Source organism: Streptomyces sp. RKAG293, from assembly GCF_023701745.1.
GTDB lineage: Bacteria > Actinomycetota > Actinomycetes > Streptomycetales > Streptomycetaceae > Actinacidiphila.
In genome coordinates this window covers 6495001-6552671 of the sequence record NZ_JAJOZB010000001.1, presented here as the reverse complement: position 1 = coordinate 6552671, position 57671 = coordinate 6495001, and the positions used below count along the sequence as shown (strand labels likewise).

The 57671-nt window shown below is 71.4% G+C and carries 43 protein-coding genes, 1 tRNA gene and 2 rRNA genes (2 of these 46 only partly in view); 16 read left to right on the top strand and 30 right to left on the bottom strand.

The window, feature by feature from the left end:
• The 6 genes from hflX to miaA form a co-directional block, all read right to left on the bottom strand.
• Positions 1 to 1296: the 5' portion of a GTPase HflX gene (gene hflX, locus LNW72_RS29125; RefSeq protein WP_250978067.1), read on the bottom strand. It extends 210 nt beyond the left edge of the window; only the first 1296 of its 1506 coding nucleotides appear in the window; the start codon lies at positions 1294 to 1296; the stop codon falls past the left edge of the window.
• 80 nt (positions 1297 to 1376) lie between these two features.
• Positions 1377 to 2849: a M1 family metallopeptidase gene (locus tag LNW72_RS29120; RefSeq protein WP_250978066.1), complete on the bottom strand. Its 1473-nt coding sequence runs from the start codon at positions 2847 to 2849 to the stop codon at positions 1377 to 1379.
• 150 nt (positions 2850 to 2999) lie between these two features.
• On the bottom strand, positions 3000 to 5177 hold the full coding sequence (locus tag LNW72_RS29115; protein ID WP_250978065.1) for a bifunctional (p)ppGpp synthetase/guanosine-3',5'-bis(diphosphate) 3'-pyrophosphohydrolase: 2178 nt from the start codon (positions 5175 to 5177) through the stop codon (positions 3000 to 3002).
• Positions 5178 to 5407: 230 nt separating this feature from the next.
• Positions 5408 to 6316: a diaminopimelate epimerase gene (gene dapF, locus LNW72_RS29110; RefSeq protein ID WP_250978064.1), complete on the bottom strand. Its 909-nt coding sequence runs from the start codon at positions 6314 to 6316 to the stop codon at positions 5408 to 5410.
• Positions 6317 to 6373: 57 nt separating this feature from the next.
• Positions 6374 to 6832, bottom strand: a complete 459-nt coding sequence (locus tag LNW72_RS29105) for a hypothetical protein (protein ID WP_250980356.1) — start codon at positions 6830 to 6832, stop codon at positions 6374 to 6376.
• 105 nt (positions 6833 to 6937) lie between these two features.
• Entirely contained in the window at positions 6938 to 7888 is a 951-nt protein-coding gene (gene miaA, locus LNW72_RS29100; RefSeq protein WP_250980355.1) for a tRNA (adenosine(37)-N6)-dimethylallyltransferase MiaA, read from the bottom strand.
• A 195-nt stretch (positions 7889 to 8083) separates the two neighbouring features.
• Here miaA and LNW72_RS29095 point away from each other — a divergent pair, with 195 nt between their 5' ends.
• Entirely contained in the window at positions 8084 to 8329 is a 246-nt protein-coding gene (locus tag LNW72_RS29095) for a hypothetical protein (RefSeq protein ID WP_250978063.1), read from the top strand.
• Between the two features lie 31 nt (positions 8330 to 8360).
• Positions 8361 to 8591, top strand: a complete 231-nt coding sequence (locus LNW72_RS29090) for an antitoxin (protein ID WP_308402044.1) — start codon at positions 8361 to 8363, stop codon at positions 8589 to 8591.
• A 285-nt stretch (positions 8592 to 8876) separates the two neighbouring features.
• Here LNW72_RS29090 and LNW72_RS29085 read toward each other — a convergent pair whose 3' ends face one another.
• Positions 8877 to 9599 carry a hypothetical protein gene (locus LNW72_RS29085; RefSeq protein WP_250978061.1) on the bottom strand — a complete coding sequence of 241 codons (723 nt, stop codon included), beginning with the start codon at positions 9597 to 9599 and terminating at the stop codon, positions 8877 to 8879.
• Between the two features lie 102 nt (positions 9600 to 9701).
• On the bottom strand, positions 9702 to 11201 hold the full coding sequence (gene miaB / locus LNW72_RS29080; RefSeq protein WP_374117348.1) for a tRNA (N6-isopentenyl adenosine(37)-C2)-methylthiotransferase MiaB: 1500 nt from the start codon (positions 11199 to 11201) through the stop codon (positions 9702 to 9704).
• Positions 11202 to 11350: 149 nt separating this feature from the next.
• Between miaB and LNW72_RS29075 the strand changes: the two genes are divergently transcribed.
• Together LNW72_RS29075 and LNW72_RS29070 are read left to right on the top strand one after the other, a co-directional pair.
• Entirely contained in the window at positions 11351 to 12334 is a 984-nt protein-coding gene (locus LNW72_RS29075) for a TAXI family TRAP transporter solute-binding subunit (RefSeq protein WP_250978059.1), read from the top strand.
• Between the two features lie 46 nt (positions 12335 to 12380).
• Positions 12381 to 14351 carry a bifunctional serine/threonine-protein kinase/glutamate ABC transporter substrate-binding protein gene (locus LNW72_RS29070; protein ID WP_250978058.1) on the top strand — a complete coding sequence of 657 codons (1971 nt, stop codon included), beginning with the start codon at positions 12381 to 12383 and terminating at the stop codon, positions 14349 to 14351.
• 68 nt (positions 14352 to 14419) lie between these two features.
• Here the strand turns inward: LNW72_RS29070 and LNW72_RS29065 are convergent, their stop codons facing one another.
• A complete protein-coding gene (locus LNW72_RS29065; protein ID WP_250978057.1) occupies positions 14420 to 15826 on the bottom strand; it encodes a HAMP domain-containing sensor histidine kinase in 1407 nt (468 codons plus the stop codon).
• Positions 15827 to 15843: 17 nt separating this feature from the next.
• On the bottom strand, positions 15844 to 16578 hold the full coding sequence (locus LNW72_RS29060; protein ID WP_250978056.1) for a response regulator transcription factor: 735 nt from the start codon (positions 16576 to 16578) through the stop codon (positions 15844 to 15846).
• A gap of 293 nt (positions 16579 to 16871) precedes the next feature.
• Here LNW72_RS29060 and LNW72_RS29055 point away from each other — a divergent pair, with 293 nt between their 5' ends.
• From LNW72_RS29055 to LNW72_RS29035, 5 genes are all read left to right on the top strand, one after another.
• Positions 16872 to 17648, top strand: a complete 777-nt coding sequence (locus tag LNW72_RS29055) for an amino acid ABC transporter ATP-binding protein (protein WP_250978055.1) — start codon at positions 16872 to 16874, stop codon at positions 17646 to 17648.
• Between the two features lie 57 nt (positions 17649 to 17705).
• Positions 17706 to 18629, top strand: a complete 924-nt coding sequence (locus tag LNW72_RS29050) for a glutamate ABC transporter substrate-binding protein (protein WP_250978054.1) — start codon at positions 17706 to 17708, stop codon at positions 18627 to 18629.
• A 207-nt stretch (positions 18630 to 18836) separates the two neighbouring features.
• Positions 18837 to 19484 carry an amino acid ABC transporter permease gene (locus LNW72_RS29045; protein ID WP_250978053.1) on the top strand — a complete coding sequence of 216 codons (648 nt, stop codon included), beginning with the start codon at positions 18837 to 18839 and terminating at the stop codon, positions 19482 to 19484.
• Positions 19481 to 20332, top strand: coding sequence for an amino acid ABC transporter permease (locus LNW72_RS29040; RefSeq protein WP_250978052.1), 852 nt, complete (start codon positions 19481 to 19483; stop codon positions 20330 to 20332). Before LNW72_RS29045 ends, LNW72_RS29040 begins: the two co-directional genes overlap by 4 nt.
• A gap of 222 nt (positions 20333 to 20554) precedes the next feature.
• A complete protein-coding gene (locus LNW72_RS29035) occupies positions 20555 to 22240 on the top strand; it encodes an FAD-dependent monooxygenase (RefSeq protein WP_250978051.1) in 1686 nt (561 codons plus the stop codon).
• Between the two features lie 69 nt (positions 22241 to 22309).
• On the opposite strand, the gene recX is transcribed toward LNW72_RS29035, so the two are convergent.
• The 4 genes from recX to LNW72_RS29015 form a co-directional block, all read right to left on the bottom strand.
• The gene (gene recX, locus LNW72_RS29030; protein WP_250978050.1) at positions 22310 to 22879 is read right to left on the bottom strand and encodes a recombination regulator RecX; all 570 of its coding nucleotides are present in this window, start codon (positions 22877 to 22879) and stop codon (positions 22310 to 22312) included.
• Positions 22880 to 22883: 4 nt separating this feature from the next.
• On the bottom strand, positions 22884 to 24002 hold the full coding sequence (gene recA / locus LNW72_RS29025) for a recombinase RecA (protein WP_250978049.1): 1119 nt from the start codon (positions 24000 to 24002) through the stop codon (positions 22884 to 22886).
• Between the two features lie 172 nt (positions 24003 to 24174).
• A complete protein-coding gene (locus LNW72_RS29020; protein ID WP_250980354.1) occupies positions 24175 to 25260 on the bottom strand; it encodes an AI-2E family transporter in 1086 nt (361 codons plus the stop codon).
• 114 nt (positions 25261 to 25374) lie between these two features.
• Entirely contained in the window at positions 25375 to 25569 is a 195-nt protein-coding gene (locus LNW72_RS29015; protein WP_250978048.1) for a DUF3046 domain-containing protein, read from the bottom strand.
• A gap of 136 nt (positions 25570 to 25705) precedes the next feature.
• Here LNW72_RS29015 and LNW72_RS29010 point away from each other — a divergent pair, with 136 nt between their 5' ends.
• From LNW72_RS29010 to LNW72_RS29000, 3 genes are all read left to right on the top strand, one after another.
• Positions 25706 to 26269 carry a potassium channel family protein gene (locus LNW72_RS29010; protein ID WP_250978047.1) on the top strand — a complete coding sequence of 188 codons (564 nt, stop codon included), beginning with the start codon at positions 25706 to 25708 and terminating at the stop codon, positions 26267 to 26269.
• On the top strand, positions 26266 to 27636 hold the full coding sequence (locus tag LNW72_RS29005) for a chloride channel protein (RefSeq protein ID WP_250978046.1): 1371 nt from the start codon (positions 26266 to 26268) through the stop codon (positions 27634 to 27636). The genes LNW72_RS29010 and LNW72_RS29005 overlap by 4 nt, the downstream gene beginning before the upstream one ends.
• A 153-nt stretch (positions 27637 to 27789) precedes the next feature.
• Positions 27790 to 28704, top strand: a complete 915-nt coding sequence (locus LNW72_RS29000) for a hypothetical protein (protein ID WP_250978045.1) — start codon at positions 27790 to 27792, stop codon at positions 28702 to 28704.
• Between the two features lie 20 nt (positions 28705 to 28724).
• Here the strand turns inward: LNW72_RS29000 and LNW72_RS28995 are convergent, their stop codons facing one another.
• The 3 genes from LNW72_RS28995 to LNW72_RS28985 all read right to left on the bottom strand — a co-directional run bounded on the left by LNW72_RS28995 (position 28725) and on the right by LNW72_RS28985 (position 30752).
• Positions 28725 to 29036 carry an AzlD domain-containing protein gene (locus tag LNW72_RS28995; protein WP_250978044.1) on the bottom strand — a complete coding sequence of 104 codons (312 nt, stop codon included), beginning with the start codon at positions 29034 to 29036 and terminating at the stop codon, positions 28725 to 28727.
• Positions 29033 to 29794: an AzlC family ABC transporter permease gene (locus LNW72_RS28990; protein WP_250978043.1), complete on the bottom strand. Its 762-nt coding sequence runs from the start codon at positions 29792 to 29794 to the stop codon at positions 29033 to 29035. The genes LNW72_RS28995 and LNW72_RS28990 overlap by 4 nt, the downstream gene beginning before the upstream one ends.
• An 82-nt stretch (positions 29795 to 29876) precedes the next feature.
• Positions 29877 to 30752, bottom strand: coding sequence for an AraC family transcriptional regulator (locus LNW72_RS28985; protein ID WP_250978042.1), 876 nt, complete (start codon positions 30750 to 30752; stop codon positions 29877 to 29879).
• A gap of 140 nt (positions 30753 to 30892) precedes the next feature.
• Here LNW72_RS28985 and LNW72_RS28980 point away from each other — a divergent pair, with 140 nt between their 5' ends.
• From LNW72_RS28980 to LNW72_RS28970, 3 genes are read left to right on the top strand one after another with little or no spacing between them, the layout of a single operon-like run.
• A complete protein-coding gene (locus LNW72_RS28980; RefSeq protein ID WP_250978041.1) occupies positions 30893 to 35629 on the top strand; it encodes a DEAD/DEAH box helicase in 4737 nt (1578 codons plus the stop codon).
• A 7-nt stretch (positions 35630 to 35636) separates the two neighbouring features.
• The gene (locus LNW72_RS28975) at positions 35637 to 36437 is read left to right on the top strand and encodes a DNA-formamidopyrimidine glycosylase family protein (protein WP_250978040.1); all 801 of its coding nucleotides are present in this window, start codon (positions 35637 to 35639) and stop codon (positions 36435 to 36437) included.
• A gap of 32 nt (positions 36438 to 36469) precedes the next feature.
• Positions 36470 to 37267: an SDR family NAD(P)-dependent oxidoreductase gene (locus tag LNW72_RS28970; RefSeq protein ID WP_250978039.1), complete on the top strand. Its 798-nt coding sequence runs from the start codon at positions 36470 to 36472 to the stop codon at positions 37265 to 37267.
• A gap of 597 nt (positions 37268 to 37864) precedes the next feature.
• On the opposite strand, the gene LNW72_RS28960 is transcribed toward LNW72_RS28970, so the two are convergent.
• The 9 genes from LNW72_RS28960 to LNW72_RS28920 all read right to left on the bottom strand — a co-directional run bounded on the left by LNW72_RS28960 (position 37865) and on the right by LNW72_RS28920 (position 52111).
• Positions 37865 to 38335: a DNA starvation/stationary phase protection protein gene (locus LNW72_RS28960; protein ID WP_250978038.1), complete on the bottom strand. Its 471-nt coding sequence runs from the start codon at positions 38333 to 38335 to the stop codon at positions 37865 to 37867.
• A 166-nt stretch (positions 38336 to 38501) separates the two neighbouring features.
• Positions 38502 to 38885, bottom strand: a complete 384-nt coding sequence (locus LNW72_RS28955) for a helix-turn-helix transcriptional regulator (RefSeq protein ID WP_250978037.1) — start codon at positions 38883 to 38885, stop codon at positions 38502 to 38504.
• Positions 38886 to 38979: 94 nt separating this feature from the next.
• A complete protein-coding gene (locus LNW72_RS28950) occupies positions 38980 to 39540 on the bottom strand; it encodes a CinA family protein (protein WP_250978036.1) in 561 nt (186 codons plus the stop codon).
• Entirely contained in the window at positions 39537 to 40358 is an 822-nt protein-coding gene (pgsA, locus tag LNW72_RS28945; protein ID WP_374117347.1) for a CDP-diacylglycerol--glycerol-3-phosphate 3-phosphatidyltransferase, read from the bottom strand. The genes LNW72_RS28950 and pgsA overlap by 4 nt, the downstream gene beginning before the upstream one ends.
• Entirely contained in the window at positions 40355 to 41845 is a 1491-nt protein-coding gene (gene rimO, locus LNW72_RS28940) for a 30S ribosomal protein S12 methylthiotransferase RimO (RefSeq protein WP_250978035.1), read from the bottom strand. Before rimO ends, pgsA begins: the two co-directional genes overlap by 4 nt.
• Positions 41846 to 41883: 38 nt before the next feature.
• The gene (locus tag LNW72_RS28935) at positions 41884 to 42675 is read right to left on the bottom strand and encodes a helix-turn-helix domain-containing protein (RefSeq protein ID WP_250978034.1); all 792 of its coding nucleotides are present in this window, start codon (positions 42673 to 42675) and stop codon (positions 41884 to 41886) included.
• A gap of 232 nt (positions 42676 to 42907) precedes the next feature.
• Positions 42908 to 45658: a DNA translocase FtsK gene (locus tag LNW72_RS28930; RefSeq protein WP_250978033.1), complete on the bottom strand. Its 2751-nt coding sequence runs from the start codon at positions 45656 to 45658 to the stop codon at positions 42908 to 42910.
• 114 nt (positions 45659 to 45772) lie between these two features.
• Entirely contained in the window at positions 45773 to 46453 is a 681-nt protein-coding gene (locus LNW72_RS28925) for a two-component system response regulator (RefSeq protein WP_138358936.1), read from the bottom strand.
• Positions 46454 to 46678: 225 nt separating this feature from the next.
• Positions 46679 to 52111 carry a HAMP domain-containing protein gene (locus LNW72_RS28920; protein WP_250978032.1) on the bottom strand — a complete coding sequence of 1811 codons (5433 nt, stop codon included), beginning with the start codon at positions 52109 to 52111 and terminating at the stop codon, positions 46679 to 46681.
• Between the two features lie 293 nt (positions 52112 to 52404).
• On the opposite strand from LNW72_RS28920, the gene LNW72_RS28915 reads away from it, so the two are divergent.
• Positions 52405 to 55026, top strand: coding sequence for a SpoIIE family protein phosphatase (locus LNW72_RS28915; protein WP_250980352.1), 2622 nt, complete (start codon positions 52405 to 52407; stop codon positions 55024 to 55026).
• Between the two features lie 91 nt (positions 55027 to 55117).
• Here LNW72_RS28915 and LNW72_RS28910 read toward each other — a convergent pair.
• The 4 genes from LNW72_RS28910 to LNW72_RS28895 form a co-directional block, all read right to left on the bottom strand.
• Positions 55118 to 55190: transfer RNA gene (locus LNW72_RS28910), tRNA-Thr, on the bottom strand.
• A gap of 76 nt (positions 55191 to 55266) precedes the next feature.
• Positions 55267 to 55938, bottom strand: a complete 672-nt coding sequence (locus LNW72_RS28905; RefSeq protein ID WP_250980351.1) for a DegT/DnrJ/EryC1/StrS aminotransferase family protein — start codon at positions 55936 to 55938, stop codon at positions 55267 to 55269.
• A 129-nt stretch (positions 55939 to 56067) separates the two neighbouring features.
• A 5S ribosomal RNA gene (rrf, locus tag LNW72_RS28900) occupies positions 56068 to 56184 on the bottom strand.
• A 78-nt stretch (positions 56185 to 56262) separates the two neighbouring features.
• A 23S ribosomal RNA gene (locus LNW72_RS28895) occupies positions 56263 to 57671 on the bottom strand; it runs 1714 nt beyond the window's last position.

Here is a 57671-nt window from a genome sequence, read left to right as displayed (position 1 = left end):
CAGCTCGTCGATGCCCTGGCCGGTGCGGGCGGACACCGCGATGGCGTGCTTCTCGTTCCGCAGCATGCGCTGCAGGACGACCGGGTCGGCCAGGTCCGCCTTGTTGATGACGACGATCTCGCGCACCTTGAGCGCCTCGACCTCGCGGAAGACGTCCCGCACGGCGGCGAGCTGCTCCTCCGGGACCGGGTGCGAGCCGTCCACCACGTGCAGGATGAGGTCGGCTTCCGCGACCTCCTCCATGGTGGAGCGGAACGCCTCGACCAGGTGGTGCGGAAGGTGCCGGACGAACCCGACGGTGTCGGTCAGCGTGTACAGCCGGCCGCCGGGGGTCTCGGCCCGGCGCACGGTCGGGTCCAGGGTGGCGAACAGGGTGTTCTCCACCAGGACGCCCGCGCCGGTGAGCCGGTTGAGCAGCGAGGACTTGCCCGCGTTGGTGTATCCGGCGATCGCGACGGACGGCACCTTGTTGCGCTTGCGTTCCTGCCGCTTGAGGTCGCGGCCGGTCTTCATCTCCGCGATCTCCCGGCGCATCTTCGCCATCTTCTCGCGGATACGGCGCCGGTCGGTCTCGATCTTGGTCTCACCGGGACCGCGGGTGGCCATACCGCCGCCACCGCCGGCCCCGCCGCCGCTGGAGCCGCCACCGCCCATCTGGCGGGAGAGCGAGGCACCCCAGCCGCGCAGCCGCGGCAGCATGTACTGCATCTGCGCGAGCGAGACCTGGGCCTTGCCCTCACGGGACTTGGCGTGCTGGGCGAAGATGTCGAGGATCAGGGCGGTGCGGTCGACCACCTTGACCTTGACGACGTCTTCGAGCTGGATGAGCTGTCCGGGGCTGAGTTCACCGTCGCAGACGACCGTGTCGGCGCCTGTCTCCTGCACGATGTCCCGCAGCTCGCGCGCCTTGCCCGAGCCGATGTACGTGGCCGGGTCCGGCTTGTCACGGCGCTGGATCACGCCGTCGAGCACCAGGGCGCCCGCGGTCTCCGCGAGGGCGGCGAGCTCCGCGAGGGAGTTCTCCGCGTCGTGCACGGTTCCGGAGGTCCAGACACCGACGAGTACGACGCGCTCCAGACGGAGCTGCCGGTACTCGACCTCGGTGACGTCCTCCAGCTCGGTGGACAGACCCACGACGCGGCGCAGCGAGGCGCGGTCGGAGCGTTCGAGCTGAGCACCGTCCCGCTCTTCGTCGATCTCGTGGCTCCAGGCGACGTCCTCTTCCATCAGGGCGTCTGCGCGAAGGCTCTCGGGGAGGCGCTGGCGGTCGTTTGAAGAGGAGGAAGAGGAGGTCATTGGATCCTTTGGTCGATCGGCTGGGAGGGGGACGGGCGTGTTGTCCGTCATTACGATGGTCGCACGCCCGCCGCCGGGGGTCACGCGGGTTTCGCCGCCGTCGCCGTACGGGCCCTGGCCGCGCCGGCGACCCAGTCGCCGTGACCGGGCATCGGCGGGGTGACGGCCCCGTACAGCCAGGCGTGCAGGAAGCCGCTGAGGTCCCGTCCGGCGGCCTCGGAGGCGAGGGCGGTGAAGTCGGCCGTCGAGGCGTTCCCGTCCTGGTGACGGGCCACCCAGGCGCGCTCCAGCCGCTGGAAGGCGGGGGCGCCGATCTCCTGGCGCAGGGCGTACAGGGCGAGCGCCCCGCCGTCGTAGACGTTGTTCCGGAAGATGCCGAGCTTGCCCGGCTCCGGCACCTTCGGTTCGGCTGGCGGGCCGTCCGCCGTCCGCACCTGGTTGTCGCCCCCGTAGACGGCGCGGACCTGCTGGTCGAGGCCGACGCCGTACTTCTGCGCGTTGTACAGCCACTGGTACCAGGTGGCGTGGCCCTCGTTGAGCCAGAGGTCCGACCAGGCCGCGGGGGTGACGCTGTCGCCGAACCACTGGTGGGCGAGCTCGTGCACCATCAGGGGGGCGGCCAGCGCCTCGGGGGCGAGCAGGACGCGGCGCTCGAAGAGCGAGAGGGTCTGGGTCTCCAGCTCGAAGCCGGTGGTGGTGTCGGCGCTGAGGATCCCGTACGTCTCGAACGGGTAGGGGCCGACCTGGTCCTCCATCCAGGAGATCTGCCCGGGGGTCATCGCGAGCCGGACCGCCAGGCGGTCGCGGTCGGCGGCTCCGACGACGTCGCGCAGCACCAGCCCGTGCGGACCGGCGCGGTGCAGTACGGCGGAGCGGCCGATGGAGACCTGCGCGAGCTCGGTGGCCATCGGGCTCGCGGGACGGTACGTCCAGGTGAGGGCGGATGCGGGCGCGGCCTCGGGGACGGTGTCCGGGACGCCGTTGGTGACGACGGTGAGGTCCTTGGGGGCCGTGACGTGGAAGGTGAAGGCGGCCTTGTCCGAGGGATGGTCGTTGCAGGGGAAGACGCTGTGCGCGGCGTCGGCCTGGTTGGCCATCGCCAGTCCGTCGGCGGTCCGCACCCAGCCGGTGTTCGCGGCGCGCGGATCACTGGTGTGGACGACGGTGATCAGCAGCTCGCCGCCCGCCGGCACCGGCTCCTCGGGGGTGACGACGAGCTCCTCGCGCTCCCGGGTGTAGCCCGCCGGATGCCCGTTGACCTGCACCGATGAGACCGTTCCCGCGGCGAAGTCCAGATGGAACCCGGTGAGGGGCGCCGTCGCGCGGGCCTTGATGCGGGTGACGGCGTCCAGCGGCCGGTCCTGGCCGTGGTAGTCGAAGGAGAGGTCGTAGGCGGCCACGTCGTAGCCGGGATTGCCGAGGTCGGGATAGAGCCGGTCGCCGAGACCCGACACCGATGCGGCGGGATCGCCGGGCAGGTCCGCCGCGGTCAGGGTCAGGACGGCGGCGAACGCCGCCAGCACGGCGCCGCTGCGCGGCGTGATGGGGATCATGCGCTACCGCTATCAGGGGGCGGCGGCCGGGGACGCGCGACGCGCAGCAGCACACCCGATCGGCCCTGATCCGCCCATCCGCCTGTCCGGACCCGACAGGACCCGACCGAACCGGAGCGGATCGGACCGGATCAGGCCGCGTCGCGCCCGTCACCGACGCGCGGCGGCCATCGCCCGCTGGGCCCGGTAGACGTCGTAGACGCCCGGCACCGACCGCATGGCGCGCATCAGGCCCGGCAGGGCCTCCGCGTCGGGCAGCTCGACGGTGTACGTGTGCCGCACCCGGTGCTCCTGCGGGGGTTCGACGGAGGCGGAGACGATGCCCACGCCCTGGCCCGCGATGGCCTCGGTGAGATCCGCGAGCAGCCGCGGCCGGCCGAGTGCCTCGGCGAGCAGGGTGGCGCGGAATCCGGCCCCGGCGGGGCGGCCGCCCCGCCACCGGACGGGCACCGGCTCCCGTCCCCCGCCGGTCATCCGGACCGCCGTCGGGCACTCCTCGCGGTGCACGGCGACCGTGCCGCCGCGGATGACGAACCCGGTGACCTCGTCGGGCGGTACCGGCGTACAACAGCGCGCCAGCCGGACGGCGGCGCCCGCGAGGTCGGTGACGGCGACCGGTTCGTCCTCGGACGTGGTGTCCGCGCTGTACGCGGGGCGTTCCGCGCGGGCGGCCGGTTCCTCGTCGGCGGGCGGCGCCGGATGGAGTTCCAGCCAGCGGGTGACGGCGATCCGGGCCGCCGGCGTACGCACGTGCTCCAGCCAGTCGGCGGACGGGCCGGAGGCGCCGCTCTCGTCCAGCAGGATCTGCACGATGTCGCCGTCCCGCAACTTGCTGCGCAGCGGTGCGAGGCGGCCGTTGACGCGGGCGCCGACGCAGGCGTGACCGGCCTCGCCGTGCAGCGCGTAGGCGGCGTCGACACAACTGGCCCCGGCGGGCAGCCGGATGGTGCCGGTGGTGTCCCCGCCGTGCGCGGAGAAGACGGTGACCTCGCGGTCCTGGGCGAGGTCGGCGCGCAGCGCGGTCCAGAACGTGTCGGGGTCGGGGGCGTCGCGCTGCCATTCCAGCAGCCGCGACAGCCAGCCCGGCTGGGTGGGGTCGACGCGTTCGCCGTCGGCGGCCTGCGGGGGCTCGTCGACGGTGTGCGGATTGCCGAGCGCGATGACACCGGCCTCGGCGACCCGGTGCATCTGCCGTGTGCGGACCAGGACTTCGGCGATCCGGCCCTCCTCGTCGGCGACGGCGGTGTGCAGCGACTGGTACAGGTTGAACTTGGGGGCCGCGATGAAGTCCTTGAACTCCGCGATCACCGGGATGAAGCAGGTGTGCAGCTCTCCGAGGACGGCGTAGCAGTCGGCGTCCTCCGCGACGAGCACCAGGATCCGGCCGAACTCGCAGCCGCCGAGTTCGTCCGCGCCGCGCTTGAGCAGCACCCGGTGGACGGAGACGGCGTGCCGCGGCCGGATGGCGACCTCGGCGGCGATCCCGGCCTCGCGCAGCACGGCCCGCACGGCGTCGGCGACGGCCGCCAGCGGGTCCGGGCGGACGGAGTTGGCGCGGATCATCGCGCGGGTCCTGGCGTATTCCTCGGGGTGGAGGATGGCGAAGACCAGGTCCTCCAGTTCGCTCTTGAGGGCCTGTACGCCCAGCCGTTCGGCGAGCGGGATGAGCACGTCCCGGGTGACCTTGGCGATCCGCGCCTGCTTGTCGGGGCGCATCACCCCGAGGGTGCGCATGTTGTGCAGCCGGTCGGCGAGTTTGATCGACATGACGCGGACGTCGCTGCCGGTGGCGACGAGCATCTTGCGGAAGGTCTCGGGCTCGGCTGCGGCACCGTAGTCGACGCGTTCGAGCTTGGTGACGCCGTCGACGAGATAGCAGACCTCCTCGCCGAACTCCTCCCTCACCTGATCGAGCGTCACTTCCGTGTCCTCGACGGTGTCGTGCAGCAGAGAGGCCGTCAGGGTCGTTGTCTCGGCGCCGAGTTCGGCGAGGATGAGGGTCACGGCGAGCGGATGCGTGATGTACGGCTCGCCGCTCTTGCGCATCTGGCCGCGGTGCGAGGACTCGGCGAGCAGATACGCGCGGCGCAGTGTCTCGATGCCGGCCGCGCCGACCCCGGGGTGCCGCAGCCGGTGCACTTTGGCGAGGTGCTCGATGGCGTCCGGCACGCGCTGGCCCCGGCCACCGGCGGGCAGGCCCCACTCCCGGCCGCCGGGGCCGAGCAGTGCCGCCCGGCCGAGCCTGCGCAGGTCGATGCGGCGAAGTCCGCGCCTGCGGCCCTCATCGTCGGGGGCGGGGGCGGCATCCACTGCGTTGTCCGCGCTCATCGGGCACCTCCGGCAGCGTCAACCGGCGGCGGGCGCTCTCCACGGAGAATGGGGGCCGCGCCGGTGCTTGATGCTACCGAGCCCACCACGTGCGGCAGCCACGCTCTCGTCCAGAGTGATCGCCATCACCCGTTCGAGGGAACAAGTGCGGGAGGTCAGTACGGGAGGCCAGTTCGGAAAGGTGGCTCAGGAGTCCGATTCCCTGCCGCGTTTCGGGCGGTGGCGGGCCGTCAGACGGACGGTGCGTCCAGCCACTCCGGGTCGATGGTGCCCTCGGCGACGATGACGGCGGGGCCGGTCATCTCGATCTCGCCGTCGGCGCGCTCGGTGATCACCAGACGGCCGCCGGGCACGTCCACCGTGTAGGTGACGGGGCGTCCGGTGATGGCCGGGTCGGCGCCGTCGCGGCGGGCGGCGGCGACCATGACGGCGCAGGCGCCGGTGCCGCAGGAGCGGGTCTCGCCGGAGCCCCGCTCGTGGACGCGCATCGCCACATGCCGCTCACCGCGGTCGACGACGAATTCCGTGTTCACGCCGGCCGGGTACGCGGCGGCGGGCGAGACGGTGGGCGCGGTGTACAGGTTTCCCGCGTCGTCCAGGCTGTCGACGAAGGCGACGGCGTGCGGATTGCCCATGTTGATGTTGCGCGCAAGCCAGCTGCGGCCGCCCACGGTGACGGTCACCTCGCCCGCGGGCAGGGCGGCCGCGCCCATGCCGACGGTGATCTCACCCAGGGCGCCGTCCGGGTCCGTCTTGGCGATGTGCACCCGGCGGACGCCCGCGCGGGTGGCCACGGCCAGGTCACCGGCGCCGGCCAGCCCGGCGCGCTGCAGATACCGGGCGAAGACCCGGACGCCGTTGCCGCACATCTCGGCGATGCTGCCGTCACTGTTGCGGTAGTCCATGAACCACTCGGCCTCGCCGGCCATACCGGCGGCCTCCGGATGGGCCGCGGAGCGCACGACCCGCAGCAGCCCGTCGCCACCGATGCCCGCCCGGCGGTCGCAGAGCCGCGCGACGGCCGCCGCGGACAGCTCGATGCGGCCGTCCGCGTCGGGGACGATCACGAAGTCGTTCTCGGTGCCGTGGCCCTTGAGGAAGGACGGGCCCTGGTGCGTGGTGGGCTGCGTGGTGGTCACAAGGACAAGCGTAAGGCCACCGGCCCGGCACGATCCGGGGCGTCCAGCGGGCGGGACTCAGCGCAGGCGGGCCACGCGCCAGATGGCGAGGACCGCCAGCAGGCCGCTGATCAGCGTGTAGGCGACGATGTAGCGCCAGTCCGCGCGGCGGCCGGAGCCACGGGCGGGCAGTCCCGGCCAGGTGTGGCCGACCCGGCGGGCGGCCATGATGCCCCAGCCCGCGGAGCAGCAGCTCAGCAGCAGGCCGAGCATGGCCACGACCGCGCCGCCGTCACCGAACTCGAAGGCGAGCGGGAAGGCGAACATCAGGGAGCCGCCGACGCCGAGGGCGACGATCGGGGCGAGCTGCCAGATCCGCAGCCGCCGCTGCGGCCGCAGCTCCACCGGAACGAGTTCCGGTTCGATCATCGCCTCCGGGTCGATCAGCGACCCGGGTTCGAGCAGTTCGTCCGTCCCGAGCTGTGCCTCGGACTCGGCATGACGGTCGGGTGAGGAGTCTCGGGGACCAGCTTCCATCGCCACGCGCCCTCCCCCATCTCCGACGCCGTCACTCGTTGCTCGATGATGGCACGGCCGCGTGGCCGTCTCCTCACGCTGAGGCGTCCCGATGCCATCACGTGATCAGGCTGTAACCGCAGCTTCGACCAACGTCAGCGCCTGATCGGTGAGTTCCGGACCCCGGGCGGAGAGCCAGTGCACCCGCTGGTCGCGGCGGAACCACGAGTCCTGGCGGCGGGCGAAGCGCTTGGTGGCCCGTACGGTCTCGGTGCGCGCCTCCTCGTCGGTGCACTCCCCCACGAGCGCGGCGAGTACCTGCTGGTAGCCCAGCGCCCGCGAGGCGGTGCGGCCGTCCCGCAGCCCGACCGCGGCCAGCTCCCGTACCTCGTTCACCAGCCCGGCGTCCCACATCCGGTCGACGCGCAGCGCGATGCGCTCGTCGAGCTCGGGCCGCGGCACGTCGACACCGATCTGGACGGTGCCGTAGATGGAGTCGGGGCCCGGCAGATTGGCCGTGAACGGCCGGCCGGTGATCTCCACCACCTCCAGCGCCCGGACGATCCGCCGGCCGTTGCTGGGCAGGATCGCCCGGCCCGCCTCGGGGTCGACCGCGGCCAGCCGGGCGTGCAGCGCCGCGGAGCCCTGCTCGGCGAGCTCCGCCTCCAGCCGGGCCCGGACGGCGGCGTCGGTGCCGGGGAACTCCAGCGCGTCGATGGCGCCGCGCACGTACAGGCCTGAGCCGCCGACCAGCACGGGGGTCCGGCCGGCCGCGTGCAGCCGGTCGATCTCGGCGCGGGCGAGCCGCTGGTACTCGGCGACGCTCGCGGCCTCGGTGACGTCCCAGATGTCCAGCAGGTGGTGCGGCACGCCGTGGCGCTCATCGGTGGTGAGCTTGGCGGTGCCGATGTCCATGCCCCGGTAGAGCTGCATGGAGTCGGCGTTGACGACCTCACCGTTCAGGGCCTGGGCCAGGGCTACGCCCAGATCGGACTTGCCGGCCGCGGTGGGGCCGACGACGGCGATGACGAGGTCTTTGCTCGGAAGTACGGGGGGTCGCTCCCCGGGAGTGTGCAGCACGTGTCCAGTCTCCCAAACCTCCGGGCCCCCTCACGATCGAGGGACGTGACGGAGCGCTGCCGGACTCGTTGCCTCTGGAGAGATTCCGCAGGCCGGATTCCGGGTCACCCGGACCGGCCGGACCCGAGCGGCGCAACGAGGCGCCCCGGGCAACGCGGATTTTCGACCTCACGAGTATGGTCTGGAGTAGAAATGGGCGTTTTCGGATGGTTTCGACGTCAGTCGGCCGACCCGTCAACCGAAGCGGCGGAAGCCGTCACTCTGACGGCGGAGCCGGAGGACATCGAGGCGGCCGCTGAGCCCGCCGAGGCGGAGCACGCGGCGGAGCCGGGCGGGGACGCGGAGCCCGCGGGGGCGGCGGAGCCCGTCGGCATCCCGAAGCAGCAGTCCACGGCGGACGCCGCCGACAGCGAGGCCGGTGAGGGCGCCCGCGCATAGCAGTCCCGAGGGAAGGTGCCAGATGGGCCTGATGGACACGATCAAGGACAAACTCGGACTCGCCAAGGACAAGGCGGGCCACCTCGCGCAGCAGCACGGGGGAAAGATCGAGTCGGGGCTGGACAAGGCCGCCCGGACGGTGGATTCCAAGACCCACGGGAAGTACACGAACAAGATCGATACGGGTGTGCACAAGGCGAAGGGCGCCCTGGACCATCTGAAGAGCGGCAACGAGGGCGGCGGGCCGGACACTCCGGCCTAGGGTCTGTCGTCTGGATCTCCGTGGGGGAAGGAGCGGTGTCCGGTGCGTGCAGCTGCAAGGCGGAGGAGGGAGGCGACGCGGAGCGTCGTCGACCGACGCCAACGCGGCAGATGTGCGTGCTGGACACCGCGACGCCGCGGAGATCCAGACGACAGGCCCTAGGTCCCCCAGCTACCGCTGGGAGGTGCCCCCGGACGACCGGCGCGGGAAGGCCGCGGGCGCTTCGGCTCCGCGGTCTTCCGCCGTCCCGGCCCGCACCAGGCGGCGGCTGAAGCTGAGCGCGGGCTACGTCCACGTGGCGACGAAATAGCCCACGCCGTACGGAGCATCCTCGTAGAGCAGCTGTCCGGCCAGGCCCGCGCCCTGCGCGGCGCCCGCGAGGACCTGCCAGGGGGCGCGTCCCGCGGCCTGGAGCGCCTCCGCCAGTTCCGCGTCCAGTGCGGCCAGCGCCTCCGTGTCGGCGGCGGCCAGCGCGGCGGCGACCGACGCGTCGAAGGGTGCCGCGCGCTCGTCCAGATAGCCGGGGGCCTTGAGGGTGCGGCAGGCGCTGCCGTCGCCCATCACCAGCAGCGCGACCCGGTCCGCCGTTGACGCGATCATGGCGCCGGTGGCCGCGCAGCGGTCCTGCTCGAGCGGCTCTCCCACGCCCAGGCCCTCCAGCGGAGCCGCGGCCCAGCCGCGCAGCAGCCAGGCGGCGACCGCCAGCGAGGGCGGCAGCGCGCGGTCGGCGCCGACGTCCTCGGACGGGATCCCGGGTGCGGTGCCGAGGCGTACGTCCAGGTCGACGCCGAACTCCCGGAACGAGCCCCGCGCGCCCTCGTGGTGCCGCCCGCGGTCGGGCTGCTCGGCCGGGCCGATCACCACCAGCCGGTCCGGCCGGGACGCCGCGAGCACCCCGACGGCGTCGGCGCACGCGGCGCGCAGCGCGTCCAGTTCGAACGCGGCACCGGCCGCGACCTCGGGTACGAGCAGCGGGGCGGACGGGCAGACTGCGGCGGCTACGAGCATGAGCGCAGCCTAACGGGGCTGATCACGGTTCCACAGGACCGTGCACCCCGTTCCGCCGGACCGCCGGTACCGGTCCTGCGGAACGACGCGCCGCCGCTGTCGTCAGCCGAGCCCGCAGCCGCTCTCCACCACGGGCGACGGCGCCGGGGCGCCGATCGTCGGCAGCCCGAGCATCACCCCGGCCGGCGCCTTGGGCGCGGCGTTGCGCTGCTCCCACGCGTCGCCGGCCCGGGTGCGCCGCACGGAGAGCGCGGGGCGCTCGGCGAGCAGGTGGTGCGGGGCGGCGTAGGTGATCTCCACCGTGGCCATGTCACCGGGGCGCGGGTCGGTGCCCGCCGGCTTCTCGAAGTGCACCAGGCGGCTGTCGGGCGCCCGGCCGGACAGCCGGTGGGTGGCCTTGTCCTTGCGGCCCTCGCCCTCGGCGACCAGGACCTCCAGCGTGCGGCCGATCTGCGTCTTGTTCTCCTCCCAGGAGATCTCCTCCTGGAGCGCCGACAGCCGCATGTAGCGCTCCTGGACGACCTCCTTGGGGATCTGCCCGTCCATGTCGGCGGCCGGGGTCCCGGGGCGCTTGGAGTACTGGAAGGTGAAGGCCTGCGCGAAGCGCGCCTCGCGCACCACGTGCATCGTCTGCTCGAAGTCCGCCTCGGTCTCGCCCGGGAAACCCACGATGATGTCGGTGGAGATGGCGGCGTCCGGCATGGCCGCGCGCACCTTCTCGATGATGCCGAGGTAACGGTCCTGCCGGTACGAGCGGCGCATCGCCTTGAGGACGGTGTCGGAGCCGGACTGCAGCGGCATGTGCAGCTGGTGCATCACGTTCGGCGTCTCGGCCATCGCGGCGATCACGTCGTCGGTGAAGTCGCGCGGGTGCGGGGAGGTGAAGCGCACCCGCTCCAGCCCCTCGATCTGCCCGGTCGCCCGCAGCAGCTTGGAGAACGCCTCGCGGTCGCCCATGCCCGAGCCGTACGCGTTCACGTTCTGCCCGAGCAGGGTGATCTCGACGACGCCCTCGGCGACCAGCGCCTCCACCTCGGCGAGGATGTCGCCGGGCCGCCGGTCCTCCTCCTTGCCGCGCAGCGCGGGCACGATGCAGAAGGTGCAGGTGTTGTTGCAGCCCACCGAGACCGAGACCCACGCGGCATAGGCGGACTCGCGGCGGGACGGCAGCGTCGAGGGGAACGCCTCCAGCGACTCGGCGATCTCGACCTGAGCCTCTTCCGCGATCCTGGCCCGCTCCAGCAGCACCGGCAGCCGGCCGATGTTGTGGGTGCCGAAGACCACGTCGACCCAGGGGGCCCGCTTCACGATGGTGTCGCGGTCCTTCTGCGCGAGACAGCCGCCGACCGCGATCTGCATGCCCGGCCGGGCCGCCTTCTGCGGGGCGAGCTGGCCGAGGTTGCCGTAGAGCCGGTTGTCGGCGTTCTCCCGCACCGCGCAGGTGTTGAAGACGACGACATCCGCCCCGTCCGCTCCCTTGGGCGCACGGACATAGCCCGCGCCCTCCAGGAGGCCGGACAGCCGTTCCGAATCGTGCACGTTCATCTGGCACCCGTAGGTGCGGACCTCGTATGTCCTCAAACCAGCCACCTCACCGCTCACCCGACCAGGGTACGGGGGGCGCGGGGGTACGGAGAGCCGCGGGCGGCCCGGCCCCCTCGGCCCCCTCCCGCCCCACCGGCCCCGTCCGCGAGGCCGGCCCACGGGGTCGGCCCTACCCAGAGCGACGCCCGCCTGGCAGGATCCGGACCATGAACGTCCCCCACATCGGCAGACGCCGCGCGCTGCAGTCGGTCCTCGCGGCCGCCGCCGCCCTCGCGCTGCTCCTGTGGTGGCTGCTGCCGTCCCGCGGCCCCTCGTACCCGCACGAACCGGTCTCGTTCTCCACCGGGGTGGCCGCCGGGGTGTACGAGACCTACGGGAAGATGCTCAGGACCGATCTGCGGGACCAGCTGCCCGGGGTGACGGTGAACCTCGTCCAGTCGCAGGGCTCGGTCGACAACGTGAAACGCGTCGCCTCGGGGCAGGCCGACTTCACGATCGCCGCCGCCGACGCGGTCGCGGACTACCAGGGCCCTGGCAAGGACCGGCTGCGCGCCTGCGCGCGGCTGTACGACGACTACATGCAGCTCATAGTCCCCAGGGACTCGCCGATCAGCTCCGCCCGCGATCTGCGCGGCAAGCGCGTCGGGGTGGGCCAGGCGGCCTCCGGCGTGCACCTCATAACCCGCAGGCTGCTGGACGCGGCCGGGCTCGACATGGCCAAGGACCTCACCGCGGTGCCGGTCGGCATCGACACGGCGCCCGGCCTGCTCAAGGCGGGCAAGCTCGACGCGTTCTTCTGGTCCGGCGGCCTGCCGACGAACACCGTGACCAATCTGGCGGCGTCCAGCAACGTCAAGCTCGTCCAGCTCGGCGACCTGGTGGACAAGCTGCACGCCAAGGGCGACACGATGGGCTACTACCGGCAGGCGGTGATGCCCGCCGACGCCTATCCGACGATGCAGCACGGCACGGCCGTCACGACCATCGCCGTCGCCAACCTGCTGGTGACCACCGACCGGGCGGACACCGGGCTCGTCGAACGGCTCACCCGCGCGGTCATCGACAGCCGCGACGAGATCGGCAACAAGGTCCACGCCGCCCAACTGGTGGACCTGCGCACGGCCGTCTTCACCGACCCCCTCCCGCTGCACGAAGGGGCCAGCCGCTACTACCGGTCGGTAAAGCCCTAGGGCGGGCCCTCGCACGAGTGTCGGGGATAGGCCCTAATCTCTACGCATGCGAAACGGGGGTACACCAGACGGCGGGCCCCACACTCTTGTCGACGGCCGGTACGAGCTGCAGCGCCCGCTGGGCCGTGGCGGTATGGGCGTGGTGTGGGAGGCGTACGACAACCGGCTGGGGCGCCAGGTCGCCGTGAAGGAACTGCTGTTCCGGGGCGCGGTGGACCCCGACACCCAGGCCCAGTGGGTGGAGCGGGCGCGCCGGGAGGCGCGGGCCATCGCCCGGATCGGGCATGAGCACGTGGTGGCCGTGCACGATGTGATCGAGGCCGATGGCCAGGTCTGGATCGTGATGGAGCAGGTCAACCCGCGGTCCCTCGCGGACCAGTTGCAGGAACGCGGCCGGCTGGCGGCGCTGCAGACGGCCAGGATCGGCCTGGAGGTGCTGCGCGGGCTGCGGGCGGTACACGCGGCGGGCGTGCTGCACCGGGACGTGAAACCGCACAACATCCTGTTCCGCCGGGACGGCCGCGCGGTGCTGATGGACTTCGGCATCGCGACCTTCGAGGGCGCGGCCCAGGTGACCCGGCTGCACGAACTCGTCGGCACCCCGCGGTACCTGGCACCCGAACTGTGCACCCCGCAGGGCCGGTCGCCACGCGAGGCGACGCCCGCCGCCGACCTGTGGTCGCTCGGGGTGACGCTGTACGAGACGGTCGAGGGACGCGCGCCCTTCCGCGGGCCGACCCCGTACGAGGTCCTGGAGGCGGTGCGCGAGGACGAGCCGCCGCCGATGGAGTACTGCGGCCCGCTGCGGCCGCTGATCGACGGCCTGCTGATGAAGGACCCGCTGGAGCGGCTGACGGCGCAGCGCGCGGAGCAGCTGCTGCAGCATGTGGCGCAGGAGACCCCGCAGTATCCGACGGCGTTCTACCCGGAGGACGGCCGCCCGCCGGCCACGGAGTCCCCGTGGACCGCGGGCGACAACGTCACGAGCACCGGCGCCGACACGGGCCCGCTGGAACCGCCGGACGTGACCGACCCGCCCGTTTCGACTGCTTCATCCGGTTCGGCTGATCCTTCTCATCCTTCTGATCCGTCCGCTTCGGCGGACTCCGGTACGCCCGTCCCGCCCCGCGGCCTCGCCGCCCGCCTCCGCGGGCCGCGCGCGTGGGCGGCCGCCGCACTGGCGCTGGTCGTGCTCGTGACCGCCGGCTGGTTCACCGTGGACCGGCTCACCGCGTCCGCCGGCCCGTCCATCGGCAGCTCCGCGACCCTGCGGGCGGCCCGGGAGCGCGGCTTCCTGCTGGTCGGGGTGAAGGGCGACCAGCCGGGGCTCAGCGAGCGTTCGCCGGAGGCCCCAGGCGGCTTCCGCGGGTTCGACATCGACATCGCGCGGGCGGTCGCGAAGCATCTGGGCTTCGACACGGTGCGGTTCGAGGTGGTCAACACCCAGAGCCGCGAGTACCGGCTCAGCACCGGGCAGGTCGACCTGATAGTGGCCAGCTACTCGATCACCCAGGAGCGCAAGGAGTCGGTGGACTTCGCCGGCCCGTACTACGTGGCAGGGCAGGACTTCCTGGTGCCGGCCCGGTCGACCGGTGTGAACGGCGTCGCCGACCTGGACGGTCACAAGGTCTGCACCGTGCAGGGCTCCACGCCGGAGGCGCGGCTGCGCACCGAGTACCCGCGGATAGTGCTGGAACCGCGCGCTTCGTACGGGTTGTGCGTCACCGACCTGCTGGCCGGCACGGTGGACGCGGTCTCCACCGACGATGTGATCCTGGCCGGCTACCGGGCCCAGCACCCAGCGGAACTGCGGCTGCTCGGTGCCCCGTTCGCCAGTGAGCAGTACGGGGTGGGCCTGCACCGGGGCGAGCCGGCGCTGCGCGCCGCGGTGTGCGACGCCATACGGGACGAGATCTCCTCGGGCCGCTGGAAGTCCTCGTACAACACCTACCTGAAGCCGCTGGCCCCGAAGGAGCTGGCGGACCAGCTGCCACCCGACCAGACGGAGTGCGGCTAGGAGCCGGAATCGCCGGCTTCCGGGGAGCCGCCAGGTGCTGCTCCACGGCGGAGCCGCCAGGTGCTGCGCTACGGCGCCGAGCGCGGGACCCTGAGGGTCACGGCGAGGCCGGTGAGCTCGTTCGCCGCGAAGGAGAGCCGGCCGCCGCTCCGGGTCAGCAGGACGCGGGCGATGGACAGGCCGAGCCCGGAGCCGTCGATGTTCTGGTGGCGGGGGCTGCGCCAGAAGCGGTCGCCGATCCGGGCGAGCTCCTCCTCCGTCAGGCCGGGTCCGCCGTCGGAGACGGTGACGGCGACCTCGTCGCCCTCCCCCGCGACCAGCACCTGGACCAGCCCGCCGCGCGGGGTGAACTTCAGCGCGTTGTCGATGACGGCGTCCAGTGCGCTGGACAGCGCGACCGGATCGGACCAGCCGGTGACCGCGGTCTTGCCCGCGTACTCCAGGGCGACGCCCTCGCGTGCGCCGACCGGCCGCCACGCGCCGAGGCGCTCGCCGACGAGTGCGGCGATGTCGGTGAGGGCGAGGTCCGCGTCCGCGTGCTCCGCCAGCGCCAGGCCGAGCAGATCGTCCAGGACCTGGGCGAGCCGTCTGCCCTCGTCCTGGACGGAGGCCACCTCCGCGTTGCCCTCGGGAAGTTCGAAGCCGAGCAGCTCGATCCGCAGCATGAGCGCGGCCAGCGGATTGCGCAGCTGGTGGGAGGCGTCGGCGACGAAGGCCCGCTGCTGTTCTAGCACCTGCTCGACGTTGTCGGCCATCTCGTTGAACGACCGGGACAGCCGGCGCAGTTCGGGCGGCCCGCCGGCCGCCGCGACCCGGGACTTCATCCGCCCGGTGGCGATGTCGTGCGTGACGCGGTCGAGGATCGCGACCGGTCGCAGCACCCAGCCGGTGAGCCGGAACGCGAACAGCACGGCGATGGCCATCGCGGCCAGCTCACCGGCGCCGAGCAGCAGCCAGCCGTGCAGGATGCGCGAACGCAGCGCTCCGGTGGGCGATTCGGTGAGGACGACGGCGACGACGTCCCCGTCGCGGATGATCGGTGAGGCGACGGCCAGCGTGCGGCGCTGCCAGGGCCAGACCTGCTCCGGGTCATGGCTGCGGCGGCCGGCCAGTGCCGCGCTGTAGGCGCCGTACGCCTCGCCCGCCTCGGGGAGCGCCCAGTCCGCGGGCGCCACACCCATCGCGGTGCCGTCGCGGTAGAAGACACCGACGCGGATGCCGTACAGCTCCTCGTACCGGCTGAGTTCGGAGCGCAGCGCGTGCAGCCGCTCGTCGTCCCCGACGTCGCTGGCGGACTGCGGGGTGCGGGAGGTGACGAACTGGGCGAGCGACGCGAAGCGCGCGGTGTCGTCGATGCGGTCGACGACGACGCGCTGCTGCTGTGCGGCGGCCATGCTCGCGGCCAGCGGAAAGCCCAGGGCCAGCAGGACGCCCGCCATCAACGCGAGCAGCAGGGGGAGAAGACGCGAGCTCAACGGCGGGGTCCTGGATCTCAGACGGCGGGAACGACGAGCCGGTAACCGACCCCGCGCACCGTTTCGATCATGGACGGCATCCGCAGCTTGGCGCGGAGCGAGGCGACGTGCACCTCCAGGGTGCGCCCCGTCCCCTCCCAGCTGGTGCGCCACACCTCGCTGATGATCTGCTCGCGGCGGAAGACCACCCCGGGCCGCTGGGCGAGCAGGGCCAGCAGGTCGAACTCCTTGCGGGTGAGCGCGATCGGCTCGCCGCTCACCATAACGCGGCGGGTGGGCAGTTCGATGTCGACGGGGCCGAGCTGCAGACTGCCGGCCGGCGGCCGCTCGCCGGCACCGGATCCGCCGTCGGGCGCGGTGGCGGCGGACTCCGCGCCGGGCCGCAGCGGGGGCCGGCGGCCGACGGCGTGGATCCGGGCGAGCAGCTCACCGGTGTCGTACGGCTTGACGACGTAGTCGTCGGCGCCGAGGTTCAGACCGTGGATCCGGGACCGAACATCGGCGCGGGCGGTGACCATGATGACGGGGGTGGAGGTGCGCCGGCGGATCCGGCTGCACACCTCGAAGCCGTCCTGGTCGGGCAGGCCGAGGTCGAGCAGCACACACCCGTAGGACGGGCCCTGGGCGGGCAGCAGCGCGCGCAGCGCCTCCTCGCCGCTGCGGGCATGGGTGACGTCGAAGCCGTGCTTCGCGAGCACGGCCGACAGTGCGGCGGCAACCCGGTCGTCGTCCTCCACCAGCAGCAATCGCATCGGTTCACCCTCCTTTCCCACATCGGCAATCGTTCGGTCATGGATCGGACGCCCGCCGTCGGCCTGCATCCGGTACCTACCCGGAATACAGACCGACCGGCGAGGGGCGCGTCAAGGGGGCATCGGTGCCTGCCGCGGACTGTTATCCAGCCGGTACGCACGACAACACAGGGCACATCACTCGTGGCGGAGAGTATCCGAATCGTGATGCTCAAGTTCAGCTCAGATGTAATGACGCTCGTCATCATGCATCACTAAGGTCTGCCAGACCGACGAGGATGGAGCACAGGCCGATGACCGAAGTCTCAGTGACCAAGGACGCCGCGCCGGCGACCGATGAGCTGGTCGTACTGGGAGGCGTGAACAAGCACTTCGGCGCGCTGCACGTGCTCCAGGACATCGACCTGACGATCACCCGCGGTGAGGTCGTGGTCGTCATCGGTCCTTCGGGGTCCGGCAAGTCCACGCTGTGCCGCACCATCAACCGGCTGGAGACGATCGATTCGGGCTCCATCACGGTGGACGGGAAGCCGCTTCCCCAGGAGGGGCGGGAACTGGCCCGGCTGCGTGCCGATGTGGGCATGGTCTTCCAGTCCTTCAATCTCTTCGCGCACAAGACCGTTCTGCAGAACGTGATGCTCGGACAGGTCAAGGTCCGCAAGACCGACAAGAAGGCGGCCGAGGACCGGGCGCGGCAGCTGCTCGACCGGGTCGGCGTGGGCGTCCAGGCGGACAAGTACCCCGCGCAGCTCTCCGGCGGACAGCAGCAGCGGGTGGCCATCGCCCGCGCGCTGGCGATGGACCCCAAGGTCATGCTCTTCGACGAGCCCACCTCCGCGCTCGACCCGGAGATGATCAACGAGGTGCTGGAGGTCATGCAGCAGCTCGCCCGGGACGGCATGACGATGATCGTCGTCACGCACGAGATGGGCTTCGCCCGCTCCGCCGCCAACCGGGTCGTCTTCATGGCCGACGGACGGATCGTCGAGGAAGCGACGCCGGAGCAGTTCTTCAGCAATCCGCGCAGCGACCGCGCCAAGGACTTCCTCTCGAAGATCCTTCACCACTGACATTGCCTGACGACCGACGACTTATGCCTGACGCCTGACGACGCAAGGGATGTCCCCATGAATATCCGTAAATCCGCCGCCGCCGGACTCGTCGTCCTGGCGCTGACCGCCTCCGTGACCGCCTGTGGCGGCAAGGAGGGCACGCCGACCGCGCCCGGCGCCAAGGCCACCACCGGCGCCGACGCCCCGAAGCTGCCGACGTACGCGCCGAAGACGGGCGTCACGCTCGACTCCGCCGTACTGAAGAAGGCACAGCAGCGCGGCAAGCTGGTCATCGGCGTCAAGTCCGACCAGCCGTTCCTGGGCTTCCAGCCGCCCGGCAGCAACGACCGCAACGGCTTCGACATCGAGATCGCCAAGATGGTCGCCGCCGACCTCGGCTTCGGTCCCGACAAGATCGAGTGGAAGACCTTCGACTCCAGCCTGCGCGTCCCGGCGATCAAGAAGGGCGACGCGGACTACTACGTCGGCACCTTCACCATCAACGACGCCCGCAAGAAGGACATCTCCTTCGCCGGCCCGTACTACATCGCCGGCCAGGACCTGCTCGTGGCCAAGAGCAACACCGACATCACCGGCCCGGACACCCTCAAGGGCAAGAAGGTCTGCAGCATCACCGGCTCCACGCCGCTGGAGCGGATCAAGGACCCGAAGTACGGAGCCGTCGTCAACGCGCTCGGCAAGTACTCGGACTGCGTGCAGCAGCTCCAGACCGGCCAGGTCGACGCGGTCACCACGGACGACGCGATCCTCAAGGGCTACGCGGCGCAGGCCCCCGGCAAGTTCCGGGTGGTCGGCAAGCAGTTCTCCCAGGAGCCGTACGGCGTCGGCCTCGCGCACGACGACAAGGTGCTGCGCGACGCGATCAGCGACGCGCTGAAGGCGCACCAGGACAACGGCGACTACAAGAAGGCCTACGACGCGACGCTGGGCCTGTCCGGCGCCCCGTACACCGCGCCGCCGGCCCTCGACCGCTACTGATCAGCCGGCCCGCAGGCCGGCCGCCGCGGCACCGTCGTCCTGACGACGGGCCGCCGGCCGGCCGGCGGGCCGCAACGCCCTCGTGAGGCCAACCTCGATGCTGCTTCCCTCCGGGGCGCGACCCGTCGTACCCCCCGCACGCCCTGGACCGACGATGCCTTCCTGGCCTTCCTGCCAGACCCCAGCGAACCGGCGAGGTGAGCCACGATGAACGTGCTGTTCGACAATTTCGCCCTGTTCCGCCAGGGGTTCTTCGGCACGCTGTCGCTCACCGGTGCCAGCGCGGTGCTCGCCCTGCTGCTCGGGGTGCTCATCGCCGCGTTCCGGGTCTCGCCGGTGCCCCCGCTGCGGGCCTTCGGCACGCTGTGGGTGACGCTGCTGCGCAACACCCCGCTGACGCTGCTGTTCCTCGTGGCCACCTTCATCGTGCCCGAGGTCCTCACGACCGGCCTCACCTCGTACCAGCTGGCGGTGCTCGCGCTCGGCTTCTACACCTCGGCGTTCGTCTGCGAGGCGGTGCGCTCCGGCGTCAACACCGTGCCGCTCGGACAGGCCGAGGCCGCGCGCAGCATCGGGATGACGTTCACCCAGATCCTGCGGCTGATCATCCTTCCGCAGGCGGCCCGTACGGTCATCGCTCCGGTCGGCAGCCTCATGATCGCGCTGACCAAGAACTCGGCGATCGCCGGTGCGTTCAGCGTCACGGAGCTGTTCTCCACGCAGAAGCTCCTGAGCGACCGGGGCCTCAACCTCACCGTGATCTTCATCTGGATCGCCCTCGCGTACCTGATCATCACGTTTGCGATCAGCGGCCTGTTCCGGCTGCTCGAGAACCGGCTGGCGGTGGCCCGATGACGGCGAGTGTGCTGTACGACGCCCCGGGTCCCAGGACCCGGCTGCGCAACCGGATCTACACGGTCGTCGGCAGCCTGGCGCTCGCCGGGCTGCTGGTGTTCTTCGCCGTGCGGCTTAACTCCAAGGGCGAGTTCAAGTCCTACATGTGGGACCTGTTCCAGTACGCCGGGGTCCAGCAGCAGATCACGGACGGCGTGGTCGCCACCCTCAAGGCGTTCGCCCTCGCGGCGGTCTTCTCGCTGCTGCTGGCCACCGTGTTCGCCGCCGGACGGCTCTCGGACCACAAGCCGGTGCGGATCGCCGCCTCGGCCGCCGTGGAGTTCTTCCGCGCGCTGCCGCTGATCATCATGATCTATCTGCTGTGGGCGACCGTCTTCGAGCCCTTCTGGGCCCTGGTCATCGGTCTGACGCTCTACAACGGCTCGGTCCAGGCGGAGATCTTCCGGGCCGGCATCAACTCCGTGCCCAAGGGTCAGAGCGAGGCCGCCTACGCGCTGGGCATGCGCAAGACGCAGGTCATGCTGACCATCCTGGTCCCGCAGGCCGTACGGGCCATGCTGCCCAGCATCATCAGCCAGCTCGTGGTGACCCTGAAGGACACCTCGCTCGGCTACCTGATCGCCTACACCGAACTCCTGTACGTCGGCCGGATCCTGGCGGGCAACACACCTACCCTCGGGAACTACCCGTACTTCCAGGTGCTGCTCGTCATCGGCACGATCTACATCGCGATGTGCATGCTGCTGTCCGCCATCGCCACCTGGGTCGAGAAGCGCGCCCGCCGCAGCCCGAAGGGCGCCCCGCCGGCCACGCCGGAGGCGGAGGCACTGGTCGCCACGGCGGAGTGACGGCGGCATGAGGGCGGCATGAGGGCGGAGGGACGGCGGCGCGGATGTGCCGTCATCCGCGCTGGAATTGACGGTGCGTCGGTGACGGAAGTGACGGTACGTCGGTTCGCGGAGTGACGGTGTGCCGGTTCGCACCGCGCCGACGTTCCGCCGTCACTTGACGCACGCACCCGCAGTGGATTGCATACGTATCGTGACTGCACATCTTCCGGGGACCGCCCTGTGGACCCGGTGATCGTCGCGGGGGCGGGCCCTGTGGGCCTCGCCCTCGCGCTCGCTCTGGCCAAACGCGGTGTCCCGACCATCGTCCTCGACGAAGCCGAGGGGCCGGCCGACGCCCGTGACGACCTGCGCCATCCACGCACCACCGTCCTGGGCGCGGATACCGCCGCCCTGCTGGAACGGCTCGGCTATCCGCAGGTGTACGCGGACGGCACCACCTGGACCGGGTGGCGCACCCTGCGCCGGCGGCAGGAGGTGCTGCGCGTCGACTTCGGCCCCGCGTCCGACGACGAACCCGCCCGGCCGTCCCCGGTGCACATCTCCCAGCACCGGCTGGAACGGGGCCTGCGCCAGACCCTGCACGGCCACGGCCTCGTGCGGATCGTGACCGGCTCCCGCGTCGACGCGGTCGACGAGGACGCCACCGGCGTCACCGTGCACACCCGGGGCGCCGACCGCACCTGGTGGCGCGGCAGCTATCTGGTGGGCTGCGACGGGCCGCGTTCCACGGTCCGCAAGCTGCTCGCGGTGCGCTTCCCCGGGAAGACCGCCGTCGACCGGCACGCCGTCGCCGCGCTGCGCGTCGAGCTCCCGGAACCCGGTGTGGCGCTGCTGCACCGCGATCCCCCCGGCGCCGGTACCGGCCAGGAGGTGACGGCCCGTCCGCTGCCGGACGGCCTGTGGCGGTTCGACTGGCTGCTGCCCGCCCGGGGCGACCTGCTGACCGCCGATGAGCTGGTGACCCGGATCCGCTCCATCCTCACCACGTGGTGCGGAAGCGTCGTACCGTACGAACTGGCCGGCTCGGCCGAGTACCCGGTGCACCAGCGGCTCGCCCGCCGCTGGCGGGTGGGCCGGACGTTCCTCGCCGGCGACGCCGCCCATCTGATGGGCGCCCTGGGCGCCCAGGGCGTGGAGGAGGGCCTGCGGGACGCCGAGAACCTGTCCTGGAAGCTCGCGCTCGCCTGGCACGAGGGCGCGTCCGAGACCCTGCTCGACAGCTATCAGGCCGAGCGGCGCGAGGCGGTCGGCGCCCGGCTGCGCGCCACCGACCAGGCTCTGCCGCTGGTACGCGCCGGCGGGACCTGGAACACGGTCCGCCATTCGCTGCTCTCCGGATCCGCCCGCGGGCACGCCGAGCTGCTGACCGACAGCCACCTCGGCCGGGGATCCGCCGCGTCCCCGCCGGTCTACGGCCGCTCGCCGCTCGCTCTGCCCGCGCCGCGGCCGGGCGGGGGCGGCAGTGGCGGCGGCAAGACCGCCGGGTCACCGCTGGTCGCCACCTGCGCCACTCCCCCGGGCGGGCTGGTCGTCGATGTGCCGGTGACGGCGCTGGACGGCACGGTCGGCCGGCTGCGGGACCGGCTGGGCCAGAACCTGCTGGTGATGCTGATCGCCCCGGGCACCGGTGTGTGGGACAGCCGGCACTGGCTGACGGCCGGTCTGATGCCGCGGCTCGCGTCGGCGGTCGCCGCACTGCCGATGAGCGCCGAGCTGCTGGTCGCCGAGAGCTATCCCGGTGCAACGGCGCACAGCGTGCTGCTGATCCGCCCGGACGGCCATCTGGTGACGGCGATGGTCGGCTGCCGCCCGGCCGAGCTGTACTCCTACGCGGACCTGGCCCGCGGCGGCCCCCCGCACCGCACCGCACCACAGGACGAACCGGTCAGCGGCCGGACGCCCTAAAACCTGTCCGTTCCCGGCCGATGAACGGCCGGGAGCGGGCGGGTGCAGGGGTCGCGTCGCAGCGGGGCGTCATCCCAGCGGGTGGTACTCCAGGACATCGGGCTCGTCCTCGCCCTCCTGCTCCAGGGCCCTGCGGACCACCCGGAGGGCGAGGCCCTCCGGATAGCCCTTGCGGGCGAGCATTCCCGCGAGGCGGCGGAGCCGCTTGTCGCGTTCCAGCCCCCGGGTGGTCCGCAGCTTGCGGTCCACCAGCTCGCGGGCCCGCTCCTCCTCCTGGTCGGAGTCGAGCTGGCCCACCGCCTCGGTGACCAGCTCCGCGTCCACCCCACGGGTCTGGAGCTCCCTGGCCAGCGCCCGGCGGGCGAGGCCGCGCCCGCGGTGCCGGGACTCCACCCAGGCGTTGGCGAACGCCTGGTCGTCGATCAGGCCGGCTTCCTGGAACCGCTCCAGCAGCTGCTCCGCCACGTCGTCCGGGATCTCCCGCTTGCGCATCGCGTCGGCGAGCTGTTTACGCGTGCGGGGGTTCCCGGTGAGCAGGCGCAGGCACAACGCCCGCGCCTGCTCCTCCGGGCTGAGCGGCGGCTCTTTCGAGGCCCTCGACTCGGAAGAGCCGCCGCGATCGGGGTACCGACTCGCCACGGCCTCAGGCCTTGGCCGCGGTGGCCTTGGTCGCCTTCACCGTCTTGGGCGCCGGAACCTCGGCCTTGGCGGGATCGGCCGCCGGGCCCGCCGCGTCCGCGCCCGGCTCCACACTGGGGGCTACGGTCCGGACACCGATGCCGAGCTTGTCCTTGATCTTCTTCTCGATCTCGTCGGCGAGGTCCGGGTTGTCCCTGAGGAAGTTACGGGCGTTCTCCTTGCCCTGGCCGAGCTGGTCGCCCTCGTACGTGTACCAGGCACCGGCCTTGCGGACGAAGCCGTGCTCGACACCCATGTCGATCAGGCCACCCTCCTTGCTGATGCCGTGGCCGTAGAGGATGTCGAACTCCGCCTGCTTGAAGGGCGGTGCGACCTTGTTCTTGACGACCTTGACGCGGGTCCTGTTGCCGACCGCGTCCGTACCGTCCTTGAGCGTCTCGATACGGCGGATGTCGAGCCGTACGGAGGCGTAGAACTTCAGTGCGCGGCCACCGGTGGTGGTCTCCGGCGAGCCGAACATCACACCGATCTTCTCGCGGAGCTGGTTGATGAAGATCGCCGTGGTGTTGGACTGGTGCAGCGCACCGGTGATCTTGCGCAGCGCCTGGCTCATCAGCCGGGCCTGCAGACCCACGTGCGAGTCACCCATCTCGCCCTCGATCTCGGCCCGCGGCACGAGGGCGGCCACGGAGTCGATCACGATGAGGTCGATCGCGCCGGAGCGGACCAGCATGTCCACGATCTCCAGCGCCTGCTCGCCGGTGTCCGGCTGGGAGAGCAGCAGGTTGTCCGTGTCGACACCGAGGGCCTTGGCGTACTCGGGGTCCAGCGCGTGCTCGGCGTCGACGAACGCCACCGTGCCGCCGGCCTTCTGCGCGTTGGCCACCGCGTGCAGCGTGAGGGTGGTCTTGCCGGAGGACTCCGGCCCGTACACCTCCACCACACGGCCACGCGGGAGACCGCCGACGCCGAGTGCCACGTCCAGTGCGGTCGACCCGGTGGGGATGACATCGATGGGGTCGTTCGGCTTGTCGCCGAGGCGCATGACCGCGCCCTTGCCGAACTGCCGTTCAATCTGTGCGAGCGCGGCGTCCAGCGCCTTCTCGCGGTCGTTACCTGCCATGGGCTCCACCCGGGATGTTTGAGTCGATCGCTTCACGTCCATGACGCTAGTCCCTGCCACTGACAATGCGCCTGGCCGTCGCTCCGAGCTGTGGAAAACCTCCGCGGATAACCGGCCCGGACCACCCATGAGAATGGATGTTCGATTTGCGTGTCAAGCGACACGCGGGGCCTCAGGTGCGATGTCTTCTCCGCAGCCAGGGCCGCCGCCGCGGCCCGTGCGCCCTCGGGTCCGTCACCGCGTACCGCTTCACGTACGCCCCGAAGAACCCCTGCAGCGTCGCGGTCACCGGGATCGCGACCAGCGCGCCGACCGCCCCCAGCAGCGCGGTACCGGCGACGACCGACCCGAAGGCGACGGCCGGGTGGATGTCCACGGTCTTCGCCGTGATCCGCGGCTGCAGCACGTAGTTCTCGAACTGCTGGTAGACCACGACGAAGCACAGCACCCACAGCGCGTCCCACGGGTCCTCGGTGAACGCGATCAGCATCGGCAGCGCGCCCGCGAGATACGTCCCGACCGTCGGCACGAACTGCGACACCAGCCCCACCCACACCGCCAGCGCCGGGGCGTACGGCACCCCCAGCACCTGCAGCAGGACGTAGTGCGCGACGCCCGACACCAGGGCCATCAGCGCCCGCGAGTAGATGTACCCGCCCGTCTTGGCGACCGCGATCTCCCAGGCCCGCAGCACCTCCGCCTGCCGGGCCGGCGGCAGCACCGAGCACAGCGCCCGGCGCAGCCGCGGTCCGTCGGCCGCGAAGTAGAACGCGAACAGCACCACGGTGAAGAGCTGGAAGACGCCCCCGACGACCGTGGCCGACAGCCCCCACACGTTGCCCGCGCTGTTCTGCAGGTAGTTGCGCAGCCAGTCGGAGTGCAGCACGTTGTCCTGCAGCTTCCCGACGTCCAGCTTCGTGTGGAAGTTCTGGTTGAGCCACACCACGACGTCGTTCACGTACTGCGGGAAGTTGTCGGCGATCGTCGTGATCTGGTCCACGAGCAGCGAGCCGAGCGCCACCACGAACGCCGCGACCGCGATGATCGCCGCCAGCAGGACCAGCCCGGTGGCCACCCCGCGCCGCATCCCGCGCGCCGCCATCCAGTCCACCGCCGGCTCGATGGCCAGTGCGCCGAAGAACGCGATCAGGATGTTGATCAGCAGCCCGGTCACCTGGTGGAACGCCCAGCCGGCCAGCTGGAAGCAGCCCACCAGCGCCAGCGCCAGCAGCATCGCGCGCGGCAGCCACCGCGGCATCCCCGCACGCGGAGCCGGTGGCTCCTCTTCCTGAACGGTGCTTTCGCCGGTTCCTGACACGAACCCCAGTCTGAACGCGCGGGGCGGAAAGTCCGGGACCAACCCTCCGCGGTCTCAGCGCCGTCCGGCCGGCACATCCATCGCCGTACAGACCGCGCGCCACACGTCCTTGGCCTCCCACCCCGAGTCCAGCGCCTCCCACACCGTCCGCCCGCCGAGCTCCGCCATCACATGATCCCGGGCGAACGAATCCGCATACCCCTCCCCGAAGTGCACCCGCATCCGCTCCCAGAACACCGTCAACTTCATGCGCCCAGTATCCCGCGCCGCGAGAGGTGCGAAGGGGGGTCGGGCGGACGGGGGCGGGGGTGAGGGCGAGGTGCGGGGTGCTGGGGCGGGTGTTGCAATGGCCGCAGGGCGCCGAGGCCCGTGGTGAGGAGAGGTGATGAGCGGCATCCCCATCACGCGGCAGCGCCGGCGGGTTCTGGTGGGACGCCTGCTCCGCTCGGCGGCCTCGGCCGCGGTGCTCACCTGGCTGTACTACCTGATGCCCCTGGATCGCGCGCTCGACGCGACCACCGCCGTTCTGCTCACCCTGGGCCTGATCGTTTTCGGCTGCCTGATCGCCTGGCAGGTCGCCGCCGTCACTCATGCGGCGTATCCCGGGCTGCGCGCCGTGGAGGCGCTGACCACCGCCGTGCCGCTGTTCCTGCTGCTGTTCGCCTCGACGTACTTCCTGGTCGCCAGGGACCGGCCGTCGTCGTTCTCTGAGCCACTGAACCGGACCGACGCGCTCTACTTCACCGTCACGGTGTTCGCGACGGTCGGATTCGGGGACATCACGCCCGTCAGCGAGCTCAGCCGGGTGCTGACCACGGTGCAGATGATCGCCGATCTGATCCTGGTGGGCCTGATCGCGAAAGTTCTCTTCGGCGCCGTCCGGATCGGGCTGCGGCGGCGGGAGACGGCATCGCACTCCCCGTCGGAACTCCCGGAGGACGGCCCATGACGGAACCGGAACCCCGGCCGGCCGCAGCCGCGGACGGTACGGCGCAGCCGGAGGAACCGGACCTGCTGCGGGGCATCCTGCTGACGCCGGGCTACCTCAAGTCGCTCGTCTTCTGTGCCCTCATCGGCATCCCGGTGTCCCTCGCCGCGTTCTGGTTCCTCGTCGGGATGCACGAGTTCGGACACGTGCTGTGGGCCGACATCCCGCACGCCTGGGGATGGGACACCGCTCCCTGGTGGTGGCCGCTGCCCCTCCTCGCGATCGCCGGTGTCTGCGTCGGCCTGATCGCCACGCACCTGCCCGGCGGAGGCGGCCACATCCCCTCCTCCGGTCTGCACGTCGGAGGCGCCTCGCCCAGCGCGCTGCCCGGTGTGCTGCTCGCCGCGATGGCGAGCCTGCCGTTCGGCGCGGTCCTGGGACCCGAGGCGCCGCTGATCGCGCTCGGCAGCGGCCTGGCACTGCTCTTCAGGAACCTCGCCCGGAGCGCCGCGACACCGCAGAGCACCGCCCTCCTGGGCGCGGCCGGCGCCGCCGCGGCCATCGCGGCCATCTTCGGCAACCCGCTGATCGCGGCCGTGCTGCTCATCGAGGTGGCGGGCGTCGGCGGTCCGCAGCTGTTCGCCGTCATGCTGCCCGCCCTGCTGTCCAGCGGCGTGGGGGCGCTGGTGTTCACCGGCTTCGGGCGGTGGACCGGGCTGCAGACCGGCAGCCTGGCGCTGAAGCTGCCCACCCCCTTTCCCCGGCTGGACGCGGGGGACGTCCTCTGGTCGCTGCTCATGGCCGTGGTCATCGGCACCTTCGTGCACCTGGTGCTGGGCACGGGCCGGCTGACCGCGGCGTTCGTCGCGGTACGGACGTTCCCCCGGACCGTGCTGTGCGCACTGGGCGCCGCGGCCTGCGCCGCCCTCTACGCGCTGATCACCGACCGCACGCCCGAGGAGGTCGCCTCGTCGGGCCAGGCCACACTGAGCGCGATGGCCACCGACCCGCACGCCTGGGGGATCGGGGCGCTCGTCGCCGTCCTGCTGTTCAAGGGTGTCGCGTACGCGCTCTGTCTGGGCAGCCTGCGCGGCGGCCCGATCTTCCCCGCGCTCTTCCTGGGAGCCGCCGCGGGCGTCCTGTGCGCGCCCCTTCCGGGCCTGGGGCTCGTTCCGGCCCTGGCGGCGGGAATGGCGGCCTCGGCGGCCAGCGCCCTGCGGCTGCCGGTCAGCAGCGTGGTGCTCGTGGTCCTGCTGCTCGGCAGCTCCGCCATGATGCCCGTCGTGATCCTGGCGGCCGTCGTCGCCTTCGTCACCACGGAGCTGCTGCCTTCCTGGCCCGGTCCTGCACCGACCACCCCGGTCCCCGCCCCGTCCCCGGCTCCCTGAGCACGGCAGGACGCGACGAAGGCCTGAGGAGCGCGCCGGAAACGTCAACTTCGGGGCGGGAGGATCCCGCACATGGGGGCTTGGGGTCGCACGGCCGGGTGCTCCCTTGTGACAGGCGTAGGCAGTGCGGGGAACGCGCCCTACTGTGCGGACATGCCAGGAACTCCCCTCGCGCGCGCCGAGCACTTCGTGTGGCTGACCGCGCGCGTGCTCGAGCAGCGCAGGTTCACCCACCACTTTCTCGACGGTTCGGACGCGGCGGCCGAGGCGGTCGAGACCGCGCTGAACGCGTACCGCAATGACGACGGCGGCTTCGGGCACGCCCTGGAGCCGGATCTGCGGGGGCCGGTGAGCCAGCCGCTGCACACGGCCCACGCGCTGCGCGTACTCGACGGGATCGGGCGGTGCGGGGGGCAGCGGGCGGAGCGGGTGTGCCGGTATCTCACGGAGGTGTCGACGGCGGAGGGAGCGCTGCCCGCGGTGCATCCGTCACTGCGGGGCTATCCGGCGGCACCGTGGATCCCGGTCGTCGAGGCGCCGAAGGGCGCGCTGCTCGCGACGGGTCCTGTGGTGGGAACGCTGCACGGCAACGGGGTGTGGCACGCGTGGCTGTTCCGGGCCACGGACTTCTGCTGGGCGGCGATCGAGGCGCTGGACGCGACGCATCCGTACGAGGTCGAGGCGGCGGTGGCGTTCCTGGACGCCGTCCCCGACCGGGCGCGGGCGCGGGACGCGGCGCACCGGCTGGGGAAGCTGGTGCGCGAGCAGCAGCTGGTGGTACTGGATCCGGACCGCGCGGACCGGTATCCGCTGCCCGCCGGATACGCGCCGGGCGAGTACCACTTCGCGTACGACTACGCGCGCGGCCCGGATTCGCTGGCCCGGCAGTGGTTCACCGACGCCGAGCTGGAGCGGTCGCTGGACTTCCTGGCGGCCGAGCAGGGCGAGGACGGCGGCTGGCCGATGCGCTGGCGCGCGTGGGCGCCGGGCACCCGGCTGGAGTGGCGGCCGATCATCACCATCGAGGCCCTGCGGACTCTGCGCGCCTACGGACGCCCCATCATCTGAAACGTGTTCGGGCGGTTCGCTCAGCCGGCCAGGGCCCGTACGGCGGCGGTCACCAGGACCGCCGCGCCGATGACGACCAGGAACGGCGCGCGCAGCAGCAGCGCCACCGCCGCGGCGGCGAGCCCGGCCGCGCGGGCGTCGACGACGAGTTTCAGCTCACTGGTGCTGAACGTCTGCAGCGCGGTGAGAGCGGCGAGCAGGGCGAGCGGGACGAGGGCGGCGAGCCGCTTCACCAGCGGCCGCTCCAGGATCCCGGCGGGCACGGAGAGGCCGAGGAGCTTCACCGCGTAGCAGCCGAAGGCGGTCACACCGATCGCGATCCAGGTGGTCATCGGTCCTTCTCCGTCCGCTGTGCGGTGGTCGTGGTAGCCGTGGTGGCCTTGGTCGCGGCGGTGGCCTCGGTGGCGTCCTCGCGGGCCGTCCCGCGGCGCCCGGCGACCAGGACGATCGGTGCGGCGAGAGCCGCGACGAGTACCGGCACCCCGGCGGGCAGCAGCGGCAGGCAGGCCAGGGCGAGGATGACGGCGAGCCCGGCCACCGTGCGCTCACGGCGGCCCTTCAGCATGGGCGCGAGCAGCGCGAGGAAGACGGCGGGACCTGCCGCGTCCAACCCCCAGCCGGCCGGATCGCCCAGCGCGGAGGCGCCGAGCGCGCCCAGCAGCGTGGTCAGGTTCCACAGCAGGTAGATGGTGACGCCGGTGACGGTGAAGCCGAGCCGCGCGCTGCGCCGGTCGGGCTGCGCCAGGGTCACGGCGGAGGTCTCGTCGATCACCCACTGGGCGGCGAACGGGCGCACCGCCCGGGGGAGGCGCAGCAGCTGCGACAGCCGCAGCCCGTAGAACGCGTTGCGCGCGCCGAGGAAGAACGCGCCGGCGGCCGCCGCGAACGGGCTGCCGCCCGCGCCCAACGCGCCGACCAGGGCGAACTGCGAGGCGCCGCTGAAGACCAGCAGGGAGAGCGCGCAGGTCTGCGCGACCGTCAGCCCTGCCCCGGCCGACGTCACGCCGAAGGCGAACCCCGACAGGCCGACGGCGACTCCGACGGCCAGCGCGTCACGGACCACGGCGGACGTCGGCCTCGTTGACGGCACCGACGGCTCCGACGCCTCCGGGGACTCCGCCGGCTCCGCCTGAGAACTGGGTATGTGTGCTGCTCCTGTCACTCAACGAACGTTATGGAGCGAGGCCCTCGCCTGTCTTGTACGTTCTTGCGCGTTCGCGCCGGTAGGCGCCCGGGGGTACGCCCACGATGCGCGTGAAGTGCCGGTTCAGATGCGGCTGGTCGGTGAACCCCACCGCGAGTGCCGCTTCGGCGGGCGGGGTCCCCGTGTCGAGCATCCGGCGCGCCGCCCGCACCCGCTCGCCGGTCAGCCAGGCGTGCGGCGGCAGCCCATAGGCGCCCTTGAACGCGCGCAGCAGCGCGAACGGCTTGGTGCCCAGTTCCGCGGCCAGCTGGTCCAGCGTCGGCGGGCACGCGATCCGCTCGACGAGCAGTTCCCTGGCCCGGCCGGCGGCGAGCGCACCGGCGGACGGCAGCGCGCCCGGCGCGGCCGGGTCCGCGCCGTAGCGGCGCAGCAGCCTGGCGACGGCGAGCCGCAGCAGGGTGTCGGCCGCGAGCGCGTTGTCGTGTTCGGCCGCGGCGTGGATGTCCGCGATCAACCGGGCGCAGTCGGGGTCGTCGAGGACGGTGTCGGTGAACGCCGGGGTGCCGTGGGTGCCGTTCCGGCCGGTCGTCTCGGCGGCGACGGCCGCCACCACGTCGATGCTCGGGTAGAGCACGCGATAGCTCCAGCCGTCCGCCGTCCCCGCGTACGCGGAGTGCGGGGTCTCGGGATTGATGAGGACGACCCCGCCCGCGCCCGCGCGCAGGTCGCCGCCGGGCATGCCGATGCCCTCGACGCCCTTGGTGACCGCCGCGATCACGTATCCGTCGTGGGAGTGCCGGGAGAACGTGTGGCTGACGTACCGGGCGCGCAGCAGGTCCACGCCCGGCAGCTGCGGGTGCTGCCAGTGCCGTGCCTGCTCGGGTGCCGGTTCGCGTCGTGCCATGAACCCATTCTGCGTCCGGGCCGGGAACCCCGCGGAACGGCCCCGGCTCGGGTCCCGGCTCGCCTTCCGGCGCGGGTTCCGGGGCGGGTTCCGGGGCGGGTTCCTGGGCCGTTGTCAGTGGGGCGGGGCAGGATGGGGACATGTCGCGACGGAGCAGTCAGGGCAAGCCGGAACCGGAAGAGGACCCGGCCGCCGCCCTGGAGGCGTTCTCCCCGGCCACCCGCGCGTGGTTCACGGGAGCCTTCAGCGCGCCCACCGCCGCCCAGGCCGGTGCCTGGCGGGCGATCGGCGAGGGTTCCGACGTCCTGGTGGTCGCGCCGACCGGCTCCGGCAAGACGCTGGCCGCGTTCCTGGCCTCGCTGGACCGGCTGGCGAGCGTCCCGCCACCCGCCGAGACCCAGCGCCGCTGCCGGGTGCTGTACGTGTCCCCGCTCAAAGCCCTCGCGGTCGACGTGGAGCGCAACCTGCGCAGCCCGCTCACGGGTCTGCGCCAGGAGTCCGTCCGGCTCGGTCTGCCCGAGCCCGAGGTCCGGGTCGGGATCCGCTCGGGGGACACCCCCGCCGCCGAACGCCGCACCCTGGTCACCCGCCCGCCGGACATCCTGATCACCACCCCCGAATCGCTCTTCCTGATGCTCACCTCGGCCGCCCGCGAGGCGCTGCGCGGTGTGGAGACGGTGATCCTGGACGAGGTGCACGCCGTCGCCGGCACGAAGCGCGGGGCCCATCTGGCCCTGTCGCTGGAGCGGCTGGACGAGCTGCTGGACCGGCCCGCCCGGCGGATCGGGCTGTCCGCGACGGTCCGGCCGGTCGAGGAGATCGCCCGTTATCTGTCGCCGCAGCGCAAGGTGACGATCGTCCAGCCGGCGTCGCAGAAGAAGTTCGACCTGTCGGTGGTCGTGCCCGTCGAGGACCTGGGCGAGCTGGGCGGCTCCCCCGTCGCGGATCACAGCGGGCCCGCGGCCGGAGCGGAGCAGCGGGCGTCGATCTGGCCGCATGTGGAGGAGCGGATCGCCGATCTGGTGCAGGCGCACCGCTCGACGATCGTGTTCGCCAACTCCCGCCGGCTGGCCGAGCGGCTGTGCAACCGCCTCAACGAGATCGCCTACGAGCGGGCCACCGGCGAACCGCTGCCCGACACCTCGCCGCCGGCCGAGATCATGGCCCAGTCGGGTGCCGCGCAGGGCGCGCCGCCCCTGATGGCCCGCGCGCACCACGGGTCGGTGTCCAAGGAACAGCGCGCCCTCGTCGAGGAGGACCTCAAGGCCGGGCGGCTGCCCGCCGTGGTCGCGACGTCCAGTCTGGAACTGGGCATCGACATGGGCGCGGTCGATCTCGTCATCCAGGTGGAGTCGCCGCCGTCCGTCGCCTCCGGGCTGCAGCGCGTCGGCCGGGCCGGGCACCAGGTGGGGGCCGTGTCGACGGGCGTGGTCTTCCCCAAGTACCGCGGTGACCTCGTGCAGGCGGCGGTCGTCACCGAGCGGATGCGGACCGGCTCCATCGAGTCCCTGCGCGTGCCGGCGAATCCGCTGGACGTCCTGGCGCAGCAGATCGTCGCCATGACCGCGCTCGACACCTGGGACGTGGACGAGCTGCTCGCCCTGGTGCGCCGGGCGGCGCCCTTCGCGGCGCTCCCGCACTCGGCGTACACGGCGGTGCTCGACATGCTGGGCGGCCGCTACCCCTCCGACGCCTTCGCCGAGCTGCGGCCGCGCATCGTCTGGGACCGGGTGGCGAACACGGTCGCCGGCCGCCCCGGAGCGCAGCGGCTGGCCGTGACGTCCGGCGGCACCATCCCGGACCGCGGGCTGTTCGGTGTGTTCCTGGCCGGCTCCGACCCGAAGAAGGGCGGCGGCCGGGTCGGTGAGCTGGACGAGGAGATGGTCTACGAGTCGCGGGTCGGCGATGTCTTCACGCTGGGCACCACCTCCTGGCGGATCGAGGACATCACCCGCGACCGGGTGCTCGTCTCGCCCGCGCCCGGGGTGCCGGGCCGGCTCCCCTTCTGGAAGGGCGACCAGCTGGGCCGCCCGCTGGAGCTCGGCCGGGCGGTGGGCGCGTTCGTCCGCGAGGTCGGGAGGCTCGGGCCCGAGGAGGCCCGCGAACGGCTGGCCGCGGCCGGGCTCGACACCTGGGCGACGGACAACGTGCTGGCCTATCTGTCGGAGCAGCGGCAGGCCTGCGGCCACATCCCCGACGACCGGACCATCGTCGTGGAGCGGTTCCGTGACGAGCTGGGCGACTGGCGGGTGGTGGTGCACTCCCCCTTCGGCGCGCAGGTGCACGCACCCTGGGCGCTGGCGCTGGGCGCCCGCCTCATGGAGCGGTACGGGCTGGACGCCCAGGTGATGCACGCCGACGACGGCATCGTGCTGCGGCTGCCGGACGCGGATCTCATGGGTCTCGATCTGCTCGACACCGACACCAGCACCGGATTTGGCACCGACACAAGCACAAGCACAGGCACAGGCACAGGCAGCGACCCGGTCCGGGCGGGCACGGAGCTCGACAGCGACCAGTCGCCGGTCGGCGCCGCGGACGTCGCCTTCGACAAGGGCGAGGTCGAGCAGCTGGTCACCGACCAGGTCGGCGGCTCCGCCCTGTTCGCCTCCCGCTTCCGCGAGTGCGCGGCCCGCGCCCTGCTGCTGCCCCGGCGCTCCCCCGGCAAGCGCACCCCGCTGTGGCAGCAGCGCCAGCGCGCCGCCCAGCTCCTCCAGGTCGCCTCGGACTTCGGCTCCTTCCCGATCGTCCTCGAAGCGGTCCGCGAGTGCCTGCAGGACGTCTTCGACGTGCCGGGTCTCGTCGAGCTGATGGGTGACATCGAGGCGCGCCGGGTGCGGTTGGTGGAGGTCACCACGCCCGAGCCCTCCCCCTTCGCCCGCTCGCTCCTCTTCGGCTACGTCGCGCAGTTCCTCTACGAGGGGGACTCGCCGCTCGCCGAGCGCCGCGCCGCAGCCCTGTCGCTGGACTCCCGGCTGCTGGCCGAGCTGCTGGGCCAGGCCGAGCTGCGCGAGCTGCTGGACGGCGATGTCCTGGCCGAGCTGGAGCAGGAGCTGCAGTGGCTGACGGAGGACCGCCGGGTCAAGGACGCCGAAGGCGTCGCCGACCTGCTGCGGCTCCTCGGACCGCTCACCGAGGCCGAGTTGGCGGCACGCGGCGCCGAGCCGGACTGGGCGGCGCATCTGGAATCGGCGCGCCGCGCGATCCGGGTCCGGATCGCCGGCGGCGAGCACTGGGCGGCGGTCGAGGACGCCGGGCGGCTGCGGGACGCGCTGGGTACGGCACTGCCCGTCGGAGTGCCCGAGGCCTTCACCGAGCCGGTCAAGGACCCGCTCGGCGATCTGCTCGCCCGGTTCGCCCGCACCCACGGTCCGTTCACCTCCGTCGAGGCGGCGCGGCGGTTCGGTCTCGGCACGGCCGTGGTGGACGGTCTGCTGCAGCGGCTCGCCGCGGGCGGCCGCGTCGTCCAGGGCGAGTTCCGGCCGGGCGGCGCCGGCCACGAATGGTGCGACGCGGCGGTGCTGCGCCGGCTGCGGCGCCGCTCGCTGGCCGCGCTGCGGCACGAGGTGGAACCGGTGCCGCCCGCCACCCTGGCCACGTTCCTCCCCCAGTGGCAGCACGTCGGCACCCACAGCCTGCGCGGAATCGACGGGCTGGTCCGGGCCGTCGAGCAGCTGCAGGGCGCCGAGGTGCCCGCCTCCGCGCTGGAGAAGCTCGTACTGCCGTCCCGGGTCTCCGGCTACACCCCGGCGATGCTGGACGAGCTGACCGCCTCCGGTGAGGTCCTGTGGTCCGGTGCGGGCGCGCTGCCCGGCAAGGACGGCTGGGTCTCGCTCCATCTCGCCGACACCGCTCCGCTGCTGCTCAAGGAGCCCCAGCCGCTCGAGCTCTCCCCGCTGCACCAGGCCGTCCTCGGCGCCCTGTCCGGCGGCTACGGGCTGTTCTTCCGGCAGATCGCCGACCAGGTGCGGGCCGCGGGCGAGGCCCCGTCCGACCCCGAGCTGGCGGACGCCGTCTGGGATCTGGCGTGGTCCGGGCGGCTGACCAACGACACCCTGGCCCCGCTGCGCGCCCTGCTCGGTTCCGGGCGCACCGCCGGATCCACCGCGCACCGCGCACCGCGTTCGGTCCCCCGCGGGCGCTACGGCTCCCTCACCGGCCGGGCACCGCGCGCGACCGCGTCCCGCACCGGGCCCCCGACGACGGCGGGCCGCTGGTCGCTCGTCCCGCCCCCGGAGTCCGACCCGACACTGCGCGCCCACGCCCTCGTCCACACCCTGCTGGACCGCCATGGTGTCGTCACCCGCGGGGCGGTCGCCGCCGAAGGCGTCGAGGGCGGCTTCTCCGCCGCCTACCGGGTGCTGTCGGCCTTCGAGGAGACCGGCCAGACCCGGCGCGGATACGTGGTCGAAGGGCTCGGCGCCGCACAGTTCGCGATGGACGGCGCCGTCGACCGGCTGCGCGCCATCAACACCGCCCGCGACCGCGAGGAAGGCGCCCGCACCGGACAGCGGGCCGTCGTCCTCGCCGCCGCCGACCCCGCCAACGCGTACGGCGCCGCCCTGCCCTGGCCGGCGCAGCCCGACGGCGTCACCCACAAGCCGGGCCGCAAGGCGGGCGCCCTGGTGGTCCTCGTCGACGGCGAGCTGGCCCTGTACGTGGAACGCGGCGGGAAGACGCTGCTCGCCTGGCCCGACGAGGAGGAGCGGCTGCGGGCCGCCGCGGACGCCCTCGCGCTGGCGGTCCGGGAGGGCGCGCTCGGCCGGCTCACCGTGGAGCGCACCAACGGGGAGTCGGCCCTCACCTCACCGCTGGGCCGCGCCCTGGAGACCGCGGGCTTCCACGCCACTCCGCGCGGTCTGCGACTGCGGGGATGATGGGGAGGTGCCCGAAGGAGACACGGTCTGGCTGACCGCCCGCCGGCTCGACGAGGCCCTGGCGGGCCGGTCCCTCGTCCGTGCCGACCTGCGCGTGCCGCAGCTCGCCACCACCGACCTCGCGGACCGTCGCGTCACCGGGGTGGTCGCGCGCGGCAAGCATCTGATGACGCGGTTCGACGGCGGTCTGACGCTCCACTCGCATCTGCGCATGGACGGCTCCTGGCATCTGTACGCGCCGGGCGACCGGTGGCGCGGCGGCCCCCTCCACCAGGTCCGCGCCGTACTGGAGACGCCCGCCCGGGTGGCGGTCGGCTACCGGCTGCCGGTGCTGGAGCTGCTGCCCACCGCCGAGGAGGACAGCGTCGTCGGCCATCTCGGCCCCGACCTGCTGGGCCCGGACTGGAATCCGGCCGAGGCCGTCGCGCGGCTGGGCGCCGAACCCGCCCGGCCGGTCGGCGAGGCGCTCCTGGACCAGCGCAATCTGGCGGGCGTCGGCAACGTCTACGTGTCGGAGCTCTGTTTTCTGCGCGGCATCACCCCCTGGACGCCGGTCGGCGAGGCCGGGCCGGAGAAGCTGGTGGCGCTCGCCAAGAAACTGCTGGAGGCGAACAAGGCCCGCCCCGGCCACATCACCACCGGGGACCTGCGGCGCGGCCGCACCCACTGGGTGTACGGCAGAGAGCACCGGCCGTGCCTGCGCTGCGGCACCGCCGTCCGCGTCGGGCAGCACGGACCGCCGGAACGGGCCCGCGTCGCCTACTGGTGTCCGCGCTGCCAGCGAGGCCCCCACCCGCACGCCAATTGACGGACCGTCAGATCCGGTCGTACCGTCGCGTCATGCCCCTGAAGGCGTACGACCTCACCGGACGCACCGCCCTGGTCACCGGCGCCGCGAGCGGGATCGGCCGCGCGTCCGCCGTTCTGCTGGCCGAAGCCGGCGCCACCGTCGTCTGCGCGGACCGCGACGGTCCCGGCGTGCGGGAGACCGCGGAACTGATCGAGAAGGCCGGCGGCGCCGCCCGCGCCCGGCAGCTGGACGTCACCGACCGGGCCCAGATCGCCGAGACCGTCGCCGAGACGGTCCGTGACCACGGGCGGCTCGACGTCCTGGCGGCCATCGCGGGGATCATGCACAGCAGCAGCGTCCTGGAGACGGACGACGCCGATCTGGACCGCGTCCTCGGCGTCAACTTCAAGGGCGTGCTGCACAGCGCCCAGGAGGCGGCCCGCGTCATGACCGCCCAGCGGTCCGGCAGCATCATCACGATGGCCTCCGGCGCGATCGACACCGGCGCCCGCGGCCTGCTCTGCTACAGCGTCTCCAAGGCCGCCGTCGTGCAGCTCACCAAGACCCTGGCCACCGAACTCGGTCCACTCGGCATCCGCGCCAACGCCATCGCCCCGGGATTCATCCGCACCCCGATGACCTCCCACTACGGCACGGGGTCCGACGGATCCTTCGACGAGACCGCCCAGGCGCGCGCCGAGGCGTCGCTCGTGCGGATGGCACCACTGGGACGGGTCGGCACCCCCGAGGACGTGGCGGGGTCGGTGCTCTTCCTCGCCTCCGACGCCTCGGCCTTCACCACCGGCCAGATCCTCCGGCCGAACGGCGGGGTCGCCATGCCCTGGTAGCGGCCGCGCCCGGCACGGGCGGCGGGCCGCGGTACGGCGTGCACCGGTATCAGGCCCAGCCCCCAGCCGCCCGCCAGCACGGCACTCTCGAGGGGCCCGGTCCGGTCGGGCTGCACGGCGAGCCGCAGCGCGGCCCACCACCACAGGACGCCCAGGACCAGCGCGACGGTCCAGCGGACCGCCCTGCGGGACCACAGACTCCGGATGACCTGGAGCTGGAGCACGCGCATGGCCGCCTCCTTCGGAACCCCGAGGTTGCGGCGGAGAGCCCCGGGAGGCCCTCCGTACCAGGGTGCGATGCCCGGTTCCCAAGATCGCTAGCCCTCTGCCGACGCCCCCGCCCGGACATTCACCCGATGGGAGCAGCACATCGCCACTGCCTGCGACGATACATCGACGCAACGTGACGAGCCGCCTATCGTAGACCGCTCCGGACCCCGGGGGCCAGCGCCTCCGAGGCACGTGGGCCGCGCAGCCCGGGGCACGCGGGACACAGGAGGCGTCCGGGGCGCCCGGAGCGGCCGAGCCGCACCGCGGGAGCGCCAGGCCACCCCGAGCGCCACAGGCGCCCACCGAGCGCGGCGCCGGCGCTTCCCGCTACACGTTCTCGGCCTGGAACATCCAGTGGAACTTCTCCAGGTCCGCCGTGAGCCCGATGATGATGGCCTGCGTGACCGGGTCGGCGTCCGCCGTCGTCCCGATGCGCTCCCGCATCCGCTCGATCACCGAGTCGAGGGCCGCGATGAGGATGCCCACCGCCTGCGTGTCCTTGATCCACCCGTCGGTGACCGTGTCGATCCCGCTGGTCTTCGAGACCGTGCCGGCCCGCCCGTCCGCCGTGACGCCGATCGCGGAAGCCCGCTCCGCCACCGTGTCGGCGTGCAGCCTGGCGGTGTCGACGACCTCGTCGAGCTGCAGATGGACCGAGCGGAAGCGCGGGCCCACCACGGTCCAGTGGACCTGTTTGGACACCAGCGCCAGATCCACGAGATCCACCAGAGCGCCCTGCAGCGCCTCACCGACGATCTTGCGCTGCTTCTCGGACAGCGGGCTCTTGACGACACTCATGCCGAATCCTCCTACTGGCGACGGGACTGACGAATAGTCCGTTAAACCCCGTTAAATCCGTATCGCCCACCCTGCCTCGTCCCGCCGCACCGTGCAAAAGCACGGGACCCCGGTCGGCAGTGCCGACCGGGGTCCCGGTACAAGAACTTCTGGAGTGACGGGCGGCTCAGGCCGCGACCACGTCAACGGCCTCAGCGGGCGCCTTCGGCGCCTTGATGGTGACCCGCTCGGTCGTCACGGATGTGACAGAGGTCACCGCACCCAACAGTGGTCGCATCGGCGCCGCGGAGGTCTCGGACGCCGCCGACTGGGCCAGCTCCGCGAGCGACAGATCATCGCTGACCTCGCGCATCACCTCGGACATCGGGACGTCCAGGGCGTCGCAGATCGCGGAGAGCAGCTCGGAGGATGCCTCCTTCTGCCCTCGCTCCACTTCGGACAGATAGCCCAGGGACACCCGGGCGGAAGAGGAGACCTCACGCAGAGTGCGGCCCTGACGTTGGCGCTGCCGACGCAGCACGTCACCCAACAGGCGACGGAGCAGGATCATCGGTGGCTCCCTCCTCGGACCGCGAATCCGGATCCTTCTTGCCCCACCGTACCGCCTCGGGCACCGGCCGTGCGGGGAGCGATGACGTGTTCACTCAGGGCTGCAAACATCCCATCCCCCCGTCTTCTTCCCTATCCTTCGCCCGCACCCCGGCCGTGAGGGACGGCACCCCTGTTGTGCGGGACGGCACCCCTGTCGTGAGGGACCGCTCCAGCAGAGCGAGTGCGGCGGTCACGCTGGCGGCACGGATCTCGGAGCGGCCGCCCTCCAGCCGCAGCGGGCTGACCGCCGAGCCGCCGGGACCGGCCACCGCCACGTACACCGTGCCGACCGGCCGCCCGTCCTGCGGCTCCGGTCCCGCGACGCCGGTGGTAGCCACGCCCCAGTCGGCTTCCAGTCTGCTCCGCACGCCCTCGGCCATCTCGAGGGCCACCTGAGGGTCGACCGCTCCTCGAGCGGCCAGCAGTCCGGCGTCCACGCCGAGCAGTACGTGCTTGAGTTCCGTCGCGTAGGCCGTCACCGAGCCGCGGAAGGTCCGGGAGGCTCCCGGGACGGACGTCAGCTCCGCGGCCAGCAGACCGCCGGTCAGCGACTCGGCGACCGCCAGGGTGAGCCCCCGGCCGTCGAGCAGTCGCAACACCTCGGCCGCTGTCATCCGTTCTGGTGACTCTGCCGCCGCGGGGAGGTCCGCCGTTCGCGCTCCGCGCCCGTTTCGCGCTCCGGGTCCGCGTCCATCGCGGCCTGAAGGTCGGGTTGAGCCTGAGACTTCGCCTGGGCGGGCTTCCCCTGGGCGGGCTTCCCCTGGGCGGGCTTCCCCTGGGCGGGCTTCCCCTGGGCGGCCGCGCGCTCGCGCTGCGCGGCCAGGCCGGCCCGGCGCAGCACGACGGCCTGCCGGATGTAGTCGAGCCCGGTGAGGACGGTCAGCACGACGGCCGCGGCCATCGCCCAGGCCCGCAGCGTCGCCAGCGGCCCGGTGAGGGCCAGGATGTACATGCCGACCGCGATGCCCTGCGTCAGCGTCTTGAGCTTGCCGCCGCGGCTGGCCGGGATCACTCCGTGCCGGATCACCCAGAAGCGCATCAGCGTGATGCCGATCTCCCGGAAGAGGATCACTCCGGTCACCCACCACGGCAGGTCGCCCAGCGCGGACAGCCCGACGAGCGCGGCGCCCATGATCGCCTTGTCGGCGATGGGGTCGGCGATCTTGCCGAAGTCGGTGACCAGCCCGTACCGCCGGGCCAGTTCCCCGTCGAAGAGGTCGGTGATCATCGCGATGGCGAACGCCGCCCAGGCGAACGAACGCCAGGCGGGGTCGTGGCCGCCGTCGTGGATCAGCAGCATGACGAAGCCGGGAACCAGCACCAGCCGCATCATCGTGAGCAGGTTGGCGATGTTCCAGAGCCCGGCCTGGCCGCCCACGGGATCGCCCATGTGGTCCGGGGTGGCCGCAGCCGGCACGGGGACTCCGGTCATCTGCCCACCTCCTCCACAGAACAGTCGCCCCCGGTGAGGGGTTCCGCGATGAGGTCGACACCCTCGGTGTCGATCACCTTCGCGGTTACCATCATGCCCGGCTTCAGGCCCTCGCAGGAGGTCAGCGTGGTCGAACCGTCCGTTTCCGGCGCCTGGTGGTCGGCGCGGCCGACCGCCTCACCGGTCTCCTCGTCGATGGACTCGACCAGCACCCGCACGGTGGAGCCGAGCCGCTCCAGGGCGCGCTGAGCGGTCAGCTCCTCCGCGAGACGCGAGACCCGGGCCAGCCGCTGGGCGACGGTGTCCTCGTCGAGCTTGTCCCCGTAGCCGGCCGCTTCGGTGCCGTCCTCGTCCGAGTACCCGAAGACGCCGATGGCGTCGAGCCGCGCGGAGCTGAGGAAGCGTTCCAGCTCCTCCAGGTCCGCCTCGGTCTCACCGGGGAAGCCGACGATGAAGTTGGAGCGGACACCGGCCTCCGGGGCCTTGCCGCGGATGGTACCGAGCAGTTCCAGGAAGCTCTCGGTGCTGCCGAAGCGGCGCATCGCGCGCAGCACGCCGGGCGCCGAGTGCTGGAAGGACAGGTCGAAGTACGGCATGACCTTGTGGGTCGAGGTCAGGGCGTCGATCAGGCCGGGGCGCATCTCGGCGGGCTGCAGGTAGCTGACCCGGATCCGCTCGATGCCCGGGACGGCCGCCAGCTCGGGCAGCAGCGTCTCCAGCAGCCGGATGTCGCCGAGGTCCTTGCCGTACGAGGTGTTGTTCTCGCTGACCAGCATGACCTCGCTGACACCCTGGTCGGCGAGCCAGCGCGTCTCGCCGAGGACGTCCGAGGGGCGGCGGGAGATGAACGAGCCGCGGAAGGACGGGATGGCGCAGAACGAGCAGCGGCGGTCGCAGCCGGAGGCCAGCTTCACCGAGGCGACCGGGCTGTCGTCCAGGCGGCGGCGCAGCGGTGCGCGCGGCCCCGAGGCGGGGGCGACGCCCTCGGGGAGGTCGGCCGGCGCGGGGGCCGGGGCCTCCTGCGCGTGGCCGGGCAGCGCCACCGCGGCGCCCTGCCGCTCGGCGGGGCTGATCGGCAGCAGCTTGCGGCGGTCGCGCGGGGTGTGCGAGGCGTGCACACCGCCGGACAGGATGGTCTGGAGGCGGTCGGAGATGTCCGTGTAGTCGTCGAAGCCGAGCACCGCGTCGGCCTCGGGCAGGGCCTCGGAGAGCTCCTTGCCGTACCGCTCGGCCATGCAGCCGACCGCGACGACCGCCTGGGTGCGGCCATGACCCTTGAGGTCATTGGCTTCCAGGAGGGCGTCCACGGAGTCCTTCTTGGCGGCGTCGACGAAGCCGCAGGTGTTGACCACGGCGACGTCGGCGTCCGCGGCGTCATCCACCAGCTGCCAGCCGTCCGCCGCCAGACGGCCGGCGAGCTCCTCGGAATCCACCTCATTGCGGGCGCAGCCGAGCGTGACAAGGGCGACGGTACGGGGTTCGGGCATAGGCTCAGCCTACTTTGTCCCAGCCGTCCCTCTTACGTTCACCCGGCCTGGGGGTCTCCGGGGGTGAAGGTGAGCCGTACGACCTGGCCGTCCGTGCCCGCGGGACCGAGGTCCTTGCCGTTGACGAAGAGCTTGATGGCGCCCGCGTCACCGATGACCAACTTGATCTTCTTGTCGTCGGTGAAGGTCTTGGCGTCGCCCTTCTCCAGGTTCCCGGCGAAGAGCGGCTTGCCGGTGCTGTCCGTGGCCTGGATCCAGCTCTTGCCGACGTCCGCGGTCAGCTTCACCGTCACCTTGCCCACCGGGGCGGCCGCGATCGCGCTGTTCGACGGCTCGGGCTTGGGGTCGGCGGGCTTGGGGCTGGGCTTGGCCGTGGTGGCGGTCACCGAGGGCTTGGCGGCGGCCGACGGCGAGTTTCCGCCGGAGCCGTTGAACGCGGTGAAGCCCACGAACCCGACGACCGCGACGATCGCCGCGACCATCGCCGCGGTCCAGTTCGGACGGCGGCGGTCCGGGCGGATCCGCTCCGCCTCGTAGAGCGGCGCGACGGGGACCTGGGTGGTGGCGCCACCGTGCTCGTCCGCGTACTGCTGGACCAGCGGCTCGGGGTCGATCCCGACGGCGCGGGCGAGGTTGCGGATGTGACCGCGGGCGTAGACGTCGCCACCGCAACGGGAGAAGTCGTCCTGTTCGATGGCGAGCACTATGGGGGCGCGCACCCGCGTCGTGGAGCTGACCTCGTCAACGGTCAGTCCGGCGGCGAGGCGGGCCTGGGCAAGGGCACGACCGACGGAGGGCCGGTCGTCGGAGGGCGGGTTGCCGAGGGACACGAGGAAGCCTTTCAGGCTGCAGCCACCTGCTGGAAGTTCAGTCTAGGGGGGTAGCGAAAGAGTGGGGCAAGCGGACAGCCGGTCTTTGTCCGCCATCAGGATTGCCGGACCGTCTCTCACGGATCCGGCGCGCATGGACCTGACAGCCCGGGCGAGCCTGACAGTCGGCCATATGTCGTCCTCCTGCATCAACTTGACGCACGAACAGGAGAAACGGTTGCCCCGCGTGCTCTTACGAGTGAGCATCACCGCGGATGACGGCCAGTACCCCATCCAGTTCGTCCGCTTTGACCATGACATCCCGCGCCTTCGAACCTTCGCTCGGCCCGACGATTCCGCGCGATTCCATCAGATCCATCAGCCTGCCCGCCTTGGCGAATCCCACACGCAACTTCCGCTGCAGCATCGAGGTCGAGCCGAACTGGGTGGAGACGACCAGCTCCGCCGCCTGGCACAACAGGTCCAGGTCGTCGCCGATCTCCTCGTCGACCTCCCGCTTGGGCGCCGTGCCGACCGCCACGTCGGTCCGGTAGGTCGGCGTGAGCTGCGCCTTGCAGTGCTCGACGATCTTGGCGATCTCCTCCTCGGTGACGAAGGCGCCCTGCATACGGGTCGGCTTGTTCGCGCCCATCGGGAGGAAGAGCCCGTCGCCCCTGCCGATCAGCTTCTCGGCGCCGTTCTGGTCCAGGATGACCCGGCTGTCGGCGAGCGAGGAGGTGGAGAAGGCCAGCCGCGACGGCACGTTCGCCTTGATCAGACCGGTGACGACGTCGACGCTGGGCCGCTGGGTGGCCAGCACCAGGTGGATCCCGGCGGCGCGGGCCAGCTGCGTGATGCGGACGATCGAGTCCTCCACATCGCGCGGCGCGACCATCATCAGGTCGGCCAGCTCGTCCACGATCACCAGCAGGTACGGGTACGGCGACAGCTCGCGCTCGCTGCCCGGCAGCGGCTGGGTCTTGCCGGAGCGCACCGCCGCGTTGAAGTCGTCGATGTGCCGGAAGCCGAAGGCCGCCAGGTCGTCGTAGCGCAGGTCCATCTCGCGGACCACCCACTGCAGGGCCTCCGCGGCCCGCTTCGGGTTGGTGATGATCGGCGTGATCAGGTGCGGGATGCCCTCGTACGCGGTCAGCTCGACGCGCTTGGGGTCCACCAGCACCATCCGGACCTCGTCCGGGGTGGCGCGGCACATGATCGAGGTGATGAGGCCGTTGATGCAGGACGACTTCCCGGACCCGGTCGCGCCGGCGACCAGGATGTGCGGCATCTTGGCGAGGTTCGCCATGACGTACCCGCCCTCGACGTCCTTGCCGAGCGCCACCGTCATCGGGTGCTCCTCGCCGGCCGCCGCCGCGGAGCGCAGCACGTCGCCGACGTTGACCATCTCGCGGTCGCTGTTCGGGATCTCGATGCCGACCGCCGACTTGCCGGGGATCGGGCTGATGATCCGGACGTCCGGGCTGGCGACGGAGTACGCGATGTTCTTGGCCAGTGCCGTGATCCGCTCGACCTTGACCGCCGAGCCGAGCTCGATCTCGTAGCGGGTGACCGTCGGGCCGCGGGTGAAGCCGGTGACCGTGGCGTCGACCTTGAACTCGGTGAAGACCTGCTGCAGTGAGGCGACCACCGCGTCGTTCGCGGCGCTGCGGGTACGGCCGGGGCCGCCGCGTTCCAGCAGGTCCAGCGAGGGCAGCGAGTACGTGATGTCGCCGGACAGCTGGAGCTGCTCGGCGCGCGGCGGGAGCGGGTCCACCGGGTCGACGGTCTTCTTGGTCAGGTCGGGGACGCCGGAGCCGGTCGACGGCTCGGCGGTGTCCTCGGCGCGGGCCGCGGGCACGCCCGATCCGGTGCCGGACCCCGTCTTGACGCTGTTGCTGAGACCGGCGAGCAGCGGTGACGGCTGCACGCCGTGCAGCACGGCGCCGTCCAGCGCCGCGGCCGCGGCGGCCGCCACGTCCACCGCGTCCATCCCGGAGGCGGCCGCGTAGTCCTGCTGGCCGGGCTCGGGCCTGCGCCGCGGGCGGCGGCGCGGCCGGGGCTCGTCGGCCTCCTCGTCGCCGAACTCCCCCAGCGCCGCCAGTTCCTCCATGCCCTGGTCGTGCTTGGTGAAGCGCAGCGGGGACCGGCGGCGCGGGTAGTCCTCCGCCGGCTCCGGGTCCTCCTCGAACAGCTCCTCCATCGGCACCGCGTCCAGGTCCGGCGGTGCCTCGTACAGGCCGAGCTTGGTGCCGAGCAGCCGCAGCCGCTGCGGAATCGCGTTGACCGGGGTGGCCGTGACGACCAGCAGCCCGAAGACGGTGATGAGCAGCAGCAGCGGTACGGCGAGCGCCGAGCCGACCGTGTAGAGCAGCGGCGACGCGGCCGCCCAGCCGATCAGGCCGCCGGCGTCGCGCAGCGCCTCGGCTCCCGCGTCCCGGCTCGGCGAACCGCAGGCCAGGTGGACCAGGCCGAGGGCGCCGAGCACCAGGGTGGACAGCCCGATGACGATCCGCCCGTTGGCCTCGGGCTGCTCCGGGTGCCGCATCAGCCGGACCGCGACGACGCCGATCAGTATCGGCACCAGCAGATCGAGCCGGCCGAAGGCGCCGGTGACGAGCATCTCCACGAGATCGCCGACCGGGCCGCGCAGATTGGACCAGGTGCCCGCGGCCACGACCAGCGTCAGACCGAGCAGCAGCAGCGCCACGCCGTCCTTGCGGTGCGCGGGGTCGAGGCCGCGTGCTCCGCGCCCTATGCCGCGGAACACCGCGCCGATGCCGTGGGCGACGCCGAGCCACAGGGCGCGCGTCATCCGGTACACACCACCGGTGGGTGACGGGGCCACTCGGGGAGCGGGCTTGGGAGCGGCCCCCTTCGCCGCACGGGGGGCCGCCGCCTTCTTGGCAGGTGGTTTCTTCGCTGCGGTCTTCTTCGCCGCGGTTTTCTTGGCCGCAGGCTTCGCCGGAGCTTTCTTGGCAGTGCCGCCGGGCGTACGTGAGGCCATGGTGCCGAGATTACCTCCGAAGACCCGGCTGGACACGCGTGCGCCGGATACCCCCGTCCGTGTCGCGCCTCGGGTGGGCCAAGGGTGACGCAGCGTCAACGGCGGGGGTTCCGCTCAGTCCTGTGGGGGATACCTGACGCCGCCGTCGCCGGTGCCCGGCTCCAGAGCGTCCAACGCCCGCCGCAGACCGGTGAGCTTGCGCTCCAGATGCGCGGCGGTCGCCACCGCGGCCGCGTCCGCCGACTCGTCGAGCTGCTTCGACAGCGCCTCGGCCTGCTCCTCGACGGCGGCCAGCCGCGCGGAGAGCTCGGCGAGCAGTCCGGCAGGCTCCTTCGCCCCGTTGACGCCCACCGAAGCGCCCTGCTCCAGCTGGAGCCGCAGCAGCGCCGCCTGCTCCCGCAGCTGGCAGTTCTTCATGTAGAGCTCGACGAACACCGACACCTTGGCGCGCAGCACCCAGGGGTCGAAGGGTTTGGAGATGTAGTCGACCGCACCGGCCGCGTAGCCGCGGAAGGTGTGGTGCGGGCCGTGGTTGATCGCCGTCAGGAAGATGATCGGGATGTCACGGGTCCGCTCGCGCCGCTTGATGTGGGCGGCGGTCTCGAAACCGTCCATGCCCGGCATCTGCACATCGAGCAGGATCACCGCGAAATCGTCCGTGAGCAGCGCCTTCAGCGCCTCTTCCCCGGATGCCGCCCGTACCAGCGTCTGATCGAGCGCCGAGAGGATCGCCTCCAGCGCCAGCAGATTCTCCGGCCGGTCGTCGACAAGAAGGATCTTGGCCTTCTGCACCATGGCCCGCCCTCCTCGTCCCGGCACCACGCTGGTGGCCGCCCCCGGGGACGACTCCCTTGCGCCGCCCGTCCTTGTGCCGGTCATGGTAGCCGCACCTGCCGTTCGCCACACCCTGTCACCGCCATGTCACTGTGCACGAAGCAGAAACGCTAGCGGAGACCAGAAGGTTCCCTGAATCCCGCCCCCTCACACCTGAATGGACACACGCCGTCAACAGTCCACCTTTCAACGGGGTGTTCCGCGGGCGTTCATCCACTGCTCCATGAGTGCCAGCAGATGATCGGTGTCGACCGGCTTGGTGACATAGTCCGACGCTCCGGACTCGATGCTCTTCTCCCGGTCGCCCTTCATCGCCTTCGCCGTCAGCGCCAGGATCGGCAGTCCGGCGAACTGCGGCATCCTGCGGATCGCCGTCGTCGTCGCATACCCGTCCATCTCCGGCATCATGATGTCCATCAGGACGATCGCGACATCGTCGTGCTGTTCCAGCACCTCGATCCCCTCGCGGCCGTTCTCCGCGTAGAGCACCGTCAGCCCGTGCTGCTCCAGCACGCTGGTCAGCGCGAAGACATTGCGGATGTCGTCGTCGACGATGAGCACCTTCTCGCCGTTGAACCCGCCCGCGAAGCGCGCGTACCCGTCGGAGTGCGTGCCGTCCACCCAGGACTCCTCCGCGGGCAGCGCGGCGGGCTGTCCCGGAAGCGACTGCAGCTGCGGGGGCGCCGAGCGGCGGCGCAGCCGGGACAGGCTGCTGCCGGCGAGGCGGTTGCGGGTGGGCGCGTGGTGCTCCGACTCGCTGATCACCTCGCCGCCGGGCAGCTGCGGGTAGCCGTGCGGCGGCAGTTCACTGCTGCTGAGCGGCAGGTACAGGGTGAACGTCGAGCCGCGGCCGGGCTGGCTGTCCGCGTGGATCTCCCCGCCCAGCAGCCGGGCGATCTCCCGGCTGATCGACAGGCCCAGGCCGGTGCCGCCGTACTTGCGGCTGGTGGTGCCGTCGGCCTGCTTGAACGCCTCGAAGATCACCCGCATCTTGCTCGCCGCGATCCCGATCCCGGTGTCGGTGACGGAGAACGCGATCAGCGGCTGGTCCGCGTCGCGCAGCGCCCCGGACTCCAGCAACTGCTCGCGGATCGATTGCGGGACCTCGGGACCCGCCGGCCGGATGACCAGCTCGACGGAACCGCTGTCGGTGAACTTGACCGCGTTGGAGAGCAGGTTGCGCAGCACCTGCAGCAGCCGCTGCTCGTCCGTGTGCAGGGTGACCGGGAGCTCCGGCGAGACCCGGACCGAGAAGTCCAGGCCCTTCTCGGCGGTCAGCGGACGGAACGTCGCCTCGACGTAGTCGACGAGCTGCACCAGGGCGATACGGGTCGGGCTGACGTCCATCTTGCCCGCCTCGACCTTCGACAGGTCGAGGATGTCGTTGATGAGCTGCAGCAGGTCCGAGCCCGCCCCGTGGATCGTCTCGGAGAACTCGACCTGCTTGGACGACAGGTTCCCGTCGGCGTTGTCGGCCAGCAGCTTGGCCAGGATCAGCAGCGAGTTGAGCGGGGTGCGCAGCTCGTGCGACATGTTGGCCAGGAACTCGGACTTGTAGCGCATCGAGACCGCGAGCTGCTCGGCGCGCTCCTCCAGGACCTGCCGGGCCTCCTCGATCTCGGTGTTCTTCACCTCGATGTCGCGGTTCTGCCGGGCCAGCAGCTCGGCCTTCTCCTCCAGCTCGGCGTTGGACAGCTGCAGCGCCTTCTGCCGGTTCTCCAGCTCGCCGGACCGCTCCTTGAGCTGCTCGGTCAGCTCCTGGGACTGCTCGAGCAGTCCCTCGGTCTTGGTGTTGACGCTGATCGTGTTCACGCTGATCGCGATGATGTCGGTGATCTGGCTGAGGAAGTCCTTCTGGATCTGGGTGAACTGCTGGAACGCGGCCAGTTCGATCACGCCCAGGATCCGGTCCTCGAACAGCACCGGCAGGACGATGACATGCGCCGGGGGCGCCTCACCGAGCCCCGAGACGATCTTCAGATACCCCGGCGGCACGTTCTCGATCAGGATCGACCGCTTCTCGATCGCGGCCTGCCCGATCAGCGCCTCACCGGGCAGGAACGTGGTCGGCATGGAGCGCTTGGAGAAACCGTACGACCCGACGAGCCGCAGCTCGTACGCGTCCTCGTCCTCCCCCGAGCCGATCTCGGTGCCGTCGCCGATCTCCTCGGCGAGGAAGAACGCGCCGTGCTGCGCGGAGACCACCGGGGTCAGCTCGCTCATGATCAGCGCGGCCACGTCGCCCAGCTCCCGGCGGCCCTGCATCAGGCCGGAGATGCGGGCCAGGTTGCCCTTGAGCCAGTCCTGCTCCTTGTTGGCGAGCGTGGTCTCCCGGAGGCGCACGATCATCGTGTTGATGTAGTCCTGGAGTTCCAGGATCTCGCCGGCCGCGTCCACGTCGATGCGGAGATTGAGGTCGCCGCGGGTCACCGCGGTGGCCACCTGCGCGATGTTGCGGACCTGGCTGGTGAGGTTGTTGGCCATCAGGTTCACCGATTCGGTGAGGTCCTTCCAGATGCCGGAGACGTCCGGCACACGGGCCTGGCCGCCCAGCCGGCCCTCGGTACCCACCTCGCGCGCCACCCGGGTGACCTCGTCACCGAAGGCGGACAGCTGGCCGACCATCGTGTTGATGGTCGTCTTCAGCTCCAGGATCTCGCCGCGCGCGTCCACGTCGATCTTCTTGGACAGGTCGCCGCGGGCGACCGCGGTCGTCACCATGGCGATGTTGCGGACCTGTCCGGTCAGGTTGGACGCCATGCCGTTCACCGATTCGGTGAGGTCCTTCCACGTGCCGGCGACGCCGGGTACGCGGGCCTGGCCGCCGAGGATGCCCTCGGTGCCGACCTCGCGGGCGACGCGGGTGACCTCGTCACCGAACGCCGACAGCGTGTCGACCATCGTGTTGATCGTTTCTGCGAGCTGAGCGACCTCGCCGCGCGCCTCGACGGTGATCTTCTTGGTGAGATCGCCGTTGGCGACCGCGGTGGCGACCGCGGCGATCGAACGCACCTGATTGGTCAGGTTGTTGGCCATCAGGTTGACGTTGTCGGTCAGGTCCTTCCAGATGCCCGACACGTCGCGCACCCGGGCCTGCCCGCCCAACTGGCCCTCGGTACCCACCTCGCGGGCGACGCGGGTGACCTCGTCACCGAACGCCGACAGCGTGTCCACCATCGTGTTGACGGTGGTGACCAGGGCGAGGATCTCGCCCTTGGCGTCGACGGTGATCTTCTTCGACAGATCGCCGCTGGCGACCGCCGTCGTGACCTCCGCGATGTTGCGGACCTGGCTCGTCAGGTTGTTGGCCATGAAGTTGACGGACTGCGTGAGGTCCTTCCACGTGCCGCTCACGCCCTTGACCTCGGCCTGGCCGCCCAGGATCCCCTCGGTACCCACCTCGCGGGCCACCCGGGTCACCTGCTCCGCGAAGGACGACAGCTGGTCGACCATCGTGTTCAGGGTGTTCTTCAGCTCGAGGATCTCGCCGCGGGCGTCCACGTCGATCTTCTGCGACAGGTCACCACGCGCCACCGCCGTCGCGACCTGCGCGATGTTGCGGACCTGGGCGGTCAGGTTCCCCGCCATGCCGTTCACCGAATCGGTCAGATCGCGCCACACACCGGCGACGCCGGGCACCTGCGCCTGACCGCCGAGCCGGCCCTCGGTACCCACGTCGCGCGCGACGCGGGTCACCTGGTCGGCGAACGAGGACAGCTGGTCGACCATCGTGTTGATGGTGTTCTTCAGCTCCAGGATCTCGCCCCGGGCGTCCACGTCGATCTTCTGCGACAGGTCACCGCGCGCCACCGCCGTCGTCACCTGGGCGATCTGCCGCACCTGGGACGTCAGGTTGCCCGCCATGAAGTTGACGGAGTCCGTCAGGTCCTTCCAGGTGCCGGCGACGCCGTCCACCCGCGCCTGGCCGCCGAGCCGGCCCTCCGTGCCCACGTCCCGCGCCATCCGGGTCACCTGGGCCGCGAAGGACGACAGCTGGTCGACCATGCGGTTCACGGTGTTCTTCAGCTCCAGCATCTCGCCGGAGACGTCCACCGTGACCTTCTGCGACAGATCGCCGTTGGCGACCGCCGTCGTCACCTGCGCGATGTTGCGGACCTGGCCCGTCAGGTTGCGGAAGGCGGTGTTCACCGAGTCGGTGAGGTCCTTCCACGTACCGGCCGCGCCCGGCACCTGCGCCTGACCGCCCAGCTCGCCCTCGACGCCGACCTCGCGCGCCACCCGCGTCACTTCCGCGCCGAAGGAGGACAGCTGGTCCACCATCGTGTTCACGGTGTTCTTCAGCTCCAGCATCTCGCCGGAGACGTCCACGGTCACCTTCTGCGACAGGTCGCCGTTGGCGACCGCCGTCGTCACCTGCGCGATGTCCCGCACCTGCGCGGTGAGGTTGCGGAACGCGGTGTTCACCGAGTCGGTGAGGTCCTTCCACGTCCCCGCCGCTCCCGGCACCTGCGCCTGACCGCCCAGCAGCCCCTCGGCGCCGACCTCACCCGCCACACGGGTCACCTCGTCGGCGAACGTCCGCAGTGTCTCGGTCATCGCGTTGATCGTCTCGGCGAGCTGCGCGACCTCGCCGCGCGCCCCGATGGTGATCTTCTGCGACAGGTCGCCGTTGGCGACCGCCGCCGTCACCTGCGCGATGTCCCGCACCTGGGCCGTCAGATTCCCGGCCATGAGGTTGACGGAGTCCGTCAGGTCCTTCCACACCCCGGCGACGTCCGGCACCTGCGCCTGGCCGCCGAGCTCGCCCTCCGTACCGACCTCACGGGCGACGCGGGTCACCTCGGAGGCGAACGACGACAGCTGGTCCACCATCGTGTTGACGGTGTTCTTCAGCTCCAGCATCTCGCCGGCCACGTGAACCGTGACCTTCCGGGACAGATCGCCCTTGGCGACCGCCGTCGTCACGAGAGCGATGTCACGCACCTGGGCGGTGAGCCGGGACGCCATCGTGTTGACGGAATCCGTCAGGTCCTTCCACGAACCGGACATACCGCGCACCTTGGCCTGGCCGCCGAGTTTGCCCTCGGTGCCGACCTCGCTGGCGACACGGGTCACCTCGTCGGTGAACGCGGACAACTGGTCCACCAGGCCGTTGACCGTCCGGCCGACCTTGAGGAACTCACCGCGCAGCGGGTGCGCGGAACCGTCCGCGCCCTGCGACCGCAGGTCCATCCGCTGTTCCAGATCGCCCTCCGCGACCGCCGACAGCACCCTTCCGACCTCGGAGACCGGCCGGACGAGATCGTCGACCAGCGCGTTGGACGCGTCGATCGCCGCCGCCCAGGAACCCTCGCAGGCGCCGGTCTCGAGCCGCTCCGTGAGCTTTCCCTCACGGCCGACCACCCGGCGCACCCGCGCCAGCTCACCCGTCAGATGCTGATTACGGTCGGCGACCTCGTTGAAGACGGCGGAGATCTCCGCCATCAGCCCGTCTCCCGACACCGTCAACCGCTTGCGGAAGTTGCCGTCCCTCATGGACGCCAACGCCGCCAGAAGTCTGTACAAGGCAGCCGAATCCACCTCGATGGTCCCGTTGGCGCGGGATCGCGCGTTCTTTGCACGCGAAACTGCACCGCGCGTCGATGCGCTGGACTCCACCGTGTCCCTCCCGGAGGGTCGACCAAACTGCTCGTGAACTGCCTCTTAGACATGCCCAGTGTTTCACCATGCCTGCGCATGGCCATAACAGTTCGGCAGCTTCGCATATGACCTGTCGCACGATCGGGGCAGAAACACCCGGAACCAGCGCACACGCCATCAGCAGAGGTAAGTAACCTGGCATCCGGTTGCCCGCCACAGACCGGGCCTACACCTCACGGGGGCCGCCGGTGACGGCGCAGGGAATCGAGAGCGAGACCGACGACAGCGTCCTGGGGCGCACAAGGAGTTCTGTGATCACGGCGCGGGCAGCGGCCACCTTCCAGCCGGTGGGGCGATCGGTCGCCGTCGCGCGCGCCTTCGTCCGCGACACCCTGCAGGGCTGGGGCTTCTCCGACATCGTCGACGACGCTGTCGTCCTGACCAGCGAACTCGTCACGAATGCCGTGGTCCACGCCGGCACCGCCGCTGACGTACAGTGCCTGCGCTACGACACAGCGGTACGTGTCGAGGTCGCCGACCGGTACCCGGAGCGCGAGGTCCCGCTCCAGGACGCCGGCCTCCAGATCCGCAACCCGGACAGCGAAGGCGGCCGCGGCCTCGTCCTCTGCTCCGCCCTCGCCAGCCGCTGGGGCGTCGAGTACACCCCCGCCGCCAAGCACGTCTGGTTCCAGCTCGACCTGCCGGAGCGCTCCGCGGGCACCCGCGCAGCGAGCCCCGCGCTGCCGACCGCCGCCCTCCCGCTGACCGACGAGCGGGTCCGCGTCGCCGTGATCCAGGTCGACCGCCACGCCGTCGTCACGCGCTGGAACGACGACGCCACGGATCTGTTCGGTCACACCTCCGAGCAGATGATCGGCAAGCCCCTCACCGAGCTCACCGCGTGGCCGCAGACCCCCGGCACCGGCATCGGCCTCGCCGAGGCGCTGCTCCTCTCCCGCTGGGAGGGCACCTACGGCATACGGGGCGCCGACGGCCGCGTACAGCCCGTGTACGGGTCCCATCTGCGGGTCCGCGACACCACCGGCGAGCCCTCCACCGTCTGCCTGCTGGTCCGCGCCGACGAGCGGGCCGTCCTGCAGAGCCCCTCGCGCGGCCCCGTCAACTCGGACGCCGCGTCCGGCGACCGTGGAAAGGCCGCGGACGCCTTCGAGGTGTTCATCGGCTCCCCGGCGCCCGACGACCTCGACGGGCTCCTGCAGCGCACCGTGGAGCGCGCCCGCGACATGCTCGACGGCGACGCCGCGTACCTGCTGCTCGCCACCGACGACGAGACGGAGCTGGAGGTGCGCGCCTCCACCGGCCTGCCCTCCGCCCGTCAGCGCTTCGCCCGCGTCCCCGTCGAGGCCGGCACCGGCCGCTACGGCAGCGCCAGGATGCCCGCCGTCCACGAGGATCTCAACGCCGTCCCCGGCGCCGTCCCGCTGCTCGCCGGCACCGGGATGCGCTCCATCGTCACCGTGCCGCTGAAGGTCGAGGGCCGGCTCACCGGCTCCCTCGGCGTCGCCGCCGAGGCCCCGGGCCGCTACTCCAACGAGGAAGCGCTGCGGCTGCAGTTCGCCGCCGACCGCATCGCGCTGGCCGTCGAGAGCGCCCGCCTCACCGAACTGGAACGGCTGCGCCGCGGCTCGCTGTCCTTCCTCGTCGAGGCCTCCGACCTGCTCGCGGGCACCCTGGAACGCGACCAGACGCTGGCCCTCATGGCCCAGATGACCGTTCCCACCCTGGCCAGTTGGTGTGCCGTCTACACCATCGCCGAACAGTCGGAACCCGAACTCGCCTTCGTGCTGCACGAGGACGAGGACCGGATCGACGGCATCAAGGCCCTGCTGGCGAAGCTCAACCCGCCCGCGCCGGAGCCCACGCCCGGCGCGCGCATCTGGACCGCGCCCTCCGACGCCGCCCACTCCACCGCGCTGCGCGCCTCGTTGCGCAGCCTCGGCCTCGGCGAGGCCGGCCGCCCGGCGACCGGACCCGGCACCGCGCTGGCGACCGCCGCCGCGGTCGGCGGCGAGACCGTGGTCCTGCCGCTCGTCGCCCGCAACCGCGTCATCGGCATGCTCACCCTCGGCAAACCCGCGGACGAACGGTTCCGCCAGGAGATCCTCGAACTCGCCGAGGACCTCTCCCGCCGCGCCGCCCTCGCCCTGGACAACGCCCGTCTGTACAGCGAGCGCACGGCCATCAGCCAGGCCCTCCAGCGCAGCCTGCTGCCGCCGGGGCTGCCTCCCATCCCCGGCGTCGAGGTCGAGGTCATCTACCGGGCGGCCGGTGAGGGCAACGAGGTCGGCGGCGACTTCTACGACCTGTTCCCGATCCGCGACGGCTGCTGGGGCTTCGCCATCGGCGACGTCTGCGGCACCGGCCCGGAGGCCGCGGCCGTCACGGGTCTGGCCCGGCACGCGATCCGGCTCCTCGCCCGCGAGGGCTTCGGCGGGCCGGCCGTCCTGGAGCGGCTCAACGCCGCCATCCTGGACGAGGGCGCCCGCAGCCGCTTCCTGACCCTGCTCTACGGGGAGTTGTGGCCGCAGCCCGACGGCAGCGCCATCCTCAAGGTGGTCTGCGCCGGCCACCCGCTGCCGTTGCGACTGCGCCCGGACGGCACCGTGGAGTCCGCCGCCGACCCGCAGCCGCTCCTCGGCGTCCTGGAGGACCTGGAGCTCGTCGAACAGACCATCACCCTGGATCCGGGCGACGTCATGCTCTGTGTCACCGACGGGGTGACCGAACGCCGCGAGGGCACCCGCATGCTCGGTGACGACGGCCTCGCCGACGTCCTGGCCACCTGCACCGGCCTCACCGCCGGCGCGGTCGCCGCCCGGATCCAGCGAGCTGTGGAGCGCTTCGCCTCCGACGCGCCCTCGGACGACATGGCCATCCTCGCGATGCGTGTCCCCGCCCTGCCCGACAACTGACGGCACGGCAGGAACCCGCGGTGCCACGGGCACCGGCGGTCCGGACAACGAAAAGACCCCCCGCCGTCAGGCGGGGGGTCTTTCTCTGTTGGGCCCCCATGCGGAATCGAACCGCAGACCTTCTCCTTACCATGGAGACGCTCTACCGACTGAGCTATAGGGGCTCGGTGTCGACAAGGAAAATCTTAACCCATGAAGACCCGTGCTCGGTAACCCGCCCCGACCCGCCCCCGAACCGGATCAGAGCAGGCCACCGAGGGCGTTGCAGGCGTCGGCGATATGCGTCAACTCCCGCTGGGTGAGACCCGAGTGCACCGGCAGCGACAGGGCCTGTGCGGCGGCCCTCTCGGTCTCCGGCAGCACCTCACGGGACCGGTGCGCCGCGAGCCGGTGCACGGGCGTCGGGACGCTCACGGTCGCCCGTACTCCGCGCCTCGTCAGCGCCCTGGCGAAGGCGTCCCGGTCGGGCCGGCCGTTGCCCGGGATCCGCACCGTGTAGTGGTGGTAGACGTGGTGCGCGCCCGGCTCGACGTACGGCACGATGACGCCGGTCAGCGCCGAGTCCAGGAAGCGGGCGTGTGCGCGGCGCCGGGCGATCTCCCCCACGTCCCCCGCCGGCTCCTCCTCCTCGACCAGCGCGATCCCCTGCCGCGCCGCCAGCTCGCCCAGTTCGCGCATGGGCGCCGGGTGGCCGAAGAGGTGCACTGCTATGACGGCCGACGTCCTGGGGGTCAGGGCGGCCTCCACGGAGGCGGGGTCGAGGCAGTACGTCCGCGGGTCGATATCGGCGAACACCGGGGTCGCGCCCACCATCACCACGGCCGCCGCGGACGACTCGGGGGCGAAGGACGGCACGATCACCTCGTCGCCCACACCGATACCGAGAGCTTGCAGGGGCTGCCTGTCCATCATCAGCTGACGCACGTCCCTACCTCCACATGTCGAGGTGCCAAGGTTCCCGCCGGGACATGAACATGGGGTGACGGACAACAAAAAAGCCCCAACCCCCGAGCCGAAGCTCGGGGTTGGGGCTGAATGATTGTTCGGCGGCGTCCTACTCTCCCACAGGGTCCCCCCTGCAGTACCATCGGCGCTGAAAGGCTTAGCTTCCGGGTTCGGAATGTAACCGGGCGTTTCCCTAACGCTATGACCACCGAAACACTATGAAGTTAACCAACCGGGTGTTATCACGGTTCGTTACTTCAGAACTACACAGTGGACGCGAAGCAAAAATAGTTAGACAAGCCCTCGGCCTATTAGTACCAGTCAGCTCCACCCGTTACCGGGCTTCCACATCTGGCCTATCAACCCAGTCGTCTACTGGGAGCCTTAACCCCTCAAAGGGGGTGGGAATACTCATCTCGAAGCAGGCTTCCCGCTTAGATGCTTTCAGCGGTTATCCTTTCCGAACGTAGCCAACCAGCCGTGCCCTTGGCAGGACAACTGGCACACCAGAGGTTCGTCCGTCCCGGTCCTCTCGTACTAGGGACAGCCCTTCTCAATATTCCTGCGCGCGCAGCGGATAGGGACCGAACTGTCTCACGACGTTCTAAACCCAGCTCGCGTACCGCTTTAATGGGCGAACAGCCCAACCCTTGGGACCGACTCCAGCCCCAGGATGCGACGAGCCGACATCGAGGTGCCAAACCATCCCGTCGATATGGACTCTTGGGGAAGATCAGCCTGTTATCCCCGGGGTACCTTTTATCCGTTGAGCGACGGCGCTTCCACAAGCCACCGCCGGATCACTAGTCCCGACTTTCGTCCCTGCTCGACCCGTCAGTCTCACAGTCAAGCTCCCTTGTGCACTTACACTCAACACCTGATTGCCAACCAGGCTGAGGGAACCTTTGGGCGCCTCCGTTACTCTTTAGGAGGCAACCGCCCCAGTTAAACTACCCACCAGACACTGTCCCTGATCCGGATCACGGACCGAGGTTAGACATCCAGCACGACCAGAGTGGTATTTCAACGACGACTCCACCATGGCTGGCGCCATGACTTCACAGTCTCCCACCTATCCTACACAAGCCGAACCGAACACCAATATCAAGCTATAGTAAAGGTCCCGGGGTCTTTCCGTCCTGCTGCGCGAAACGAGCATCTTTACTCGTAGTGCAATTTCACCGGGCCTATGGTTGAGACAGTCGAGAAGTCGTTACGCCATTCGTGCAGGTCGGAACTTACCCGACAAGGAATTTCGCTACCTTAGGATGGTTATAGTTACCACCGCCGTTTACTGGCGCTTAAGTTCTCAGCTTCGCCACACCGAAATGTGACTAACCGGTCCCCTTAACGTTCCAGCACCGGGCAGGCGTCAGTCCGTATACATCGCCTTACGGCTTCGCACGGACCTGTGTTTTTAGTAAACAGTCGCTTCTCGCTGGTCTCTGCGGCCACCCCCAGCTCAGGAAGCAAGTTCCCTCACCAGTTGTGGCCCCCCTTCTCCCGAAGTTACGGGGGCATTTTGCCGAGTTCCTTAACCATAGTTCACCCGAACGCCTCGGTATTCTCTACCTGACCACCTGAGTCGGTTTAGGGTACGGGCCGCCATGAAACTCGCTAGAGGCTTTTCTCGACAGCATAGGATCATCCACTTCACCACAATCGGCTCGGCATCAGGTCTCAGACTTAATGTGTGACGG

Coding starts and splice junctions, on each gene's coding strand:
- LNW72_RS29120 (WP_250978066.1), bottom strand. CDS start 2,849: ATGATCCCCATCACGCCGCGCAGCGGCGCCGTGCTGGCGGCGTTCGCC.
- LNW72_RS29115 (WP_250978065.1), bottom strand. CDS start 5,177: ATGAGCGCGGACAACGCAGTGGATGCCGCCCCCGCCCCCGACGATGAG.
- LNW72_RS29105 (WP_250980356.1), bottom strand. CDS start 6,832: ATGGAAGCTGGTCCCCGAGACTCCTCACCCGACCGTCATGCCGAGTCC.
- LNW72_RS29095 (WP_250978063.1), top strand. CDS start 8,084: ATGGGCGTTTTCGGATGGTTTCGACGTCAGTCGGCCGACCCGTCAACC.
- LNW72_RS29090 (WP_308402044.1), top strand. CDS start 8,361: ATGGACACGATCAAGGACAAACTCGGACTCGCCAAGGACAAGGCGGGC.
- LNW72_RS29085 (WP_250978061.1), bottom strand. CDS start 9,599: ATGCTCGTAGCCGCCGCAGTCTGCCCGTCCGCCCCGCTGCTCGTACCC.
- LNW72_RS29075 (WP_250978059.1), top strand. CDS start 11,351: ATGAACGTCCCCCACATCGGCAGACGCCGCGCGCTGCAGTCGGTCCTC.
- LNW72_RS29070 (WP_250978058.1), top strand. CDS start 12,381: ATGCGAAACGGGGGTACACCAGACGGCGGGCCCCACACTCTTGTCGAC.
- LNW72_RS29060 (WP_250978056.1), bottom strand. CDS start 16,578: ATGCGATTGCTGCTGGTGGAGGACGACGACCGGGTTGCCGCCGCACTG.
- LNW72_RS29055 (WP_250978055.1), top strand. CDS start 16,872: ATGACCGAAGTCTCAGTGACCAAGGACGCCGCGCCGGCGACCGATGAG.
- LNW72_RS29050 (WP_250978054.1), top strand. CDS start 17,706: ATGAATATCCGTAAATCCGCCGCCGCCGGACTCGTCGTCCTGGCGCTG.
- LNW72_RS29045 (WP_250978053.1), top strand. CDS start 18,837: ATGAACGTGCTGTTCGACAATTTCGCCCTGTTCCGCCAGGGGTTCTTC.
- LNW72_RS29040 (WP_250978052.1), top strand. CDS start 19,481: ATGACGGCGAGTGTGCTGTACGACGCCCCGGGTCCCAGGACCCGGCTG.
- recA (WP_250978049.1), bottom strand. CDS start 24,002: ATGGCAGGTAACGACCGCGAGAAGGCGCTGGACGCCGCGCTCGCACAG.
- LNW72_RS29020 (WP_250980354.1), bottom strand. CDS start 25,260: ATGCCGCGGTGGCTGCCGCGCGCGATGCTGCTGGCGCTGGCGCTGGTG.
- LNW72_RS29015 (WP_250978048.1), bottom strand. CDS start 25,569: ATGAAGTTGACGGTGTTCTGGGAGCGGATGCGGGTGCACTTCGGGGAG.
- LNW72_RS29010 (WP_250978047.1), top strand. CDS start 25,706: ATGAGCGGCATCCCCATCACGCGGCAGCGCCGGCGGGTTCTGGTGGGA.
- LNW72_RS29005 (WP_250978046.1), top strand. CDS start 26,266: ATGACGGAACCGGAACCCCGGCCGGCCGCAGCCGCGGACGGTACGGCG.
- LNW72_RS29000 (WP_250978045.1), top strand. CDS start 27,790: ATGCCAGGAACTCCCCTCGCGCGCGCCGAGCACTTCGTGTGGCTGACC.
- LNW72_RS28995 (WP_250978044.1), bottom strand. CDS start 29,036: ATGACCACCTGGATCGCGATCGGTGTGACCGCCTTCGGCTGCTACGCG.
- LNW72_RS28985 (WP_250978042.1), bottom strand. CDS start 30,752: ATGGCACGACGCGAACCGGCACCCGAGCAGGCACGGCACTGGCAGCAC.
- LNW72_RS28980 (WP_250978041.1), top strand. CDS start 30,893: ATGTCGCGACGGAGCAGTCAGGGCAAGCCGGAACCGGAAGAGGACCCG.
- LNW72_RS28970 (WP_250978039.1), top strand. CDS start 36,470: ATGCCCCTGAAGGCGTACGACCTCACCGGACGCACCGCCCTGGTCACC.
- LNW72_RS28960 (WP_250978038.1), bottom strand. CDS start 38,335: ATGAGTGTCGTCAAGAGCCCGCTGTCCGAGAAGCAGCGCAAGATCGTC.
- LNW72_RS28955 (WP_250978037.1), bottom strand. CDS start 38,885: ATGATCCTGCTCCGTCGCCTGTTGGGTGACGTGCTGCGTCGGCAGCGC.
- LNW72_RS28950 (WP_250978036.1), bottom strand. CDS start 39,540: ATGACAGCGGCCGAGGTGTTGCGACTGCTCGACGGCCGGGGGCTCACC.
- pgsA (WP_374117347.1), bottom strand. CDS start 40,358: ATGACCGGAGTCCCCGTGCCGGCTGCGGCCACCCCGGACCACATGGGC.
- rimO (WP_250978035.1), bottom strand. CDS start 41,845: ATGCCCGAACCCCGTACCGTCGCCCTTGTCACGCTCGGCTGCGCCCGC.
- LNW72_RS28930 (WP_250978033.1), bottom strand. CDS start 45,658: ATGGCCTCACGTACGCCCGGCGGCACTGCCAAGAAAGCTCCGGCGAAG.
- LNW72_RS28925 (WP_138358936.1), bottom strand. CDS start 46,453: ATGGTGCAGAAGGCCAAGATCCTTCTTGTCGACGACCGGCCGGAGAAT.
- LNW72_RS28905 (WP_250980351.1), bottom strand. CDS start 55,938: ATGATGGACAGGCAGCCCCTGCAAGCTCTCGGTATCGGTGTGGGCGAC.